This is a genomic window from Streptomyces sp. NPDC087270 (genome assembly GCF_044744625.1).
Lineage (GTDB): Bacteria > Actinomycetota > Actinomycetes > Streptomycetales > Streptomycetaceae > Actinacidiphila.
Genome location: NZ_JBIUYR010000001.1, coordinates 400,063 through 454,214, shown reverse-complemented (window position 1 = coordinate 454,214; position 54,152 = coordinate 400,063). Strand labels below are relative to the sequence as shown.

The window sequence follows — 54,152 nt, the reverse complement described above, 5'->3', positions numbered from 1 at the left end:
GGACGCGGGGACACGCGAGCGACGGTGGAACTGAACCGCATACAGGTGGGGACTGTCGGGGATCGAGCTGTGAGTTCCCGGGGAGCGCCCCGTCGCAACGGGCTTCCCGGGGCGGCCTTTTCGCCCGGTTGAGCGGCGGAAGTCCGTTTCGGAGGCGCCCGCGGCGGCCGCACGGCGGACCAGGTTCCCAGCAAACTCCCAGGCTGCTCCCAGGCCTTCAATGGCGTCGGAGTCCAAGATGCGCGCCATGAAGGTGCTCCCACGGCGGCGCAGGGCCGTCCTGATCAACTCGGTGCTCGGCGTGGTGGTCCTCGCGGGCGCCGGCGGCGCCTACGCGGCGGTGCACGACGACAGCGGCAAGTCCGCGAGCTCGGGCGGCGCACGGACCGCGACCGTGACCACGGCCACGGTGTCGGCCACCGTATCCGGCTCCGGCACGCTCTCCTCCCCGAGCGACGCGGGGCTGAACTTCACCACCGGCGGCACCCTCACCGAGGTCGACGTCAAGCCGGGCGACAAGGTGAAGAAGGACCAGGTGCTGGCGAAGGTCGACCCGACCGCCGCGAAGGAGACGCTCCAGCAGGACGAGGCGTCCCTGACCGCGGCCGAGGCGAACCTGACGAAGGTCGAGGCCGGCGAGACCCCCGCCTCCTCCGGCACGGACTCCGGCTCCGGCTCGTCCGGCTCCGGCTCCAACTCCGGCGGCAGCCGCGAGACGGTCGTCACCCCGACCCCCACCCCGACCGTCGACCCGGCCCAACTTGCCTCTGCACAGGCTCAGTTGACGCAGGCCCAGAACGCCGTGGACGCCGCGCAGCGCGCGGTGGACGGCTGCGTGCTGAAGGCCGCCGTCAGCGGCACCGTGGCCTCGGTGGACGGCGTGAAGGGCGACACGGTCAGCGGCACCTCCGGCAGCGGTACGAGCTCGGGCTCGGGCTCGTCGGGTTCGGGTTCCAGCGGCAGTTCGTCGTCGGGCTCCTCCACCGGCTCCTCCGGTTCCACCCCGACCGGGTTCGTGGTCCTCACCAACCCCTCGGGCATGCAGGTGAAGGCGGACTTCTCCGAGGCCGACTCGCTGAAGATCAAGGCCGGCCAGGCCGCGACCGTCACGCTGAACGCCGAGTCCGGCACCGTGCTCGACGCCAAGGTGCTGTCGATCAGTTCGCTTCCGGTCAGCAGCAGTTCCAGCTCCGGCGGGTCGGGCTCCAGCGGCAGCGCGGTGCAGTACGCCGCCACGCTGAGCATCACCAGTGACACCTCGAACCTGCGCACCGGCCTGAGCGCCAGCATCCAGGTGACCACCGGCCAGGCGGCCGACGCGCTGAGCGTGCCGACCGCCGCGGTCTCCGGCACCGGCACCAACCGTACGGTCCTGGTGGTCAACTCCGACGGCTCCACCACCCGCACCCCGGTGACCGTGGGCGTCGAGGGCGACTCGGCCGACCAGATCACCAGCGGCCTGAAGGAGGGCCAGCAGGTGCAGATCCCGCAGGTCGCCTCCTCCGGCAACGGCGGTTTCCCGAGCGGTGCGTTCCCCGGCGGCATCGGCGGCGGCGCCAACCGGCTCGGCACCGCGGGCGGCGCCGGCGGCGGCTTCCGTACCGGCGGCTTCGCCGGCGGAGGTGGCCGCGGATGAGGCAGGCCCTGGGCAAGCGGCTCGGCGGCCTGGCCGGAGCGGCGTCCGGGCTGCACCGGCTGCGCCGCACGGCGGATGACCAGGCGGCCGCCGAGCCGGCCGACGACGGCCCCTGGGGCCCGGCCCCGGTCATCGAGGTGCGCTCCCTGCTCAAGACGTACGGCCACGGCGACGCCGCCGTCCGCGCGCTCGGCGGCCCCGCCGACCCGCTCACCGGTGACTCCCCCGGCGTGGACCTGCTGGTCGAACAGGGCGACATGGTCGCGGTGATGGGCAGTTCCGGCTCCGGCAAGTCCACCCTGATGAACATCCTCGGCTGCCTCGACGTGCCGACCGCCGGCCGCTACCTGCTGGACGGCATCGACGTCGGCGGCCTGGACGAGCACCAGCTCTCCCTGGTCCGCAACCGCAAGATCGGCTTCGTCTTCCAGTCGTTCAACCTGGTGCCGCGCACCCCGGCGCTCGCCCAGGTCGAACTCCCGCTCGCCTACGCCGGCGTGAAGGCCGCCGAGCGGCGCCGCCGGGCGCTGGCCGCGCTCTCCCTGGTCGGCCTCGCCGACCGCGTCGACCACCGGCCCAACGAACTGTCCGGCGGCCAGCAGCAGCGCGTGGCGGTGGCCCGCGCCCTGGTCACGGCGCCGGCGATGCTGCTCGCCGACGAGCCGACCGGCAACCTGGACAGCCACAGCACCGAGGATGTGCTCGCCATCATCGACCGGCTCAACGCGTCCGGCCGCACCGTCGTACTGATCACCCACGAGGACGAAGTGGCCCGGCACGCCAAGCGGGTGATCCGGCTGGTGGACGGGCAGGTCGTGGAGGACATACGGCAGGCCGCGGTGGACGGGCCGCCGCCCGCGCTGCGCGACCCGGCCGAGTTCGCCTCCCACGCCCCGCACGCCATGAGCGGGGGTGCGGCCCGGTGAACCCGTTCGAGATCCTGCGGTTCGCCGTCGGCGGGCTCGCCGCGAACAAGGTGCGCTCCGCGCTGACCATGCTCGGCGTGCTGATCGGCGTGGCCGCCGTGATCATCCTGCTCGCGGTCGGCAACGGCTCCTCGCAGTCGGTCAAGGACTCCATCGAGAAGCTCGGCACCAACTCGCTCACCGTCTCCTCCGGCGGCGGCTTCAGCGCGTCGGGCTCGTCGTCCGCGACCAGCACCAAGCCGCTCACCGTGGACGACGCCCGCGCGCTCGCCAACCCCGCCGACGCGCCCGACATCCAGTCCGTCGCGCCCGAGGTCACCACCTCGCAGTCGGCGGTCTACAACGGCACCTCGCACACCGTCGGGCAGGTCGTGGGCACGTACCCGGCCTACTTCCAGACCTCCAACAGCAAGGTCGACAAGGGCGACTACTTCAGCGCCGACGACGTGCTCAACTCCCGCAAGGTCGCCGTGATCGGCTCCACCACCGCGACCGACCTGTTCGGCACCGCCTCCCCGATCGGGAAGAAGCTGGTGATCGGCGGCACCCCGTTCACGGTCGTCGGGGAGCTGGCCACCAAGGGCGGCACCGGCTTCCAGGACCCGGACGACACGGTGATCGCGCCGCTGCCGACCGTGCAGAACGCCTTCACCGGCTTCGGGCCGATCAGCCAGATCCTGGTCGAGGCGAAGTCCGCCGGCGCGACCACGCCCGCGCAGAACGAGATCACCACGATCCTGATGGGCACGCACGGCATCAGCGACCCGAACGCGCTCGACTTCCGGGTGAGCAACCAGGCGTCGCTGCTGAGCACCCAGTCCGACACCAACAAGACCTTCACGGTGCTGCTCGGCGCGGTCGCGGCGATCTCGCTGCTGGTCGGCGGGATCGGCATCACCAACATCATGCTGGTCACCGTCACCGAGCGGACCCGGGAGATCGGCATCCGCAAGGCGATCGGCGCGCCCAAGGGCGTCATCCTCGGGCAGTTCCTCGCCGAGTCCACGCTGCTGTCGCTGATCGGCGGCGGGCTCGGGGTGGTCGGCGGGCTGATCGGCTCGCGGTTCACCATCGTCGGCATCAAACCCGCGGTCATCCCCGCGTCGGTGTGGGGCGCGTTCGCCATCGCGGTGGCCATCGGGCTCTTCTTCGGCAGCTACCCGGCCAACCGGGCGGCGGGCCTGCGGCCCATCGAGGCCCTGCGGCACGAGTGATGTTCACCAAGAGACACAAGCGGAACACGGGATCAGGAAGAGGGGCCGAGATGGCGCGACGCCGCACCGAGCTTGTCAAGGCAGACGCCGAGGCCGCAGGCGGGATCGAGATCATGGAAGGACCGCGGCAGACCGGGAGTTCGCAGACCCCGGCCGGCGCCGGCGGCCCCGGTGGTCCGAGCCGCGCGGGCGGTCCGGGCGGCACCGTGCCCGACCCCCGCGGCGGAGCCGGGTACCCGGCGAACGGCGCGGGCCCCGAGGGCACGTACCCCGAAGGCACGTATCCCGAGGACGGGTACGACGCCGAGCGTCCCGGCGAGCACCCCGAGGACATCCTCGCCGAGCCGCCGGACGCCCGCGACATCTCCGCCGAGCTGGCCGCCCCGCCGCGCCGCAAGCTGCCGTGGCTGACCCTGGTGCTGTCCGCGTGCGTGGTGGCCGCGGCGGCGTTCTCCGGCGGCGCCCTCGTCGAGAAGCACCATCTGAACGGCAGCACCACGGCCGGGCGGTCCGGCTTCCCGAGCGGGCTGACCGGCGGCACCGGCGCCACCGGCCGGACCGGCGGCGCGGGCGGGCGCTTCGGCGGCACCGCGGGCACCGGCACGACCGCGGGCGGCGGCACCGCCGCGAACGGCGTGACGGTCGGCACGGTCAAGCTCGTCGACGGCAAGACCCTCTACGTCACCGACGCCCAGGGCAACATCGTCAAGGTCACCACCGGCGGCTCCACCAAGGTCACCGAGTCCAAGTCCGGCAAGGTCTCCGACCTCAAGGCCGGCCAGAGCGTCACCGTCCTCGGCACCAAGGGCGCCGACGGCAACGTGACCGCGACCACCGTCACCGAGGGCGGCGGCACCGCCGGCGGCTTCGGCGGGTTCGGCGGGTTCGGGGGCTTCGGCGGCGGGAGCACCGCGGGCGGCACCGGCGGCACCGGGGGCACCGGGGGCACCGGGGGCACCGGCAACTGACACACGCGGCTCACAGCATCGGCACGTACGGTGCGGTCGTATCCCACCGGGCCGGGAGGAGGAGTCCCCATGGAGACACCCGAGGCCAGCCTGCTGGTCGTGGACGACGAACCGAACATCAGGGAACTGCTCTCCGCGTCCCTGCGGTTCGTCGGCTTCAAGGTGGTCTCCGCCGCCACCGGCGCCGACGCGCTGGCCGCCGTCGCCCGCGAACGGCCCGACCTGGTGGTCCTCGACGTGATGCTGCCGGACATGAACGGCTTCACCGTCGTCAAGCGGCTGCGCGAGGAGACCGGGCCGCACCCGCGGGCGGGCGGCGGGCCCGACCGGCTGCCGGTGCTCTTCCTCACCGCGAAGGACGGCGTCGACGACAAGATCAGCGGCCTCACCGCGGGCGGCGACGACTACGTCACCAAGCCGTTCAGCCTGGAGGAGCTGATCGCCCGGATCAGGGCGATCCTGCGCCGCACCGGCGGCCCCACCGACGACGGGCGGCTGGTCGCGGGCGACCTGGAGCTCGACCCGGTCGGCCACCAGGTGCTGCGGGCCGGCCGCCAGATCTCCCTGTCCCCCACCGAGTTCAAGCTGCTCGCCTACCTGATGGCCAACGCCGACCGGGTGGTCTCCAAGCTGCAGATCCTCGACCACGTGTGGGCGTACGACTTCGGCGGCGACCTGAGCATCGTCGAGTCGTACATCTCGTACGTGCGGCGCAAGGTGGACGCGGCGGCGGGCGGCGGGCCGAAGCTGATCCACACGGTGCGGGGGGTCGGCTACGTGCTGCGCCGTCCCGCGCCGGGCCAGGGCTGAACGGCGGCGCGGCCATGGGGTTCCCGCCGCCGCGACCAGCGGGCCCTCCCGACCCGCCCGGCATACGGACCGACCCGCCACGCACACGACCCGGCGCGTCCGGACCGGCCGGACGCTCAGGCCCCGGCGCGGCGCCGCGCCGGATCAGGCGGTGGCCGGCCGGCTTCCAGTGGTCGGCGGTGTCGCTGCGCTCCCGGCTGGTGCTGCTCGCCCTGGTGCTGGTGCTGCTGGGCCTGGCGGTCAGCGACACGGTGGTCCTCGGCTCGGTGCGCGGGCAGTTGGTGCAGCGGGTGGACCAGCAGCTCCAGCGGTACGGCCAGCCGCTCGCTCGCCGGCTCGGCACGGAGGGCGTCCCGCCGCCGCGCTACCTGGCCCCCGGAACCGGCCACGGCGGCTCCATGAGCACGCACGGCGGGAACGGCACGACCGGTGCGACCGGTGCGACCGGTGCGACCGGCGGAAGCAACGGGAACGGCACGACCGGCGGGACCGGCAACGCTTCGGGCCCGGCCGCCGCGAACACCGTGAACGGCCCCGGCGGGGCCCGCCCCTGGCTGCCCAGCCAGTTCGTCGTCGCCTTCGCCGCCGCCGACGGTCACGTGGCCGAGCAGTTCCGGATGCCGGTCGCCGCGAACGACCCGCAGCCGCTGTGGCCCACGATGGACGCGACCCAGCTGCGCTCCCGCTTCGGCCACCCCTTCGACGTACGCAGCGACCACGGCGGCGGCAGCTGGCGGGTGCTGATCATGCCGGTCGGCACCGACACCGACGAGGCCCTCGACCGCGCCGGCACGCCCACCGCCGATCTGCCCGCCGGGGTCGTGGTGGCCTCCTCCCTGGACGACGTCTCCTCCACCACCAGCCACCTCAGCACCGCGTTCCTGCTGATCGGCGGCGTCGTGGTGGCGCTGCTCGGGGTCGCGGGCTGGTTCGCCGTCCGCGCCGGGCTGCGGCCGCTGCGGCGGATCGAGGCGACCGCGGCCGAGATCGCCGCGGGCCGCCCGCTGTCGCACCGCATGCCGGAGGCGTCGCCGGGCACCGAGGTCGGCCGGCTGTCGTCCGCGCTCAACGGCATGCTCGCGCAGATAGAGTCCGCGTTCGCCGCCCGCGCCGAGTCCGAACAGCAGATGCGGCGGTTCGTCGCCGACGCCAGCCACGAACTGCGCACCCCGCTGGCCGGTATCCGCGGCTTCGCCGAGCTGTACCGGATGGGCGCGCTCGCCGACGACGCCGACGTGAAGCGGACGATGGCCCGGATCGAGAGCGAGGCCGTACGCCTCGGCGGCCTGGTGGAGGACCTGCTCACGCTGGTGCGGATGGACGAGCAGCGGCCGGTCCAGCTCGCGCCGATGGACCTGCGCACCCTCGCGGTGGACGCCCTGCACGACACCACCGCCCTCGACCCGACCCGCCCGGTCACCCTCACCGGGCCCGGCGGCACCGGCACCCCGCCAGGACCGGCACCGGTGCTCGGCGACGAGGCGCGGCTGCGCCAGGTCGTCGCCAACCTCGTCGGCAACGCCGTCGCCCACACACCGCCCGGCACCCCGGTACGGATCGGCGTCGGCACCTCGGGCGGGCACGGAATCCTCGAAGTCGCCGACCGCGGGCCGGGCCTCACCCCTGACCAGGCCGCGCGCGTCTTCGAGCGCTTCTACCGGGTCGACGCCTCCCGCTCCCGCGCCACCGGCGGCGGCGCGGGCCTCGGCCTCGCCATCGCCTCCGCGCTCGTCACCGCCCACCACGGCACCGTCGAACTCGACACCGAGCCCGGCGACGGCGCCACCTTCCGCATCCGCCTGCCGTCCGCGCGCTGACCTGGACGCCTCGCCGCCGGGCCCGGACTCCGCTCCGTGGTGCGCGGGTTACGGATGGGTATCAGGAGGCAACCATCCGTCCGGATAGCCGCTCTTTAGGTGCACACGCGCGTTCAACTGCGGTTTCGGCGTTTCGTACGTCTACGCTCGCGAATCCGGGGGGACCGCGCCACGCCCGAGGCTGGAAGGTCGCCGATGCCCGAACCGCTGAGCGCTGCACGCCGAGGCCCGTCGTCGGCACCCGGGAGGGCCGCCGCGTCCTCGGCGGGAGCGGCGGCAGGGGCGCCCAGGCGGTGGGGGCTGTGGATCGCGGCCGTGTGCACGGTGTACGTCGCGGCGCAACTGATCCTGGTGCTGCCGGGTTCGGGGCTCGGCTGGGACGAGACGGTCTACACCAGCCAGGTCAGCGGCCACATCCCGGCGGCCACCTTCAGCGCCCCGCGGGCCCGCGGGATCTCCTTCCTGGCCGCGCCGGTCGCGCAGTTCACCGACTCCCCGGTCGCGCTGCGGCTGTGGATGGCGGCACTGTCCGGCATCGGGCTCTACGTCGCGCTGCGCGCATGGCGCGGGGTGCTGCCCGAACGCGTACTCGCGCTGGCCGGCGCCCTGTTCGCCGGACTGTGGATCACCCTGTTCTACGGGCCGCAGGTGATGCCGAACATGTGGAGCACCTTCGGCGCGCTCGCCGCCGTGGGCTGCTTCGTGCGGGCCACCCGCGATCCCCGTAACCGCGCCGCGCTGGTCGGGCTCGCCGCGGGCATCACCGTGGTGGGGCTGATGCGCCCGCCGGACGCGGGCTGGCTGGCGCTGCCGCTGGCCGTCGTGGCGCTGGCGGTGCCGCGCTGGCGGCGGCCGGCGCTGTTCGCGGTGCTGGTCGCGGGCGTGGTGCTCGGCTGCGCGGAGTGGGTGATCGAGGCGTACGTCCGCTACGGCGGCGTGACCGAGCGGCTGCACAGCTCCAGCGCGGTCGAGGGCGGGATGGGCCTGCACCTGGCGATCGACGACCAGATCCGCTCGCTCAGCGGCCGCGCGCTGTGCCGCCCCTGCAACGTGCCGTGGCGGCACAAGGACGCGTCGGTCTGGTGGTTCGTGCTGCCGTTCCTGGCCGCGGGCGGCGCCGCCGTGGCGCCCCGGGTACGGCGCTCGGCGGTGTGGATCGCCGCGCTGACCGGGCTCGCGATGGCCGTGCCGTACCTCTTCACGATCTCGTACGCGGCCCCGCGCTTCCTGCTGCCGACGTACGCGCTGCTGGCGCTGCCGGTCTCGGAGTGCCTGTGGTGGCTGGTCACACGCCCCGACAGCCGGACCGAGGCGGACCAGGTCCGGCGCCCGGGCGAGGTGCCGGGCGAACGCCCGGGCCTGCCAGGGAAGTCGCGGCTGCGCCCGGTGGCCACCGCGCTGGTCGCCGTCGGGCTGTGCGGCCACCTCGCCATCCAGGGCGGCATCCTGCACATCGCCACCCGCAACAACCACCGCACCAGCCAGGAGTACCGCGCCGTCGCCGACGGGCTGCACGCCCACGGCGTCCGCGCGCCCTGCACCGTCAGCGGTGTCTCGGCGGTGCCGATCGCCTTCTACGCCGGTTGCTCGTCACGGCAGTTGAGCGGACCTGACGTGAGCATCGACACGGCGGGGCTGCTGGCGCAGACCCGTCAGCGGCCGGTCGCCTACCTGGTCACCGGCGGCGGCCGCCCGCCCGCCTTCGCCCGCGACTGGCGGTCGGTGCCGCTGCCCACCCCGCACGGTGCCCGCGCCTTCCGCGCCTACCTGCCGCCGTCCCGGTGAGGCCGGGCGGCCGACCCGGAAGGTGCGACCGGTGCGGCCGGTGCGGCCGGTGCGGCCGGTGCGGCCGGTGCGGCCGGGGGCAGGGCCGCCACCGCGGCCGCGCGGACGGCTCCCTTCCCGGGCACGGCTACAGGTCCGCGATCTCCTCGGCGTAGATCTGCCCGAGCGGCTGCGGGCCGACGTACTGCTGGCAGTTGCAGGTGCCGGCTTCGTACTGGGTGGGCTTGCGGTCGGCGTCCCACGCGGTCGGGACCTCCACCGCCTCATGGCACTTGCCCTGCTTGTCGTGCTTGGCGAGGTGGTGGGTGCAGCCGCACACCGGCTCCGGCGCGCGCCCGGCCGCGGCGAGTTCGCGCCGTTCGGCCTGCTCGGCCTTCATCCGTTCCATCTGCCGCTTGTGGCGGGTGCGCAACGCGGTGCGCACCGTGTCGTTCACCGACTTGACCCCTCCGAGGCCGAAGATGGCGATCACCCACCACACCCAGGCATCCATCGCGCCGCGCCCCCATCCGCCCGGTGCCGTCCGGCACCCGCTGCTCTTTGACGGTTACAGCTTAGGGCCGCGGGCGGGTGCCGGTCAGTCCGCGCGCACGCCGAGCGTGAGCAGCAGGTTCGCGTACGTGCGCCGGTCGCCGGTGGCGATCACCAGCGCGGTGTCGGCACCGCGGGCGGCCTCGTAGAAGGCGTGCCGGTCCAGGCCGTCGAGGGTCAACTCCGGCAGCGCGGAACGGAATTCGGCGAAGACCGGGGGTTCGGGCTGCTCGGGCGGCGGGGTCATCACCGTGGCGGCCTCGAACGGCGCCGCGTCCACCAGCGCGGCCAGCACCTCCGTGACCAGCATCCGGTCCGGGGTGAGGTTGAGGTAGACCCGCTGGGCGGCCGGGTGGGCGCCCGTGGTGTGCGGGTAGTGGCCGTCGCTGATCAGCACCCGCGAGCCGTGGCCCGCCGACGCGAGCGCGGCGAGAATCGTCGGGTGGGTGAGCTGGTATCGCAGCATGGACGGCTCCTTGAACGCGCAGACGGGCGTAGAGATCGGATCTCTACGCCCGCGAGCGTACCGGGACCGGCAGGCCCTACGGCAGGGTGAGGATCTGGTACGAGTCCCCGTAGGTCTTCCAGTGCAGCGGCGGGTCGAGGTTGAGGTTGCCGGCGTTGAGGAACACCCGCTGCTCGGTGTCCACCCGGCTGGTGTCGTCGTGCGCGGCCTCGGTGAGCATCGCGGCCTTGCGCGCGTCGAGGTAGGCGTTGAGGTACTTCGTCTCGTCGCCGCCCTGCGCGGGCGTCTTCGCCTTCTTCATCGCGGTCTTGCGGATGCCCCCGAAGCTCACCGGGTCGTCGCCGGGGCCGTGCATGACCATGGCGTCGTAGTAGATGAACTGGCCCAGCGTGCCCAGCCCGTCCGACTTGGCCTGGTCCACCGCCGGGTTGAAGTACACGTCGTCGCGCTCGTCGTCCTGCGCCTGCTGGAAGACGGTGTCCTTCGCGGCGGTCTTCCACGCGCTGACGAACGCCGAGCCGAGACCGGAGTGCGAGTCGGAGCCGTTGTCCGCCTCCAGGGCGGGCAGGTACTTCGCCAGCGGGTTGCCCGGCTCCATGTCCGTGTAGTGCTGGACGAGTTCGAGCATGTCGCCGGTGCCGGAACAGAAGCCGATGATGCCGGCCGTGTAGCCGCGGCCGTCGCCGATGTCCTCGATGTACTTGTACTGCGCCTTCCAGTCCAGCGAGGAGTTCTCGGCGGAGGAGACCAGCTCCATCGCCATCTCTTTCTTGTGCGGGTCGTCGAGACCGGTGGCGGTCGACGCGCCGGCGGTGCCGGCCATCGACAGGGTCGCGGTGCCCGCGGCGAGCACGGCCGCGGCGGCGGCCAGCGCGGTGCGCCGGGTCAGGGTGCGGCGCGGGGCGCCGGCGCGGTGGGGGGAGGTGTGCACGTGCGTCTCCGTTTCCGGCCACGACCCGGTTCCGGGCAGCGGCCAACTGCGGTTGCTGTGCTGGGAGTTGCCGTTAGTTAGGAAAGGTTCCTAACTATGCGCAGCATTGAAGCACCACTGGGGCCGCTCGCCAAGGGGGTGGACCGGATCGATTCGCACGCCCCCCTTCCGCCACCCGCGCCCCATGTCGGACCCGCGCGGCACACTGGAGGCATGTGCAGAAGCATCAAGACCCTGCGTCCGCCGATGGTCCCCGAGGTGCACGACGAGGACATCCGCGCCGCCGCGCTCCAGTACGTACGGAAGGTCTCCGGGTTCCGCGCGCCCGCCGCGCACAACCAGGAGGTCTTCGACGCGGCGGTGGCCGCCGTCGCCGCGGCCACCGCCGAGCTGCTCGACGGCCTGGAGGTGCGGGGCGCCTCGCCGGCGAAGGCGGCGGGCTGACCGCGCGCCGACCGCGCACGACCGGTGGCGCACCCGCCCGCCGCGCCGCCCGTCACGCACGCGCCCGCCGCGCCGCACGTCACGCACGGTGGCGCGGCACTAACCTTTCGCCATGGCGCACATGACCGAGGCGGAGTGGCGCGAGTTCGCCACGACCGGCACTCGCACCGGAAAGCTCGCCGTCCAGCGCAAGAACGGGCGGCCGCACGTCACCCCTGTCTGGTTCGTCCTGGACGACGCCGACCCCGCCGACGTCGGCGTGGTCTTCATGACCGGGCAGGACTCCCTCAAGGGCCACGCGCTCCGGCGCGACCCGCACTTCGCGCTCTGCGTGGACGACCAGGCGCCGCCCTACTCCTACGTGCTCTTCGAGTGCACCGCGGAGCTGCTGGAGGACCCGGTGGCCCTCCAGGACTGGGGCACCCGGATCGGCGCGCGCTACATGGGAGCGGAGCGCGCCGCCGAGTTCGGCGCGCGCAACGCCGTACCCGGTGAGTACCTCGTCAGGGGTCGCATCGACCGCCTCACGGCCGTGGCGAACGTGTCGGACTGACGGGGCCCGGCGACGCGGGCGGGCCGCTCACCCGTAGGAGAGCTTGTCGCAGGGGTTGCTGGAGGCACTGCGGGCGGAGTCGGTGACGGACTTGGAGAGCTGCTTGGGCGTGGAGTCCGCGGACTTCGCGTAGTCCGCGCCGACCACCAGATTGATCCCGCTGATGGCCAGCGGCTGCAACTGGGACCCCGGGAAGAGCTTCTTGAGCGACTGGGCCTGATCGGCCTGCGCGGAGCCGTACTCGATGACGGTCGTCGCGTGGTCCTGGGTCCGCGCGGTCGACGTGCCGGTGACGGTGAACCCGGACTTCGTCAGCTTGTCCGACGCCTTGCCGCCGAGCCCGTCCGTGGTCGTGCCGTTGTAGACGGCGACGGCGATGCCGGAGCCGTCGACCGTCGGCGCCGGGGTGGCCTTCGGGGTGACCTGGCCGGAGGCGTTCGTCCCGTTCAGCGTGCGGTTGGCCCGCAGCTCCGCGAACAGGTCGTCCACGTCCGGGTGGACGAGGTCTATCCGCGCCCCGGCGTACTTCCAGGGCGCGGTGATGAACTGGATGTTGTCCAGGTCGACGTTCTTCAGCGACAGCCCGAAGGACATCAGCTTCGCCGCGGTGCCGAGCCCCGGGTCCACCGTGAGCGACTTGGTCGCCGCGTTGGCCAGCGGCAGCAGCGTGGTGGGGTTCATGCCCTCGCCCTTGACCTTGGCTATCAGGGCGGACAGGAAGGCCTGCTGGCGCAGCATCCGGCCGACGTCGGAACCGTCGCCGATGCCGTGCCGCATCCGTACGTAGTCCAGCGCGTCCTGCCCGGACAGGTTCTGCATGCCCTTGTGCAGGACGAGCTTGCCCTTGTAGCCGAGGTTGGGGTTCATGTCCCCGGAGTAGATGTCGTTGGGCACGCAGACGTCGACGCCGTGCACGGCCGAGGTCATGGCGGCGAAGCCCTCGAAGTCGACCACGATGGTGTGGTCCACGCGCATCCCGGAGAGCTTCTCCACGGTGTTCTGCGTGCAGGCCGGGTTGCCCTTGGCGGTGTCGCCCACCGAGAAGGCCGAGTTGAACATCGCGCTCGGCTGCTCCGCCGACCACTTGCCGTCCGGCAGCAGGCAGGGCGGGACGTCCACCAGCGAGTCGCGCGGGATGGAGATGCCCACCGCGTGCTTGTGGTCGGGGTAGACGTGCAACAGGATCGTGGTGTCCGAGCGGCCGATGTCGCCGGAGGTGCCCTTGCCGCCCAGTTTGGCGTTGTCGCCCGAGCGGGTGTCGGAGCCGATCAGCAGGACGTTCTCCGCCTTGTGCCCGTTGGCGTCGGCCTGCTCGGCCTCCGGGCGGTCCTTGCTGAGGCCGGCGGAGTCGAAGGTCGAGATGTTGGCGTTCAGCTTGAAGTAGATCGCCCCGGCGCCGCCGACGACCAGCAGGACGAAGGAGACCGCGATCGCGATGATCCAGCGCTTGCGGCTCCGCTTGGGCTTACGCCCACGAACGCCCATCCCCACACCTTCGGTCCGGCGGCCTTCGCGACACACGAAGCCCCAACTTCTACCAGCTCTCCCTGAGCGGATATATGACGCAGGTCACATCGCCCATCGGGGATCGGGCCGGCACCCGGCAAGCCACTGTAGTTGCCGGGGACTTCGAAGGAAGGGGACCGCGGAAGCGCGATCCTTACCGTTGTCTTTCAGGCGCGCGGAACACCGGCGGGGCGGGGCCGGAACCGGCCCCGCGCCTCACAGTTCGCGCTGGAGGGCGCGCAGCCAGTCCACCGACCGGGCCGGGTCCAGGGCGATCCGGTCCAGCGCGTCCATCGCCTTGGTGTACTCGACCACCTCGTCGTGCTTGTCGACGTAGAGCGCGCCGGTCAGCTGCTCCAGGTAGACCAGGTCCGGCAGATCGGACTCGGGGAAGCTCAGCAGCGTGAAGGCGCCGCCGCCCGCCGCGTGGCCGCCGGTCGCGAACGGCAGGATACGTACGTCGACGTTGGACGCCTCGGCCGCTTCGAGGAGGTGGCCGACCTGATCCCGCATGACCTTCGGTCCGCCGAACGCCCGGCGCAGGGCGCCCTCGTCCATCACCGATACGAAGTGGGGTGCCCGCTCGGAGACGAGGAGCTTCTGCCGCTCCAGGCGTAGGCCGACTCGTCTTTCCACCCAGGAATCGGCCGCGCCGGGGTGCCCGAGCCGGATCACGGCCCTTATGTAGTCCTCGGTCTGCAGCAGGCCGTGCACGAACTGCACCTCGAAGGTACGGATCAGCGCCGCCGACTCCTCCAGCCCGACGTACGTCTGGAACCAGGTCGGCATCACCTCGCCGTACCCGTGCCACCAGCCGGCCGCGTTGGCCTCCCGGACCAGTCCCAGCATCGCCAACCGCTCGGCCTCCTCCGTCACTCCGTACATGGTCAGCAGGTCCGCGACATCGCGTTCCTTGAAGCTGACCCGCCCCAGTTCCATGCGGCTGATCTTCGACTCGGAGGCACGGATCGAGTAGCCCGCGTCCTCCCTGCTGATGCCCTGGGACTCCCGCAGCCGCCGCAACTGCGCTCCGAGCAGCATTCGTCGCACGATGGACCCGCCTCCCGGCTGCCCTGCGCTCATAGGTCACGCTCCGCCCTTAGCTCATCAGCAGTCTGCCACTTATGCGCTGCGCGCAGTACCCATACAGTCACTCTCCATCGTCACGTGCATCAATTCCTTGCAGATGCACGTGCAGACGCCCTTGCATGGTGGGGTGCTGATCCATGAGCATGGTGACCGTGCAGATACCTCGGGGGCTCGCATGAGGGCAGAGGCAGCAGCCGTGCTGGAACCGTTATGGCAAGGCGTACTCGCGCCAGAGCGACTCGCCGCCGGCAACGGGGCCACGTGCGGACTGGCGGCTGCCCCCGCGTCGGTGCGCGAGGCGCGCGGGTTCACCCGCGCCACCCTTCAGCGCTGGGATCTGCCGCTGCTGCGCGACGCGATGGAACTGGTCGCCTCCGAGCTGGTCACCAACGCGCTGCGGTACGCGGTGCCGATCGGCACGCCCGGCAGACCGGTCCAACTGAGCCTGGTGCGCTGGACGTCACGCGTGGTGTGTGCGGTGCGCGACCCCAGCGGGGTCGCGCCGATCGCGAAGGACGCCGACTACGTCGCCGAGACCGGCCGCGGACTGCACCTGGTGGAGTCCTTCAGCGAGAACTGGGGCTGGCACCCGCTGAGCGGGGCGGGAAAGGTGGTCTGGGCGCTTTTCCTCGCGCCCGGCGGTGCGCTCTGACTTCCCCCCGCGGGGACGGGGACAGCGACGCGGACGGCCGGGAAACCGGACGGCCGGGAAACCGGGGAACCCGCGCCGGGAGACCGGCATCGGAAAACCGACGCCGGCTACCGGACGGGCGGGTCGGACGGTCGGTCGGACGTGAAGATCGAAGCGGAGATCGAGGCGGTTACCAGGTCGGACGTCCGTCCGCTAGGGCATGAGATGGTCGAACTCGCCGGCCTTCACACCGATGATCATCGATTCGATCTCGGCCCGGGTGTAAATCAGCGCGGGCCCGTCAGGGAACCGCGAATTGCGCACCGCGACCTCGCCGTCCGGCAGGGCGGCGAACTCCATGCAGGTGCCATTGGCATTGCTGTGCCGACTCTTCTGCCAGACCGCTTCCGAGAGATCCTCCGCAGCCATTCCGTTGTGCGTCCGGCGCATCAGCGACTCCTACACCTGTGCCTCGTCTGGTACTCGAATCATAACTCGTAGCCAAGTCGCGTGCATGTGCACGTGCATGTGCATGTGCAGTCACGCGCGGTGATCTTCGGGGCTGAACTTCCGGGTTGCGGTACCGACTTATCCACGGTCGGTTACCACCTGTTCGGGTCAGATACGCTATTGACGGTCCGTAGACGAATTACTCACTCCGCGCAACGAATTGGGAGCAGCCTGCAATGGCTCGTCACCTCATCACCTCTGCCTTGCCCTATATCAACGGGATCAAGCACCTGGGCAACATGGTGGGGTCCATGCTCCCGGCGGACGTCTACTCCCGGTATCTGCGTGACCGCGGCCACGAAGTGCTGTACATCTGTGCCACCGACGAGCACGGCACCCCTGCCGAACTCGCCGCCAAGGAGGCCGGCCTGCCGGTCGACGTCTTCTGCGCCCAGGCCCACGACGCGCAGAAGGCCATCTACGACGGCTTCGAGCTGTCCTTCGACCACTTCGGCCGCAGCTCCTCCGCGCAGAACCGCGACATCACCCAGCGCTTCGCCCGCACCCTGCACGAGAACGGCTTCATCGAGGAGCGCACCGTCCGGCAGGTCTACTCGCTGGCCGACGAGCGCTTCCTGCCCGACCGCTACATCGTCGGCACCTGCCCGCACTGCGGGTACGACAAGGCGCGCGGCGACCAGTGCGAGAACTGCACCCGCGTGCTCGACCCGACCGACCTGATCGAACCGCGGTCGGCGATCAGCGGAAGCAGCGCTCTGGAGGTCCGCGACACCAAGCACCTCTTCCTCCTCCAGTCCGAACTGGCCGGCGAGGTCGAGGCGTGGATCGACGCCAGCAGCGGGGACTGGCCGACCCTGGCGTCCTCGATCGCCCGCAAGTGGCTCACCGAAGGGCTCCAGGACCGGTCGATCACCCGCGACCTCGAGTGGGGTGTCCCCGTGCCCGCCGACACCTGGCCGGAGTTGGCTGCCGAGGGCAAGGTCTTCTATGTCTGGTTTGACGCACCGATCGAGTACATCGGTTCCACCAAGGAGTGGGCCGACGCCGCAGGCGACGGCGAGACCCGCGACTGGCGGTCGTGGTGGTACGACGCGGACGGCGGCGAGAACCCGGTCCGCTACACCGAGTTCATGGCGAAGGACAACGTCCCCTTCCACACCGTGATGTTCCCGGCCACCCAACTGGGCACCCGCGAGCCGTGGAAGAAGGTCGACTACGTCAAGGCCTTCAACTGGCTCAACTACTACGGCGGCAAGTTCTCCACCTCGCAGCGCCGCGGCATCTTCACCGACGCCGCGCTGGAGATCCTGCCGGCCGACTACTGGCGCTACTTCCTGATCGCCAACGCGCCGGAGTCCGACGACACCTCCTTCACCTGGGAGTTGTTCACCTCCTCGGTCAACAAGGACCTCGCCGACACCCTCGGCAACTTCGTCAACCGGGTGCTGTCCTTCTCCCGCAAGCGGTTCGGCGACGCGGTGCCGGACGGCGGCGCCCCGGGCGCGGCCGAGGCGAAGCTCGGCGAGCAGATCTCCACGCTCCTCGCCGAGTACGAGGGCCACATGGAGACCCTGCAGTTCCGCAAGGCCGCCCAGTCCCTGCGGGCGCTGTGGAGCGCGGGCAACTCCTACCTGGAGGAGAAGGCGCCCTGGATGGAGATCAAGACCTCCCCGGAGGGCGCCGCGCTCACCCTGCGCACCGCGATGAACCTCATCCACCTCTACTCGGTCGTCTCCGAGCCGTTCATCCCCGCCTCGGCCCGCGCCATGCGCGCCGCGTTCGACCTGCCGGGGGACACCGCGCCCTGGGTCACCGCCGACCAGGCCCGCGCCCTCACCACCCTGCCCGCGGGCACCCCGTTCACCGTGCCGCCGGTCCTCTTCGCCAAGATCAGCGACGAGGACCTGGCGGGCTACACCGAGCGCTTCGGCGGCGACCCGGACGCGGCGGCGTAGCCACCCACCCGTGAAACACCGAGCCCGCCCGGCGCCTGACGGCAGCCGGGCGGGCTCGGTGCTGTGCGTACGGCCGGATACGGCCTGCGCGCTAGTTCTTCTGCGCGGGCTTGCGCAGCTGGAGGTGCAGCTCGCGCAGCCGGGTGTCGGGCACCTCCGAGGGGGCACCCATGAGGAGGTCCTGGGCGTTCTGGTTGAGCGGGAACGCGATGGTCTCCCGGATGTTCGGCTCGTCCGCCAGCAGCATGACCATCCGGTCGACGCCGGGCGCGATCCCACCGTGCGGGGGCGCGCCGAAGTGGAACGCCCGCAGCATCCCGCCGAACTCGGCCTCCACCGTCTCCCGCGTGTACCCGGCGATCTCGAACGCCGCGTACATCACGTCGGGTTCGTGGTTCCGGATCGCGCCGGAGGACAGCTCGATGCCGTTGCACACGATGTCGTACTGCCAGGCGAGGATGTCCAGCGGGTCCTTCGTGCGGAGCGCTTCGAGGCCGCCCTGCGGCATGGAGAACGGGTTGTGCGAGAACTCGATCGCGCCGGTGTCCTCGTTCCGCTCGAACATCGGGAAGTCCACGATCCAGCAGAAGCGGAAGACGTTCTCGTCGAACTGCCCGGCCCGCCGGGCCGCTTCGACCCGCACCGGGCCCATGATCTTCGAGACCTCGTCGAACTCCCCGGCCCCGAAGAAGATCGCGGTGCCCGCCTTGGCGCCGACCGCGGCCAGCAGCGCGGTGGTGTCGTCCTCGGTGAGGAACTTCGCGATCGGCCCGGTGAGCTTGTTCTCCTCGCCGACCCGCACCCAGGCCAGGCCCTGCGCGCCGAGCGAGACGGCGTACTCGCCGAGCGAGTCGAAGAACTTCCGCGGCTGGTCCGCGGTGTCGGGCACGGCCAGCGCGCGGACGTGCTTGCCGGCGAACGCCTTGAAGGAGGAGCCCGCGAAGATCCCGGAGACGTCGACGAGTTCGAGCGAGGTGCGCAGGTCGGGCTTGTCGTTGCCGTACTTGAGCATCGACTCGCGGAACGGGATGCGCGGGAAGGGCGAGGTGACGGTGCGGCCGCCGCCCAGCTCGGTGAACAGGTCGGTCATCACCTTCTCGATGACGCCGAACACGTCCTCCTGCTCCACGAAGCTCATCTCGACGTCGAGCTGGTAGAACTCGCCCGGCGAGCGGTCCGCCCGGGAGTCCTCGTCGCGGAAGCAGGGCGCGATCTGGAAGTAGCGGTCGAAGCCGGAGATCATCAGCAGCTGCTTGAACTGCTGTGGCGCCTGCGGCAGCGCGTAGAACTTGCCGGCGTGCACCCGGGAGGGCACCAGGAAGTCGCGGGCGCCCTCGGGCGAGGTGGCCGACAGGATCGGCGTGGCCATCTCGTTGAAGCCGAGCGCGGTCATCTCGCGGCGCAGGAAGGAGATCACCTGGGTGCGCAGCATGAGGTTGCGGTGCATGCGCTGGCGGCGCAGGTCGAGGAAGCGGTTGGTCAGCCGCATCTCCTCGTTGGCGTTGTCCTCCGGGAAGACCGGGAACGGCAGCGGGTCGGCGGCGCCCAGCACCTCCAGCGAGGTGACCTCGACCTCGATCTCGCCGGTGGGCAGCTCCGGGTTGACGTTCTCCGCGGAGCGGGCGAGCACCCGGCCGTCCACCCGCAGCACGGACTCCTTGGACTGGCCGCTGAGCTGGTCGTAGACCGGGGAGCCCGGGTGCACCACGAGCTGCGTGAAGCCGTAGTGGTCGCGCAGGTCCACGAAGAGGATGCCGCCCAGATCGCGGCGATTGTGCAGCCAGCCGGACAGGCGGACGTCGGTGTCGACGTCGGTGGCGCGCAGCTCGCCGCAGGTGTGGGACCGGTACCGGTGCATCAGCTTCGTCCTAGGCGTGGGATGTGACAGAAGTCGTCGGAGGTGTGTCGGTGGCGTGGTGTCGGGAAATCGGTGGGGCTCAGCCTACCGGCGCCCCTCCCCCCACCCTCCACAGGGATCTATTCGCCCATACCTTCCTGAGCACCATAAACTAGGAAAATGCGCACAGAGGACGTCCTCGCCGCCGCGGGCTACGGCCTGTGGCAGTGGGACGAATCGACCGGCACCGTGGCGGTCGACGGTCGCGCGGCGCGCCTGCTCGGACTGTCCGGCGGCGCCGCCACCCGCCGATCGTCGGAGGTGCGCGCCCGGCTGCACCCCGCGGACTACGTCGCACTCGCCGGCGCGGTGTCGCTCGCCGCCGCCGAGGGCACCGTGGCCGAGGCGCTGCTGCGGGTGGTCGGCGAGAACGGCCAGGTGGAGCGCACCGTCCGGGCCCGGCTGCGGCCGCAGGGTCCGCTGCTCAGCGGCAGCCTGCACGAGATCCGCGAGCCCTCCGCGCCGTACGACGGCCAGGGGCGCGCCGGCCGGCAGGGACACGGCCACGGCCTGGGCCACAGCGCGGGCCTGTCCGGCCTGGCCCGCAACCACGAGGCCCGCGGCGACTGGCGGCGGGCCCGCGAGGCGTTCCTGCTGGACGCCGGGCGGGCGCTCGCCGAGGCCGACTCCACCTCCGAGGTGCTGCGGGTCGCCGCCACCTTGTCCATGCCCGGCTTCTCCCCCGACGGGCTGGCCGTCTTCGGCATCAATGGTGACCGGCTGTCGCTGATCGGTCACCATGGACAGGAACTCGGCGACCCTTTTCTGGTCGACATGCCGCTGACCACGGACTATCCCGCGGTCACGGCGGTACGCACCGGCCAGGCGGTCTACCTGCCCAGCCCCGAGTCGTACGAAGAGCGGTATCCGATGAGCTGGCCGCTCATCAAGCCCTACGGCCGCTCCTCGTGGGCGTACCTCCCGCTGACCGTCGCCGGGTCCACCATCGGCGCCTGGATGGCCGCCTTTCGTGAGCGGGTCGACTTCACCCCCGACGAGCGGTCGGTGCTCACCACGGTGGCCCGCATGCTCGCCCAGGCGCTGTCCCGCGCCCACCTGCACGAGTCCGAGCGAGCCCTGTCCGACGGCCTCCAGCGCACCATGCTGCCCGCCCGCGAGCCCGAGATCGACGGGATGGCGGTCGCCGCGCGCTACGTCCCGACCGGCGGCGGCCTCCAGGTCGGCGGCGACTGGTACGACGTGATCGACCTGCCGTCCGGCCGTACCGCCCTGGTCATCGGCGACGTGCAGGGCCATGACGTGCGGGCCGCCGGGATCATGGGCCAGATCAGGATCGCGCTGCGCGCCTACGCCGCCGAGGGCCACAGCCCCGACGCGGTGCTCTCCCGGACGTCCCGCTTTCTGGCCGGCCTGGGCGCCGACGCCTCGCCCGAGGAGCCCGGCGGCGCCCCCGACATCCGCTTCGCCACCTGCCTCTACCTGGAGGTGGACCCCTCCGACGGCACCGTGGAGGTGGCCCGCGCCGGGCACCCCGAGCCCGCGATCCGGCTCGGCGACGGCACCACGATCATGCGGCGCACCGCGGGCGGCCTGCCGCTGGGCGTGGAGCCCGACACGGACTACCCCACCACCCGGCTCGTCCTGGAACCCGGTGAAGTGCTGCTGATGTGCACCGACGGGCTGATCGAGACCGGCGGGCACGACCTGGACACCGGGTGGCTACGGTTGCGCGAGGTCTTCGAGGCCGGGCCCGCGGAGGATCTGGAGCAGCTCGCCGACTCCATGGTGCGCGCGGTGCACGGCCCCGCCTCCCACCACACCACCGGGCCGCTCGCCGACCGCCGCGAGGACGACATCGCGCTGCTGCTGCTGCGCCGCGACCCCGACGGGCCGACCTGCGCGGTGCCGATACGGCGCACCGTCCTCACCGTCTCGCAGTCCGACCCCGGGCAGATCCGCTCCGCCCGCGAGGACATCCGCTCCCTGCTGCACGACTGGGCCTCCCCCGACCAGTTCGAGTCCGCGGTCCTCCTCGTCTCCGAGCTGATCACCAACGTCCTGGTGCACACCGACGACGACGCGGTGCTCATCGCCGAGGTGATCGGCATGCCCGGCACCCGCCGCCTGCGCGTCGAGGTCGCCGACCGCTCCGACGACATGCCCCACCCCCGCTCCCCCGGCGAACTCGCCTCGTCCGGCCGCGGCCTCTTCCTCATCGAGGAACTCGCCGACGCCTGGGGCGTCGAGCCCCGCGGCGACGGCAAATCCATCTGGTTCGACCTCTTCGAAACCCGCGTCTGACGGCTTCCGCGGCCCGCCCCTGGGCGCCGTACGGGGCGCCCTGTCGCGTCCTCCGCCCGCGTGCCGGCGTCGGCGCCGACTGGCACAAGTGCCCGACCGGGACGCCCGGGTGCACCGCTTCGAGTACGCCTACACGCTGAAGGTGGAGGTCCCGCAGGACCGACCTCGATGTTCATCAGCGTCGATTCCGACCGCGTGAGCACCCGTCACGACCCCAAGACGGCCGGTTGAGCGGTCGGGTGGGCGTGCGGGGGTGGAATCGGCATCAGTCGGTGTGCTCAGGGGTAGGAGGACGCGGCCCGGACTTGTGCGGTCGGGTCGTACTTCAACTCCTGTGAACGGAGCGGCAGATGAAGATCCTCGGGAGAGAGCCCGCGCTGTGGCTGTCGCTCCTGGCGGTGGTGATCAAGCTGAGCACGGCGTTCGGGCTGGACCTCAGCGACAAGCAGCAGGCGGTGGTGAACGCGTTCGCCGCCGCGGTCGTCGGTCTGCTGGTCGCGCTCAGCGTTCATGACGGTGTCAACGCGGCGGTGCTCGGGCTGCTGCAGGCGGGGATGTCGCTCGCGATCGGCTTCGGCCTGCACTGGACCCCCGACCAGCAGTCGACGGTGATGAGCCTCGCCTCCGTCCTGGTTGCGATGTGGACCCGGGGGCAGGTCACCGCCAAGGTCCCGCCGCCGGCCTCGGCCGCACCCGCCGCCCCGGCCGCGTCCGCGTCCGCGTCCGCCAAGAAGACCACCACCCCGGCCCAGAAGACCGCCGGCTCCAAGAAGAGCGCCGCGGCGAAGAAGGCGGCGCCGGCGGAGTAGTCGGGCGGCGGAGTAGTCGGGCGGCGGCGCGGGACGCCGGTCAACTGCCCCGCACGGCAAGGCGGTCGGGGCCGGTGAAGGTCAGGTGCGCCGGGGAGAGGGCGCGCAGGAAGTCGGGGGCGTCGAAGAGGGCGCCGGGGGCGAGCACGCCTGCGGTGGGGCCCTGCACGCGGCCGTCGAGGAGGCGTTCGGCGGCTTCCACGACCAGGGGCGCGGTGATCGCGTAGATGTCGCGGCCGGACGCGGTCGCGCGGCGGTGGACGCCGTCCCTGCGGGCGACGACGTCGACGAGGAAGGTCTGCGCCGAGCGGCCGTCGGGGTCCGCGGGCGCGGGCGGCGGGGTGGTGGGGTCGCTCAGGTCCCGCAGCGGCGCCTGGTTCATGTGCACCCGGATCTCCGGCACCCGCAGATGGCGGGAGATGGTGACCTGGTCGGCGGTGGACAGTTCGGTCACGTCCTGGACGCCGAGCGGCGCCGGGAACTCCCAACTGCCTTCGGCGGCAGGCCCGGTGGGCTGGACGAGCCGGTTGCCGGTGAAGACCAGGTGCCGGCCGGCGTTGCTCCGCACCGTCTCGCGGGTGCCCCGCGTCGGCCGCCAACTGTCCAGCGAGATCGCGAGGGTGAGGTCGTCCGCCTCCGCCCAGTCCCCCATCGCCGCGCTCGCCAGCAGGTCGCCGAGGCCGCCGTAGAACGCCATCGACGGCACCACCGGCACCCCCGCCTCGCGCGCCCGGTCCGCCCGCCGCTCGAACGTCTCCAGGGTGACCGCCTGTTCGGCGGCGACGTCGAGGTAGGGAATCCCTGCGCGGAGCGCCGCGTCGACGAGCGGCAGCGCGGTGGCGGCGAACGGTCCCGCGCAGTTGACGACCGCGACCGCACCTTCCAACGCGCCCGCCAGGGAGGCCGGTTCGGCGATGGACGCGACCCGGACCTCGGCGCCGGACCCGTCCTGCGCTCCCCCCTGCCCCCGGGCGACAGCGTTCAGCTTGTCCCGGTCGCGCCCCGCGAGAACCGGCGTCCAGCCGCGCCGCCGCAACTCGCGGACGACGAAGACGCCGGTGTGCCCGTAGGCGCCGAAGACGGCGATGGCCCCGCGGTGCGCCTGCCGCCCGTATCGCCCGTCGCTCCCTTCGCGCCCGTCGCTCCCGTTCTCGTCGCGCCCATGCCCGTCGTATCCCTGCGGTGTGTTCATACGGACAAGGGTCGGCTTCACAAGCCCCCCGCACGAGTGGCCGAAACGACGAGCTGCGTACACTTTCGGACATGACATCCGTGGCGCTGGCGCTCTACGACGGAGCGATGCTGTTCGAGGCCGCCGCGGCCTGCGAGGTGTTCGGCGTCGACCGCGAACTGACCGACACCTGGTACGACTTCCGCGTCTGCGGCCCGCGCCGCTCCCCGCTCGGCGGCTGGCTGCGGGTCGACACCCCGTACGGCCTCGACGCGCTCGCCACCGCGGACACCGTGGTCGTGGCGGCCTGCGCCGACATCGACACCGCTCCCCCGCCCGACCTGGTCGCGGCCGTACGCGCCGCCCACGACCGCGGCGCCCGGCTCGTGTCGCTGTGCACGGGCGCGTTCGTGCTGGCGGCCGCAGGAGTGCTGGACGGCCGCCGCGCGACCACGCACTGGGAGCACGCGGCGGCGCTCGCGGCCCGCTACCCCCGCGTCCAGGTGGACCCGGACGTCCTCTACACGGATGAGACGACCGTGCTGACCTCGGCCGGGAAGGCGGCCGGGATGGACCTGTGCCTGCACATCGTGGCCCTCGACCACGGCGCGGCCGTCGCCAACGCGCTGGCCCGCCGGCTGGTCGTCCCTCCGCACCGGGCCGGCGGCCAGGCCCAGTACGCCACCGCGCCGGCCGCCCCCGACACCGCCCCCGCGCTCGCCGGCCTCCAGCACTGGGCGCTCGAACGGCTCGACGAACCGCTGACCGTGCCCGACCTGGCCCGCCGGGCGAACATGAGCACCCGCAACCTCACCCGCCGCTTCACGGCCGCCACCGGCCTCACCCCGCTGCGCTGGCTGCACACCCAGCGCATCCGGCGCGCCCGGGAACTGCTCGAAACGACGGACGACAGCGTCGAGTTGATCGCGACGCGCACCGGCATGGGCACCGCGGCGACCTTGCGCAGGCACTTCCACCGCGCGCTCGGCGTGCCCCCGGACACGTACCGGCGCACTTTCCGCGACCGGCACGGCGCCGCCGCCGCGGGGTGACGCGACCGCCCGGGCGGGCCCGGGCGGTCACCCCGTACGCGGGTCCGCCGTTTCCGTTCCGCGGCTCAGACCGCCGCGGAGCCCTTCCTGCGCAGCCGTACGACACCGATCGCCCCCGCGCCGACCAGCACCGCCGCGCCGCCGATGCCCGCGATCAACGGCGTCGCCGAGGACGAACCCGTCTCCGCGAGGGTCCCGCCGTCAGGAGCCGTCGAGGGGGCCGGCGTACCGCTGCCGCCGGTCTTCGAGCCGGGCGCGAGCACGTCGAAGGTGGCGTCGGTGGTGCTGCCCCGGGTGCAGTTCTTCGTGGTGTCGACGTAGCTGCCGCCGCCGACGGCGTAGCTGGGGCCGGGGGTGGCCTTGGCGTCGACCCTGATCCGGAACTTCAGGTCGGCCGACGCGTGGGCGGTCTTCAGCGTGGTGTGGCCGTAGATGAGGCCGGTCTCGCGGATGTCGTCCTTGCCCTCGTCCTTCAGGCTCAGCCACTTGCCGTTTCCGGCGTCCCAGTACTCCAGGTACGCGTGCTTGTAGAGGTCGGCGTTGTAGCTGTCCTCGCCGTTGTTGGCGGTGACCGACGCCTCGACCGCGCCGAGCGCCTTGTCGGTGGTGCCGGCCACGTTCAGCGTGAACGTGGACCAGCCGCCGCCCGCCACGATGCTGGACGGCAGCCCCTTCAGCTGGACGCGGATCGTGCTGGAGGGCCCGCTGCTGCACGGCGGCGGCGTTCCCGCGTCGGTCGGCGTGGCCGTGGGCGACGACGACGGCGACGTGGTGGGGGCCGAGGAGGACGGGGTGGAGGTGTCGGCCGTCGGCGGGGTCGAGGGGGCCGACGGTGTCGAGGAGGTCGAGGGGGCCGTGGTCGAGCCGGCCGGCCCGGGATCGGCGTGTGCCACGGCGGTGGCGCTCAGCAGCACGGCCGGGACGATCGCGGTGGCCGTGGCAGCGGCCGACAGGGTGCGACGAAGGTTCATGAGTGGGTCCTCGCGGAGTGGCGCAGACGTGTATGACACCCCTGTGACCCTGGTGGCTAAGTGAGCGTTGTACACGGTTCGCGCTGTTCGCCAGACGTTCAACGAGCGTTCGGGCGGCGCGTCCGTCCCGCCGCGCGCCGGTGGCCGGGGTCCGGGTCAGGCAGCGCGCCGGTGGCCGGGGTCCGGGTCAGGCCGCGCGCCGGTGGCCGGGGTCCGTGCCGGGCCACCGGTCCGCGTGCCGCCCCGGCTCCTGCTGCTTGGCCGTCCGCTGGAGGATCAGCAGCGCGGCGTCGTCCGCGGGCTGCCCTCCGGTGTGCCGCAGCAGGTCGTGGTGGATCTGGTCCAGGAGTACGTCCGGGTCGGTCGCGGGCAGGCCGGCCACGCGCTCGGCGAGCGGGTAGAACTCGCCGGCCGGTGAGCGCGCCTCGATGAACCCGTCGGTGTACAGCACGAGGAAGTCGCCGGGCTCGAAGGCGAACTGCTCGGTGCGCAGGACCGCGGCGGGGTGCGGGGCGGTGACGCCGAGCGGGGGCGAGATCCGGTGGGCGTACAGCGCGGTGACCTGGCGGTCGTGGATGAGCAGGGGCGGTGGATGGCCGCAGTTGATCATCTCCGCCCGCGAGCCGTCGTCGGGCAGGTCGAGCAGGAGCGCGGTGACGAAGTGCTCGCCGATGTCCTCCTCGACATCCGCGACCTCCTCCAGGTTCCGGCTGACGCTTTCCTCCACGGCGGCCACGAGGTCGGGCAGTCCGGCGTGCCGGTGGGCGGCCTCGCGGAACGCGCCCAGCACCATCGACGCCTCGCCGATGGACGCCAGGCCGTGGCCCCGTACGTCGCCGATGATCACGCGGGTGGCGGGGTGGGCGGCGCGGGCCGTGGCGAAGAGGTCGCCGCCGATCTGCGTCTCGTCCTCGGAGGAGAGATACAGCCAGGCCACCTGCTGCGGTCCGACCCGGCGGGGTGGCGGCCGCAGCAGCACCCGCTGTGTGGTCTCGGCGACCGAACGTGCGCGGCCCAGTTCGCGGTTGCGTCTGTCGCGCGCGACGCACACCAGGAAGACCAGGAGCGACAGTCCGGTCAGCGCGATGATCTGCGCCACGTGGTTGGCCGTGCCGAGACCGCCCTCGAACACTCCGATCAACGTCTGCGCCGCCACCGCGAGCACCCCGGCCACAGCGGTGAGCCTCGGCCCGGCGAGAGACGCGGTGAGGGCGGGCGCGATCACCAGCAGCGGGCCGAGGTGGACGGTCTCCGGCAGCAGCAGATCCGTCACCGTGATCACCGCGATGAGCACGAACGGCAACACCAGCAGACGGCTACGGCCCGACGGCTGCTCCAGGAGGCGGTCCACCGACAGGCGGCGACTTTCCATTTCTTCCCGCTACCCCTTTATGTCCGGATTACCCCCTGGCCGGGAGAAGAGGGTGGCGCCGGCCCTTGCGATGCCAGGGAGGGCGGGAGCGGCGGATCGACGGTGATGTCAGCACCTGCCATCGCATGCCGGGGTCGCGTACGATCGGGGCATGGGCAGATGGGAGCCGGACGCGCGCGGGCGCCTCGGCAAGGCAGCGCTGGAACTGTTCGACGAGCGCGGATACGAGCAGACCACCGTGGCGGAGATCGCCAACCGGGCCGGGCTCACCGAGCGGACCTTCTTCCGGCACTACGCCGACAAGCGCGAGGTGCTCTTCGCCGGCTCGGCGGCCCTCCAGGACCTCATCGTCGGCGCCGTCGCGGGCACGCCCGAGGGCACCGCACCGATCGACGCGATCGCCGCCGGCCTCGACGCCGCCGCCGACCAGATCTTCCGGGGCGCCCACCGGCACGCCCGCCGGCGCCAGGCCCTCGTCTCCGCGCACACCGACCTCCAGGAGCGCGAACTCGTCAAGCTCGCCGCGCTCTCGTCGGCTCTCACGCGGACCCTGCGGGGCCGTGGCGTGACCGAGCCGGCCGCGAGCCTCGCCGCCGAAGCGGGCACCGCCGTCTTCCGGGTCGCCTTCGAGCGCTGGGTCGACGAGGCGGACCAGCCGCGCGAACTCGCCGACGTCATCCACGAGTCGCTCGCCGAGTTCAAGTCCCTCACCGCGGCCGGCTGACGGGTGGGCGAACTCGTCAGCGTCCCGCCCGCGGTGCGGGACCGACTCGTCGTCAGGTTCGGTCCTGAAGTCGTCGGCTGGCTCGACGCGTTGCCGTCCCTCGTCGGCGAACTCACCGCCCGCTGGAACCTGGAGCCGGTCGCGGCGGGCGGCGGCGTCACCTCGCGGGTCTTCCGCTGCGTGCGGCGTGACACCGGCGCCTCGGTGTGGCTGAAGCTCACCCCGGAGCCCGCGATCGCCCGCGAGGAGGCGGCGGCGCTGCGCGCCTGGGCCGGCAGGCCGTCGGTCGTACCGCTGCTCGCGGAGGAACTCGCCGTAGGCGCGCTGCTGTTGGGCGACGTACGACCAGGGGTGCAGGTGAAGCGGCTCGGGTGGCGGCTCGCCGACATCGGCCCGCTCCTCCGGGACCTGCGGGTCCCCGCCGTCGCACCCGTCCCCCACTCCGCGCTACGGCCGCTGACGCATCGGGTCGACTTCGTCTTCGACCTGACCCTGCGCAGGTTGGCCGCGGCCGGCGTGGGCGAACCGTTCGACGCGGGCGTGCTCGACCGCGCCCGGGCCGCGGCTCTGGAACTGGCCGCCGACGGCCCGCTCGGGCTCGTCCACGGTGACCTCAACCCGGCCAACGTGCTGTCCGGCCCGGGCGCGGATACGGTCGCGGGCCCCGGCCAGGCGCCGGCACCGGCACCGGCTCTGGTGGCGATCGACCCGCGCCCCGCCTGGGGCGACCCCGACTTCGACGCCGTGGACTGGGTACTCGACGCGGTCACCGACCACGCGGACCTGGAACGACGCATCGACACGCTGGCCGCACTCGTGCCCGGGATGTCCCCCGCCCGCGTGCTGCGCTGGTGTCGCGCCCTCGGCGTCCTCGACGCGGCCCTCAGGTTCTGCGCCGGCCGCCACGGCCCGGAGACCCGCTTCCTCCTGACCCTGTCCCGCGGCTGACCCCGTCGGGCACCCGAAGGGCGGAGGGGACGGAGCCGGCCGGATTCGAACCGGCGTCCTCCCACACGCAGTGGGGGTGCGACAACCGCTGCGCTACGAGCCCCGTCCCACCGGGGAGCCTACGCACCCCACCCCCGCACGGCACCCGAATATCCGAGCCCCGCCACTCCCCCGGACCTACCGTCACCCGACCGGTCCGCCGGTGGCGGGGACGAGGCTCAGGGGATGGCGAAGCTCACGGGATGACGAAGGCGACCTCACCACGGGACGCCGTGGTCACCGCGCCCGCCCGGCGCAGCACGTCCGCAGGGCCGAGCACCGCGAACCCATCGTTGCCTCCCGGCCAGAACAACGCGAGCCGGCGGTCGCTTCCGGCCCCGGCCAACAGCCGGTTCAGCTCAGCGGCCGGCATGAGGGTGCAGTCCATCCACGGGTCACCACTCAACGGCAGGTGCGGATCTGCCGCGTCGGTGGAGTAGAGGGTGAGCGGACTGCCGTTCACCGTCACCGTGTAGCCGGGCGCCGGGATGTCGTCCCACGGACCCGAGGAGGTCGTGACGTCCAGCACGACCCCACAGTCGGCCAGTGGCCGCGCCATGCCGCGCAGCCAGTCCTCGACCTCACCCTCGGCGAGGTCCTCACCGTCGGCCGCCCACCCGCCTCCGCTCCACCACACCGCGCTCGTGCCGGAGTTGAGCTGCCGCAGGGCCGCGCTGCTCTCGTCGGCAGGAAGCTCCCGCCACAAACCCGCCTTGTCCAGGTCCCGAAGCAGCCTCTCGTAACGGTTCACGACGGCCATCGTGCCGCACGTGGCGTGGAGCGGGGCCGGGGTGTCGGTGGGGCTCTGGCGCCCCGGCCACCCGGAAGAGGTGATCAAGCGCCGCTGAGCCACCGAACCGCGGAGCCGCTGAGCCGCTGAGCCACCGAACCGCGGACGGTCAACGAGGCGGCTCGGAAGGGACGTTCACCCTTGCGGCGCCACCTCTCGGCTCGTGCCCATCGCCGCGGGGAACCCGTGGGTGCGGGCGGCGAAGGTGGCCGCGAAGGCGGGGGCGAGGAGGACGAGGACGGTCCAGGGAAGGGCGTGGGTGCCGAGGAGGTCGAGGAGGAGGCCGCCGACGAGACCGCCGGCGGCCGTCGCCACGTTCCAGAGGGTGACGAGGAGGACCTGGGCGGCGTCGGCGTGTTCGCCGCCCGCCTCGCCGACGGCGGTCTGGAGCAGCGACGGCGCCCCGCCCCACCCGAGCCCCCACAGCACGGCGGCGACGTAGACGAGCACGGGCTGGTGCGCACCGACTCCCAGGAGGAAGGCGGCCGTACCGATGAGCAGCACACCGCCGAGGGTCAGCGCGCGCAGCGCGCGGTGGATGCGCGCGCCCACCGTCCAGACGCTCAGCAGTGACGCGACCCCGAAGGCGAGCAGCACCAGGTCGGTACGCCCGCCGAGCCCGACGCGGTCGAGGAACGTCGAGATGTACGTGTAGAGGATGGTGTGCGCGAGCACGTACGCGGAGGTGACGAAGAGGACCGGGACGACCCCGGGCACGCGGAGTGCCCCGAGCAGAGGGGCGGCCGCACCGTCCTCCCGGCCCGCACCGTCCTCCCGGCCCGCGCCCTCCTCCCGGCCGACCCCCTGCGTACTCCCGTCCCCGCTCAACCCCGTTTCCTCGCCCGGCCGTTCCGGCACCGCCAGCGTGATCCACCCGAGCAGCAGCACCGTGAGCCCCGACATCACCAGGAACGCGATCCGCCAGTCCGCCGCCTTCCCCAGATACGTCCCCGCGGGCACCCCGATCGACAGCGCGACCGGAATCCCGGACATCGCGACGGCGATCGCCCGCCCCTCCAGCCCCGCGGGGGCCAGCCGCCGCGCGTACCCGGCGAGCAGCGCCCACGCGAGCCCGGCCGCCACCCCGGCGACGAACCGCGCCACCATCGTCAGCGGGTAGTTCCCGGACAGCGCGGTCACCGTGTTCGCGACGCAGAACCCGGCCATCGACACGAGCAGCAGCCGTTTGCGCGGCCACCCCGCGGTCGCCGTGGTGAGCGGGATCGCGGTGACGGCCGTACCGATCGCGAAGACCGTCACCGACTGGCCCGTCGCGGACTCGCCGACCCCGAGGTCGCGCGACATCGCGGGCAGCAGCCCGGCCGGAAGGATCTCGGTGAGGCAGGTGATGAAGACGGCCGTCGCCAGCGACAGCAGCGCGGACAGGGGGAGCGCGGAACGCGTTCGCGTGGTCATGCCGGTTATGGTCAAACCCTCACATCAGTGTGAAGGTCAACCCGGCCCGTCCCCCGCCCCCTGTGAGGCACCCCACATGCGCATCGGCGAACTCTCCGCCCGCACCGACACCCCGCGCCGCCTGCTGCGCTACTACGAGGAGCAGGACCTGATCCACGTGCCGCGCTGCGCCAACGGCTACCGCGACTACCCCGAAGCCCTCGTGGACACCATTCTGCACATCCGCGGGCTCCTGGACGCGGGTCTGCCCACCCGCATCATCAAGCAGTTGCTGCCGTGCCTCACCAAGCCGTCCGTCATCCACATCCCGGACGCCACCCCGGAGATCGTCTCCACCCTCCAGACCGAACGCGACCGGATGACCGCCCGCATCGCCACCCTCACGCGCAACCGCGACGCCATCACGGACTACCTCACCGCGGTCCTCGCCCCCGCCGACGAGGCCACCACCGACGAGGCCACCACCGGGGCCGTCACGGCTCCCCGCACCCCGACCACCGCATAGGGTGCCCGGATGACCGCGATACCGGAGGAATTCACGCAGAGCACCGTCGCCCGCGAGGGCGCCCGGGGATCGGCCTGGCTCGCCGAGTTGCCCGGAATCGTGGACGACCTGCTGGAGCGCTGGGCGTGCGCACCGGACGGCCCGCCGCTGCACGGCGGCGTCGGCCTGATCGCCCCGGTACGCCGGCCCGACGGCGAGCCCGCGGTGCTGAAGGTGTCCTTCCCGCACCCCGGCAACGTCCACGAGCCCGACGCGTTCGCGGCATGGCGCGGGCACGGCGCCGTCCTGCTGCACGAGCGCGACGACGAGCGCTTCGCGATGCTGCTGGAGCGGGCCCGTACCTCGACCCTCGCGGAGATCGAGGACGTCGACGAGGTGGTGACGGTCGCGGGCCGGCTCAGCCTGCGACTGGCCGTGCCCGCACCGCCCGAACTGCCCCGGCTGCGCGGGCAAGCCGACACCTGGGAGCGCGAACTCCACCAGGACGCGACGGAGTTCGCGCAGGTGCTGCCGCCCCACGTGGTGGCCGCCGCCGTCGCGACCGTCCGCGAGCTGGGCCGCGACCAGCCGGACACCCTCATCCACGGCGACCTGCACCCCGGCAACATCCTGCGCGCCGACCGCGAGCCCTGGCTGGCCGTCGATCCCAAGGGGTACGCGGGAGACCGCGGTTACGACGGCGGCACGCTGCTCAAGGCGCTCGCCCTGCGGCTGATCGAGGCGGACGACCTCCGCAAGGCCGTCCACCGCTCGCTCGACGTCTTCGCCGAGGCCGCCGAACTCGATCGTGAACGCGTCGCGCGCTGGGCGCAGTTGCACGCCGTCCAGGCCACGTTCTGGAGCCTGCGGCACGGGTTCCGGATCGCCCGCGGTGGTCCGGAGCTGGACCGGATCACCGCGTTCGCCGGCCATCTGGCGACGCTGCTCACAGGGGACTAGCCGAGCCGGGCCAGGTCCTCCTCCGACAGGTGCAGGCCGGCGGCCGCCACGTTCTCCCTCAGGTGTGCCGGGTCGCCGGTTCCGGGGATGGCCAGCACGTTGGGGCCCTTGTGGAGGGTCCAGGCGAGGCGGATCTGGGAGGGGGAAGCGCCGTGGCGGTCGGCGACCTCGGCGAGGGCCCGGTCCGCCTCCGTCGCGGGGCCCGAGGCGGAGGCGGTGGCACCGGCGGGGCCGCCGCCCACGGAGAAGAAGGGGACGAAGGCGATGCCCCGCTCGGCGCAGGCCCGCTGGATCGCGTCGTCCTCGCGGCGGGTGGCGAGCCCGTACTGGTTCTGCACGCACACCACCGGGGCGATGGCCAGGGCCTCCTCCAGGTGCTCGGGGCCGATGTTGGAGATGCCCAGGTGCCGGATGAGGCCCTCTTCCCGCAGTTCGGCCAGCGCCTCGAAACGCTCCTTGAGAGAGCCTTCACCGCGCTCGAGGCCGAGGCCGATGCGGAGATTGACCACCTCAAGGCGGTCCAGGCCGAGTTGGCGGATGTTCTCCTGGACCTGGCCGCGCAGTTCCTCCTTGGTGTGGGCCCCGACGAAGGCCCCGGACGGGTCGCGGCCGGGACCGACCTTGGTGGTGATGACCAGGTCGTCCGGGTAGGGGGCGAGCGCGGTGTTGATCAGCTCGTTGGCGGAGCGCAGGTCGGAGAAGTAGAAGGCGGCGGTGTCGATGTGGTTGACGCCCAGCTCGACCGCCTGCCGCAGCACCTCGATGGCCTGCGCGCGGTCGCTGGGGCTGCCGTCGGCCTTGCTCACCAGGCGCATGGCGCCGAGGCCGAGTCGGTGGACGGTGCGGTCGCCGAGCGTCCAGGTGCCGGCGGCGGCGGCGTTGGTCGTTGTCATGGGATGCAGTCTTGCCCGCGTGGCCCCGCGCCGCCGGGAATGGCAACTTCCTGCCTGCCTTGGCGGGTCGGTGGCCGTCGGGTGACACTGGGGCCATGAGCGTGGAGAGCGGCGTGCGCGTACTGCGCGGCGAGGCGGAGGTCTTCGCCCGTACGCACCATCTGTTCGCCACGGCCGGTGAACTGTGGTGCGCGGCGCGTGACCTCAACACCTGGGCCCTCGGCCGGACGGTTCCCGACCGGCTGCCCGAGGCGCATCCCCGGTTGCGCAAGCTGTACCAGCCGAGCGCGCTGATGAGCCCGCCGATGGCCCGGCATCTGCGGACCGTGGCGGCTTCCCCGGGCGCGCAGGTCCGCATCACGGCGGACACCATCAACGAGACGATCATCATCGACCAGCGGTTCGCCATCCTCGCGGGCGATCCGGACGCGGGACGGCGCAGCTACAGCGTGGTCTCCGAGCCGACGCTGGTGCAGAACGTCACCTCGCTGTTCGAGGCGGCCTGGCGGTCGGCGACCGATCTCGCGGTCTACGACGTGCAGCACGCGGAGCTGCGCGAGATGGCGCCGCGGGTGCTCGAACTGCTCGCCTCCGGCTGCAAGGACGAGACGGCGGCCCGGGCGCTGGGCCTCGGGGTGCGCACGTATCGGCGCCGGGTCGCGGAGCTGATGTCCGCGCTGGGGGCGGACTCCCGTTTCCAGGCGGGCGCGCGGGCCCGCGATCTGGGGCTGATCTAGGTCCTGTCGTGGGGATCTCCGCGGCGTCGCGGCATCCGGCACGCACATCCGCCGCGTTCTCGTCGGTCGCCGACACCCATGCCCGCGGCCGTGACGGGGCGCTCCACGACCGCGGATGACGGCGCGCGCAGGCCCTGAACCGGCCCGAAGCCGAACGCGGCGACCTGGTCGCCGCGGCCACGCCGCAGCGTCCGGGCTCGCCGCCGGGCCGGCACCGACCCCGTGCCCTGCGCGCACTCCGCGGCGACCGCCGACCCTCACGTGTCCGTTGGTCCGGTCGTCCGGTCAGCGGTCCATCCAGTCCGGCATCCACACGTCGTGCGGGGTTCGCGGGCCCGCGGTGCGCAGATGGTCGCGTAGCGCGGTCAGCACAGGGTGCTGGTCCGCGCTGCGGAAGAGCAGCACGTGCGGGTAGACCGGGGTCGGGTCGTGCAACGGGATGCGCCGCAGGTCGTGGTTCTGGGGCCACAGGTACTGGTCCCCGCTGCCGACGAGGGTGGCCGGCGAGGCCGGGTCGGCGAGCGCGTCCATCAGGGCCTCGTCACCGAAGTGGGGGCCGAGCGCGTCGATACTCAGGCCGAAGGTCTCGGACATCGCCTGGTAGAACGCCGCCCACTCCGTGCCGAGCCTGATCCCGGGAATCCAGATGCGGTGGCCGGCCAGGTCCGCGGGACTGACCCAGGGCGTGTCGGCCAGCGGGTGGCCGGGGCCGACCAGGAGCTCCAGGGGTGAGTCCAGAAGTCGTTCGGCGCTCATCCCGGCCGGGACCTGGTCGGCCGGCAGGGCACGGAAGGACGCGTCGATGGTTCCTTCGAGCACCGCGTGGGCGGCCTGGGCGGCGTTCTTGTCGCTCAGCGTGACCGTGTCCAGGTCCGTCCCGCGGTGGGAGCGGTAGAACCGGTAGACGGCCCGGGCCGGGGAGATGCGCCGGTTGAGGACATCGACACGCAAGGGACGGCTTCCAGGGCGCACGGCCTGCTCGGCCTGCTCGACGGCCGCCAGGACCTTCTTGGCGTGCGGCAGGAAGACCTGCCCGTCCAGGCTCAGCCGCGAGCCTCGGGAGGTCCGCACCAGGAGCGGGACCTCGACATGCCTCTCCAGTGCCGCGACCCGCTTGGAGACCGCCTGCTGACTGATCCCCAACTCGTCGGCCGCGGCCTGGAACTGGCCGGTTTCAGCGACGGCCACGAACGTCCGCAGCGCTTCAACGTCCACGCCTTCCACCCTAATTCCACAACCAAGGGTTGTGTCCGGTGTGGTGCGGAGTTGTTTGATCGAGCGTTCCGCGCGGTGGTGGAATCAGCGCATGTCTACCCGCACAGAGCAGGTCATGCAGGTCCATACGCCCGAGTTCGCGCGTCATGTGGAGCGGATCGTGGAGGTGACCGATGCGACGTCTCGACTGAACGTGCTTCCGTTCAGCGACGGCGAAGGCCGCGCGGAACTCCTTTCTGTTGTGTTCGGTGGCCCGCTGCCGGAATCGGTGACGATCTACCCACCGTTCTTCACCGAGTACGGGCTGAACACGACGTTCGGGGAGAACGTCTTCGTCAACCAGGGATGCACCTTCATGGACAAGGGAGGCATCCGTATCGGGAACGGCGTGATGATCGCCCCGAAGGTCAGCCTCATCACCGGCGGCCATCCGCTGCCCCTGGCCGAGCGCCGCGCGTACCTCTCCTTCGCCCCGATCGTCATCGAGGACGACGTCTGGATCGGGACGGCCGCCGTGATCACGCAGGGGGTGACCGTCGGTGCCGGTGCGGTGGTCGCCGCCGGCGCGGTGGTCACTCGTGATGTTCCTGCCGGCACCATGGTCGCGGGAGTGCCCGCCCGGGTGATCAAGAAGACCGGCTGAGCCCGAGCCCGGCCTGGGCTGCTGGACCGCCGACGGCTACGGTCCTCGTCGCAGTGCCGGACCGGGCTCGAATCCAACGGGCACGCCGTAGATTGGCTGTTGGATGGTTCGGGTGCTGAGGGAGCGGTACGTCGTACGGGGAGGCGGTTGTGGATTCCGCGAACACGCCCACGACCGGGACCCCTGTCACGAACTCGATCAGTGACGGGCTCTTCTTCAGCACCGTGATCCAGGGCCGTTCCATCACGGTCCAGTTGCCACCGACGATCATTCCCGCGCTGTCGGGTCTGCCCGCACCCTCGTCCGCGTTCGCGGGCCGCGACGGCGACGTGGAAGACCTGCTCGCCGCGCTGGCCCCGGCGCCCGAACGGCAAGAAGGCGAACGTCACGAGGTGGTGCTGGTCGCGGCCGTCGCCGGCCTCGCCGGCATCGGCAAGACCGAACTCGTCGTCCAGACCGCCGCCCGGGCCCTGGCCGAGCCCGGCTGGTTCCCCGGCGGCGCGCTCTTCACCGACCTCAACGGCTACGACACCAACCCGCAGCGCCGCCTGAGCCCACACCAGGCCCTCGACGGCTGGCTGCGTGCCCTCGCCGTCCCGCCCGAGCACATCCCCGACCAACTCCCGAACCGGGCGGCCCTCTTCCGTACCGTGCTTGCCTACTACGCCGAGCAAGGCCGACGGATTCTGCTGGTCGTCGACAACGCCGGCAGCGAGGACCAGGCCCGCCCCCTGCTCCCCACCGACCCGCACACGGCCGCACTCGTCACCTCCCGCCACACCCTGGACATCGGCGCCCGCCTCCACGACCTGCCCGCCCTCGACACCACCGCCTCGGTCGACCTCCTGCGCCAGGTGCTGCGCCAACTCCGCGGTCCTGCGGACACCCGTGTCGCCGACGCCCCCGAAGAAGCGATGCGCATCGCCGAGTTGTGCGCGGGGCTGCCGCTCGCGCTACGGATCACCGCCGCCCTCCTCGCCGAGATCCCGGCCCAACCGCTCGCCTCGATGGCCGACGCCCTCCGCGACGAGCGCACCCGCCTCGACCGCATCCGCCGCCCCGGCTCCGAACAGGCGGTCCGCGCCGCCTTCGACCTCTCCTACGCCCACCTCACCCCCGACCAGGCCCGCCTCTTCCGCCTGCTCCCCCTCAACGCGGGACCCCACGTCTCCACCGAGGCCGCCGCCCACCTCGCCGACCACGAGGCGTACTCCACCGGCGAGTTGCTGCGCGACCTCGCCCGCGCCCACCTCATCGACCCCGCCGAGGAAGCGTGGGGCCGCTGGCGGCTCCACGACCTCGTCCGCCTCTACGCCGACGAACGCGGCCGCGAGCAGGCCGAAGCCGACCACCGCGCCGAAGCGGCGACCCGCCTCCTGGACCACTACGTGCGCACAGCCAAGGCGGCAGGCACCCACCTCGATGAACTTTCCAGCGGACCGCCATCCGAGCCGTTCGCCGAGCGTGCTGAGGCAGCGGCCTGGCTCGAAGCTGAACAGGTCAACCTCGTCGCCGCCGCGACAGTCACCGCTCGACAGTACGACCACTCCGCGCAGACGGACCTCGCCTTCATCTTGAGCCGGTTCTATAGATTCGGCCGCCATGTCGACGACTGGATCACCCTCGCCACCGCAGCCGCAGACATCTTCCATAGGACTGGTGACCGGAACGGCGAGGCCAAGGCACTCAACAACCGTGGCCTCGCCCTACGAGTCGCTAAGCGCTACGACGAAGCCGTCACCGCCCACACCGCCGCTGCCAACACCTTCCGAGAGATGGGTGACCGCCGCAACGAAACCAGCGCACTCAACAACCTCGGCCTCGACCTGAGAGACGTACAGCGGTACGAACAATCCGTCACCGTCTTCACCGCTGCCCTCGACATCTGCCAACAGATCGGCACGGGCAACGGCGAAGCCACGGCACTCATCAACCTCAACCTCGGCATCGTTCTGCACGGTGCCCAACGCTTTGACGAAGCCGTCAATGCCTTCACTGCCGCCGCCGAGATCTTCGGGAGAATCGGCGAAGCTCACCGCGAAGCCGGAGCGCTCGGTCACCTCGGGATCTCCCTACGAGCCGTCCAACGCTATGACGAAGCCCTCATTGCCCACACCAGCGCCGCCGAGATCTTCGGGAGCATCGGCGCAGACGAGAAGGAGGACTTGGCGCTGAAGTAGCCGCCCCCGCGCCCCTCACCACCGCAAGGTCGGGCGCCGCGCACTCGCCGGACGGCCGTGCGCGACATCGCTCGCCGAACGCACCTAGATTGGCTTCTGGATAGTGCGGGTGTGAGGAGCGGTACGTCTCGCCTGGGGGGCGGTTGTGGATTCCGCGGACAAGGTCACGAACTCCGAGGACGGCGGCGGCGACAGCGGGGAGGGCGGCGCCCACGGGGGCCGGGTGCTCTTCGACCTGGTGGTTCAAGGCCGCCCTGTCACCGTTGAGTTGGCCGGGAGCGTGCTGCCCGAGGTGACGGGGCTGCCCGCTCCCTCGGGGGCTTTCGCAGGGCGGGCAGCGGAGTTGGGCGAGTTGGTGGCCGTGTTGGACCCGGCCGCTGACAGGGGGGCCGAAGGGCAACGGGTGGTGCTGGTCACCGCGGTGCCGGGGCTCGCTGGGGTCGGGGTGACCGAAGTGGCCGTGCAGGCGGCGTTCCGGGTGCTGGCCGAGCCGGGCTGGTTCCCCGGCGGCGTGCTGTTCGCGGATCTCGACGGACATGACCCCGACCCGGACCGCCGCCTGGTGCCGCATCGCGTACTGGACGGGTGGCTGCGGGCGCTCGGGATGCCGCCCGAGCACATACCGGACCAACTGCCGGGCCGGGTGAGCCTGTTCCGAGGGGTGCTCGCGGCCTACGCCGAGCAGGGCCGCCGGCTTCTGGTGGTCGTCGACAACGCGGGCAGCGAGACCCGCACCCGCGCCCTGCTTCCGGCCGACCCGCACACGGCCGCGCTCGTCACCTGCCGTCGCACGATGGACATCGCAGCCCGGCGCCACGAGGTGGCCGCCCTCGGTCCCGCCGCCTCGGTCGAGGTCCTGCGTCAGGCCCTGCACCAGCTGCGCGGCCCGGCCGACACGCGTGTGGACGACGCGCCCGAAGACGCCCTGCGCATCGCCGAGTTGTGCGCCGGCCTGCCCCTCGCGCTACGGATCACCGCCGCCCTGCTCGCCGAGCGCCCGGCGCAGCCGCTCGCCGCGATGGCGGAGGCGCTCCGAGCCGAGCACACCCGGCTGGACCCGATCCGCCACCCCGGCGCCGAACAGGCCGTCCGCGCCGCCTTCGACCTGGCCTACCGCCACCGCACCCCCGGCCAGGCCCAACTCGTGCGGCTGCTTCCCCTCGACGCGGGCCCCCACGTCTCCACCCGGGCCGCCGCCGCCCTCATCGGTCAAGCCGCCCTCATCGGTCAAGAGGCGCAGACCGCACAGGAGTTGCTGAGCGACCTCGCCCGCGCCCACCTCGTCGTACGCCTCGCGGGGTCGCGGGACCACTGGCGGCTGCACGACCAGATCAGGGAATTCGCCGAGGAGTTGGGCCGCGAGCACGCCGAGGCCGACCACCGCGACGAGGCCGCGGCCCGCCTGCTCGACCACTACCTCGCCACCGCGAGGGCCGCCGACGCCCGGTGGGAGACGCGGGACGGCGCACCGTACGACGACGCGTACGACGACGTGTTCGGCGACCGCGCGCAGGCGCTGGCCTGGCTCGACGCCGAACGCGCCAACCTCGTCACCGCGGCCACCGTCACCGCGCCCCGCCACGACCACCCCGCGGAGACCGACCTCGCCGCGGTGCTCGCCGGGTACTTCGTGCACGGCCGGCACTTCGACGACTGCACCGCCCTCGCGACGGCCGCCGCCGAGATCCTTCACGAGCGCGGCGACCTCACGGGATCGGCGGCGATGCTGACCAACCTCGGCGCCGCGCTGATCGAGGCGAGCCGCCACGACGGGGCGGTCACCGCGCTCACCGCGGCGGCCTCCATCCACCGGGCCACCGCCGACCACCAGGGCGAGGCCATCGCCCTGAACAACCTCGGCCTGGCCGAACTCGGCGCGGGCCGCCACGACGAGGCCGTCACCGCGCTCGCCGCGGCGGCCACCCTCTACCGGGCGGCGGCCGCGCACGCCGACGAGGCCGCCGCGCTGAGCAACCTCGGGGCCGCGCTGATGGAGGCACGGCGCTACGACGAGGCCATCGCCATCCTCGCCGCCGCCGGGCACGCCTACCGCGCGGTCGGCGACACCCTGGGCGAGGACCAGGCGCTGGAAGCGCTGGAGGACGCCCACGCCAGACGCCGGCAGAGCCACCGGCCAGGGAGTCAGGGCGAGCCCTGGGGCTCGGAGTGAGTGCCGCTGGCCCAGTCCTCGCGAGCCGCGATCAGAGCAGGCCGCACCTTGCGGTCGAGCAGATCGGCCTGGGCGCGAAGCAGATCGGCTACTTGCAGCAGCCCCTCCGGGTCGAGGTCGATGAACCAACTCTCCTCACACAGATGGACGTTGGCCACCGGCACGCGAGGGTCGGGGAGTTCGGCGTAGGGCGTGCAGTCGAGGGTGCAGGAGAAGATCTCCTGCTCGGAAGGGCGCCCGGATCGGTCGGCCGCGGTGTAGACGGTGGCGGTCTGCCCGGGGAAGCGGGCGCTGTGGTGGATGTCGGCGAGCCGATGAGCCAACTGGTCCACGGGCACGTGGTGTTCGCTCGGGTCGTCCCCGGCCCACGGCGGCAGATAGCCGCTGAGGGTGTGCCCGTCGACGGACGTGAGGGTCCACCGCCGCGCGGGTCCGGGTAACTCCGGGAACTCGGCCGGTGCGGGCGGAATGCTGATCATGCGCGGTGTTCCTTCTCTACGGCTCTGCCGCTCTACGGCTCTACGACTCACGGACGACGGTCGTCCCGGCGACGGCTCCACGGCTCGATACCCCTTCGCCGCGCGCATGTTCGGGACGTCCCGCCGCTACATCCACGACCGGCGTGGCAGCGGAAACGCGGTCGCTATCCGCGGCGGATCGTCCAGCTCCCAGCTGTGCCCGCCCGGGTGCCCCTCGAACTCGCTGCACGGGCTGTCCACTTCCCGCCCGGCCGGGCAGTCCGGTATCTCGATCACCGCGCTCGGGGTGCCGCCGTCCCGCCACAGCGCCCACAGCGTCCCGGCCTCCGGCCCGCGCAGGTTGAGCGCCGCACCGTAGTGAATCGGCCCTCGGTGCACCTCGATCGTGCACACGAGCGTCGCGAACATGTCCTCCCGGGTGTACGCGTACACGTCGTCCGCCTTCACCAGGCTGAGCACCGTACGTACCAGCTCGTCCGGCACCAGCGTCCGCCTGCCGCAGATGAAGCGCTGCGCGCGCCGCACCGGCATGTCCCCCAACTCCTCACGTCCTCGTTCCGGTTGCCGCCACGACGAACGTGCCCGTCAACGCCTCTACGCGCAGGTCGCGTTCGGTGGCCGGCCGCACGCTTCCGGGGTCCGCCGACCACAACCCGCCCCGCCCGGGGCGCTGGAGGGACAGCAGGCCACCGGTCTGCCGCAGCACCTCGCCGAGGTCTCCCGTCATCGTGTCCACCACCCATGTGCCTTCCGGATACAGCATGCGTTCGGTCTCTCTGTGATCGATTCCTGACGTTCCGTGAACAAGAATGCCGTGCGCACTCTACGATCGGCAGAGGTGAGCCGTTGCCGTACATATGGGACTAGTTGGCGAGCCATGCACGGAAAACGGCAGACCGAAACTACGCAACCATCTGGCACCATGCGCGCGCAGTGCGCCGTTTGACCTGGTGCCAGGACAAGGAGAAAGGGCTCTCTTTTCTGATGAACAACGCCGAGGAAGCTACCATCACCGCTCGGAGTATGTACGCGGAGGAGCTCGCGCGCCTGCGCAAGCTCCACGGCTGGACCCTCGTGGAACTGGGCGACCGCTGCAATTACGAGCAGTCGTACCTGCACCGCCTGGAGACCGGCGGCCGTCTGGGCACCCTGGAGGCCGCGCAGGCGCTGGACAGGGTCTACGGAACCGGGCACGTGGCCAAGCTCTGGCTGCTGGCCAAGGAGGAAGCGAAGCGGAGCAGGTACGGGGGCTTCGCGGAGGTGGAGGCGGACGCCACCAGCATCCAGGAGTTCTGCGTGAGTACGGTCCCCGGACTGCTTCAGACGAAGGGCTACGCCAAGGACCAACTCCGCGCGGCCGAAACAGCGAGTACAGAGCAGCAGGCCGCGGGAGTGGTCGCACGGATCAAACGGCAGGAGATCCTCAGCGGGGAAAAGCCGATCGACTATCGCAGCCTCATCGACGAGTCTGTGCTGCGACGGCCCACGCTCGACCCAGGCGTGTGGATCGAGCAGCTTGAGAAGCTCATCAAAGCCGCACAACAGCCCAACATCGCCATCCAGGTCGTACCATTCCGGGCCGGCCTGTATCGGCTGCTTCCCAGCTCGATGAAGCTACTCTGGCTGCCGACCGGACGAACGGTCGCTTATGTGGAGAGCAGTTGGAGCGGCCAACTCATCGAGGAATTCGAGGAAGTGGAAGAACTGCGTTTGTCCTACGATCGACTGCGGGACTCCGCGTTGGCTCCCTCCGAGTCCCTTGATCTGCTGCGAAGCGCACTGGAGGACCACACGTCATGTCTCACACCACCGTCGATCTGAGCACTGCCGCCTGGCGTAAGTCGTCCTACAGCAACGGCTCGGACCCCGACAGTTGCATCGAGGTGGCCGACGGCCACCCCGGCATCGTCCCGGTCCGCGACTCCAAGGACCCCCAGGGCCCGGCCCTGACCTTCACCGCTGACGCGTGGACGTCGTTCGTCTCGGCTGTCCAGGCGCACGAATTCCCCACCGCCTGACCGCAATTCAGGCCAAACGGGCGCACGCGACTACCCAAAGAAGTCGCGTGCGCCCACACTTATTCTCTCCCAGCACCACGTCCCGCTCGACACTCGCCCCGTCGAAGGAGCACGTGACATGCCGTACACCTGGCGCAAGTCGTCCTACAGCGACGGCCCGAACCCCGACAGCTGCGTCGAAGTAGCCGATGGCGCCCCCGGCATCGTCCCGGTCCGCGACTCCAAGGACCCCCAAGGCCCCGTCCTCACCTTCACCGCCGACGCGTGGACCTCCTTCCTCACTGCCGTGCAGGCGAACGACTTCCCCACCCTCTGACCCCCATCCGCTCGGGAGAACTCGCACATGCCCGCCCCTGAGATCGACGCCCTGGTGTTCGATGTGCTCGGCACGCTCGTCGACGAACCCGCCGGAATCCGCGCCGGAATCCGTGGCCTCGTTCCGTCGCTCGCCGACAGCGCGGTCGAGGAGCTGTTGCAGGTGTGGCAGCGCCACATCGAGGATGCCCAGCAGCGCATCCTGGACGGGAGCCGGCCCTACGCCGCCAGCGACGTTCTGGACCGCGAGGCCGCTCAACTCGTCGCCGAGGCGGCGGGGTTCGGTGATGCAGCCGCAGTCGACACGCTGGCGTTGGCGGGCCGGCGGCTGCCGGCCTGGCCCGACACCGTGGCCGGTCTCGCCCGCCTCGCCGCACACTTCCCGTTGATCGGGCTCTCCAACGCCGGCCGGACGGCGTTGCTGGGGCTCAACGCCCACGCGGGTCTGCGCTGGCACCAGGCGCTGTCGGCTGAGGACGCGCGCACGTACAAGCCGACCCCGGCCGTCTACGAACTCGCGGTCACCGTGGCCGGAGTGCCGCCGGAGCGGCTGCTGATGGTCGCCGCCCACGCCTGGGACCTGCGCGGAGCCCAGCGCCTCGGGCTGCGCACCGCGTACGTGGCCCGTCCCGTCGGGGACCCGCCGACGCCGGCGGACCGGTTCGACCTGCACGCCAAGGGACTTGACGACCTGGCCGACCAACTCGGGCTGCCCGTGGGCTGATCGGGCCGCAGATGAGACGCAGCTCGTTCCACCCAATCGCCACCCTGTGCCTGGGCAAGGTCGGCAGTGGGAAAGCGGCGGCCGGGTGTCCTGGATGTCCGGCCGCCGGCGGTCGTCAGCCAGGGCTCAGGCCGTGGTGGCGGTGCGGTGCAGCGTGAACCAGAACGTCGGGACGGGATTGGTGCCGGGTGTCACGTCGACCAGCCGCCACCCGGTGAACCTGGCGGTGAGTTCGTCGGCGGTGACGCCGGACACCAGGTCGTCGAAGGCCCCGGGCCCGTAGCCGAACATCAGCAGGTGCGCGCCGGGGGCGGCCCGCCGGGTGAGGCCGGCCGCGTAAGCGTCGCGGCGGTGCGGGGGAATCCCGCAGTAGCAACTCAGGTCGAAGAACAGGTCGTAAGGGCCGGGCAGGCCCACCTCGTCGAGCCGGGTGGCGTCGGCGCACAGCACGGGGATGTCCACTCCGGCCGCCGCGGCCTTCTCCCTCGCCTGCCGGACCGCGCGGTCGACCAGGTCGACGGCCGCCACCTGCCAGCCGTGCCTGGCCAGGTACACCGCGTTGGTCCCGGTGCCGCAGCCGAGTTCGAGCGCCCGGCCCGGCGCCAGTGCGTCGGGGCCTTCGACCAGGGCCACCAGCTCGGGCGGGGTGATCCCGCTGTCCCACGGCGGCTTGCCATCCCGGTAGAAGTCCTCCATGTAGCCGCGCACCGCGGCCTCTTGATCGAGTTCCGCGGCCGTTCGTGTCTCGCCCATCGCCACACCCCTCCAGGAAACTAGAGTTCATCTCTAGTGACTGACTCTAGAGATAGACTCCGGTCATGGATGAAGTCAAGGGAACCGGCGGAAGCGTCAAGCGCCCCGACAAGCGGGCCGAGCGCTCGCGGCGCACCCGCGAGAAGATCGTCGCGGCGGCGCGGGACCTGTTCGTCGCGCAGGGGTACGGCGTGACGAGCCTCCAGGAGGTGGCGGATCGCGCGGGTGTGGCCGTCCAGACCGTGTACTTCGTCTTCCGCACCAAGCGCGGGCTGTTCAAGGCCGTCGTCGACACGACCATCGCGGGGGACGCCGAACCGGTCGCCACGATGGACCGCGCGTGGTTCCGCGCGGCGTGCGCCGAGCCCACGGCGGCCGGTCAACTGCGCTCCCACGTAAGGGGAGTAGCCGACATCCTCGGCCGTGTCGCCCCGATCATGCCGGTGATCGCGGCCGCGGCGGCCACCGACCCGGAGATCGCCGCGCAGTGGCCGGCCGCCGGTCCCGACCCGCGCTACACCGTCCAGCACGCCGCGGCGAAGGCACTGACCGCCAAGCCCGACGCCCGCCCCGACGTCGATGCCGACCGCGCCGCCGACCTGCTCTACGGGCTGCTCAGCCCGGAGCTGTACCTGATCTTCGTCCGCGATCGGGGCTGGTCCCCCGAGGCGTGGGAGGAGTGGGCCGCCACCACCCTCGCCGCCCAGCTCTGCACCGACGCCCCGGTCTCCACCGGCCGCGGGCAGGCCGGCGTCAGCTGAGGCGGAGGTCGATCCAGGGAATCGTGTCGCCGGGCAGCAGGTACCTCTCGATCTCGGCGAAGCCGTGCCGCGAGGCGAAGCGCAGTCCGTCCTCGTTGGAGGACAGCACGACGGTCTCGACCACCTCGGCTCCAAGCTCGCGTGCGCGGTCGAGCCCTCGCGCGTAGAGCCGCGCGCCGAACCCGCGGCGGCGGTACGGAGGCAGCACGCGGGCGATCACGGTGGCGGTCCGGGTGTCGTCCGCCGGCGGGCGCACCGTACTGCATCCCACCAACACGTCGTCGAGGTAGGCGACTTCGAGGTGGTGGCGCCGGGACCGGTCCCGTACGTCGGCCAGGGACAGGACGTGCGTCGGGATGATCGTGTTGTGGACGTGCTGCCAGTCGCGGAACGCGGCCTCGTCGGCGGGCTGGTGGATGCGCAGGCGGAGGTCGGCCATCAGCACAGGAAACCCGAGGGGGCGCCGGACCTCAACTCGGTTTCGGCGCCGCGGGGTCGGGGCGGCGGCGGGCGAGGTGGGCGGTGATGTCCGCGGCGATCCCGACCGTGGCGGGGAGGACCTGGCCGATCGCGCGGAACGCCTGGGCCCGTTCCGGGGCGGGCAGCATCAGATAGGCCGAGATGGTCGAGAGGTGGCCGAGGTAGTCGTCGGCGCTCATCGTCAACCGCCGCCGAATCAGCACCTGTTGGACGTCGGTGAACCACGCGGACCGTCGGAGTTCCGTGCCCGGCCACTGCATGGCGTGGTCCGGGGGTGTGCCGTCGGGCGACGGGATGTCGTCGCTGTCCAGGAACGGTGCGCGGGCGGCGCGTATCGCCTCCGCCAGGGCGAGGTCGGCCAGTTCGACCGGACCGCCGAAGGAGGCGAACACGCCGCCCGGTTCGAGGAGCGCGGCCACGCGGGGCCAGCGGCCGTCCGGGTCGGTCCAGTGCAGGGCCGCGGCGGCGTAGACCAGGCCGTACGTCCCGACCCCGACCCCGGCCCCGGCCCTGATCCCGGCCCCGGCCCCGCCCTCGCCTGCGCCCTCACCCGGGCTTTCGCCGCCGCCGGTGCCGCCGGTGCCGCCCGCGCCGCCCGGTCGCAGCTCCTCGAACGCGGCCCGCACCGTGCGGACGTGTGCCGGCACGTGCTTGCGCAGCTCCGCGAGCATCGCGCCGTCGGGCTCGGTCGCGGTGACCGCGATGCCGTGGCGGGCGAACAGGCGGGTGGCCTTGCCGGTCCCCGCACCGATCTCCAGCGCCGTGCGCACCGGGCGGCCCGCGAACTCCGCCACCACGTCGACCAGTTCGTCGGGGTACCCCGGGCGGAAGCGCTCGTACGCCTCCGCCCTCGCTCCGAAGCTCAGCGCGCGTCCTGACATGCGGGCATCCTGGCACGGGCCGCACCGTCAGCGCCCGTGCGTTTCGTGGGGCTGTAGCGGGGCCGTCGCGGGGCCGTGCATCAGGGACCGTCTACCAAGGCACCACGCCGGCGTCGTCGGAGAAGGTGCCGGTCGGGCCGTCGTCGGGGAGGGACGCGAGCCGGATCGCGATCCCGGCGCCCTGCTCGGGGGTGCGCACCCCGCGGAAGCCGTTGAGGTCGGTCGCGCAGTAGCCGGGGCAGCCCGCGTTGATCAGGATGTTCGTGTCCGCCAGCTCCTTGGCGTACTGGACGGTGACGGCGTTGAGGAACGTCTTCGACGCCGCGTACGCCGCGGAGATCGGGCCCACCTCGGCGCCGGGCGTGCTCTGGAGGGTGAGGGAGCCGACGCTGCTGGACATGTTCACGATCCGCGGCGACGCCGAGCGGCGCAGCAGCGGCAGCAGCGCGTTGGTGACGCGGAGGACGCCGATGACGTTGGTCTCCACGGCCGTCCGTACGGTGTCGAGGGCGACGGTGGTGGGCGTCTGCGGCGCGGCGCCGGTCACGCCGGCGTTGTTGACGAGGACGTCGAGGCGGCCGGCGCGCTCCTCGATCAGGCGGGCGGCGGCGGCCACGCTCGCGTCGTCGGTCACGTCGAGCGGGACGCCGAACGCGTCCACGCCGTCCTTCCGGAGTTTCTGTACGGCGGCTTCCCGGCGTTCGTCGTTCCTGGCGCCGACGCCGACGCTCCAGCCGAGGGCGCCGAGGCCGGCCGCGATCTCGTATCCGATGCCCTTGTTCGCGCCGGTGACCAGCGCGATCGTCCGGCCGCCGGCCTGGCTGCCGTCCTGACCGCCGGCCTGCCTGCCGGCCTGGCCGCCGTCCTGGCCGTTCACGGGTCCGTTCGTCTCTTCGCTCATGTCTTCCAGCGTGCTCCGCACCCGGGTCCGGGCGCCAAGACCAAGTAGGTGGGCGGCGATACCGCACGGGTATGGCCGCAGCTCATCGCTGGCGTTTCGGTCCGCGCCGGCGGCGTGTCGGGTACCTTGGCGGTATGGAGACGCGGGAGCTGCGGTACTTCGTCGCCGTCGCGGAGGAGCTGCACTTCGGGCGGGCGGCAGGGCGGCTCGGGATCGCGCAGCCGCCGTTGTCGCGGGCGATCCAGCGGCTGGAGCGGCGGCTCGGGGCGCCGCTGCTGGAGCGTACGAGCCGCGGTGTCGCGCTGACCGAGGTGGGGGCGGTGCTGCTCCGGGAGGCGCGGGCGGCGCTCGACGCGGTCGACGCCGCGGAGCGGCGGGCCCGGCGTGCGGCTGCGGTGCGCGGCCGTGCGGGTGTCGTGCTCGTCACGAAGGCCGGGGCGTCCAACGAACTGCTGGCGAAACTGCTCGACGCCTACGCGGCCGAGCCCGACGCGGTGCCCGTGGACGTCGTGCTGTGCGGGCCGGGCGAGCAGGAGCGGCTGCTGCGCGACGGGCGGGCCGACGTCGCGCTGCTGCACCTGCCGTTCGACTCGACGGCCGGGTTCGACACGGAGGAACTCCGTTCCGAGGAGCAGGTGGTGGTCCTCCCGGCCGGGCATCCCCTCGCCACCCGTGCGGAGTTGCGGATGGCCGACGTCGCCGCGCTGCCCGACCTGCCGCTGCCCCGCTGGCCCGACGTCGAGGGCACCTTCCCCGAGGGGCCCGGACCCCAGGTCCGCGACCACACCCAACTGCTCCAGCTCATCTCCCTGAGCCGGGCCGCGGCCATCCTCCCCGAGTCCTCCCGCACCCATCTCCTCGACGACCTCACCGCCGTGCCCCTCGTCGACGCCCCCAAGGTCATCACGGTCATCGCCTGGCCGCCGCACACCCACTCCCGCCCCCTCGCGGCCCTGGTCCGCACCGCGACCCGACTCTAGGGTCGCGAACCCCAAGGCCGGGCCGGGGCCCTACGGGGTCGTGGCCGGGGCGGGCAACGGGGCGACCTCGCGGGCGAAGAAGGCGTCGTACTCCTCGGCGCGGGCGTAGAGGGTGTCGAAGCCCGCGGAGGTCTCGGCGATGAGGGCGGGGTCGGTGAAGCGGTTGGCGCCGTCCGCGTTGCCGTCGGCGTCGTACTTCACCTCGAACATGGCGACGTCCCCGAGGACGACCACTTCGGGTACGGGGTGGCGCTGCTCGATGGCGGCGATGGTGCGGGCGTCGAGAATCCGGATCGGGTCGCCCACCTGGGTGCGCACCCGCAGGACGTACAACTCCCATTGCAGGTAGGGCGTCAGCGGGAATTCCACCACCCGCAGCCGCCGCTGGAGGACCCCGAGGCGGCGCGCCTCGCGCACCTGTTCGGCGTAGCTGTCGCGGCGGTCCTCGATGAGCCGGATCGCCGTGTCCCATTCACCGGCGGCGAACGCCTCTCAACTGGCGAAGCCCCGCTCTTTGAAGTGCTGGCCGCGCTCCAGTTTGTTCATGTGCCGGATTCCGCTCGAAAAGATCCGGTAGAACTCCGCGTGGTACGCGGGCCGGTCGAGCCGCTCGGGCCTGGCGGCGGCGAACGAGTCAAACACCGGGGATGTCCGGCTTCGCCGCGACGAGCATGCTCCGCGGGATCACCACCAGCCGCTCGTCCGCCCCCAACGAGACGCCGGCCGGCAGCCGTTGACCGAGTGACGCGGACAGGTCGCGGCCGATCACGGCGATGTCGCCGTTCTCCAGTTCCCACAGGTCGGGGCAGTCGGGGCTGTCGGAGGTGACACCCAACTCCTGGGGGGACTTGCCCAACCGCCGCCGAAAACCGGTATCCGGATCTGCGTCCCACGGCCTTGTCACAGTTGCCCCCTCGGACCGAGTTCGACCTGCACATTCCGGTATCCCGCCCACGGTAGCACCGGCCCCAAAGGGGCAATATTGTTTTGGGTCGATTCCGAAAGAAACAGGCCATCTCGTACGCACCGCCGAATCGCCTTACCCCACCTGCGATTTATGCGATCCTATTGAGAGAAAGCACGGCAATCGCACGACTGCGAACGACACGATCAGGAGAGCAGTGGACCCGGAAATCACAGCACTCACGCAAGAAGCCGGCACCACACTGGTCACTCTGATGGCCGCCGACACCTGGCAGGCGGTCCGCGGCGCCGTCATCCGGTTCTGGCAGGCGCTCCAACCCGACCAAACGGACGCGGTCGCCTCCGAGTTAACCGCTGACCAGCGGGAGGCCGCGGCGGCCGACCTCCACCCCTCCCGCGACAGCGAGCACACCCTCGCCGAGCTGCGCGCCCAGTGGCAGGCCCGCTTCCGCCGGCTCATCGCCGCCCACCCCGAAGCCGCCTCCGACCTCCGCGGCCTCCTCGCAGAACTCGGCCCCCTCCCCACCGCCGCGGAGCGATGACCAACGACCCGCACAGAAGGGGGCACTCCCTCGCCGCCGGAGGCGGGTTGGGCGGCTACGGGGTCAGGTGGCGAGGGTCCACAGCATCAGGCGGGCTCCGCCGGTGGCGAGGGTTTTGCCGTCGGGGCTGAGGGCGACGCAGGTGGCGGGGGTGCCGTGGGGGGTGGTGTTGAGGACGGCGCCGGTGTCGGCGGTGGCGAGGATCTTGCGGGTGGCGGTGGACCAGAGGGAGACCGTGCCGTCGGAGTTGCCACTGGCCAGCATGGTGCCGTCCCGGCTGTAGGCCAGTGAACTGGCCGTGGAACGGGGGTTGGTGAGCCGGTATCCGGCTTCCCGGGTGGCGGCGCCCCACAGTTGGACGTTGCCCTCGCCGGTGGCGGCGGCGAGGGTGCGGCTGTCGGGGCTGAACGCCACCGAGTTCAGGTTGCAGTTGGTGGTGGACAGCGTCGAGATCTCGCTTCTGAGGAAGACGTCCCACAGGTCGAGGTGACCGCGGTCACTGGTGGCATCGCTCAGAGTGTCGCCGCAGCCGACCGCGAGCAGCTTGCCGTCGGGGCTGAACGCCATCGCCTGGGCCCACCACTCGCCACCGCCCTTGAGCTGGGCGACGCGCGCGTTCGAGGTGAGGTCCCAGAGCGAGACCACCGTGTCGTTGTAGCTGGTCGCCAGGAGCTTGCCGTCCGGGCTGAGCGCGAGGACGCTGAGGAACCTGATCCACGCGCCGTCGTTCGTGTGCGCGTCGAGCGAGGAGACCGCTCCGTAGGTGCGCATGTCCCACACCTCGACGGTTCCGTCGCCGTTTCCGCTGATGAGGGTCTTGCCGTCCGGGCGGTACGCCACGGCGTAGACCGACTCGGTGCCGGGCGCGGTGGCGCGCCTGCTCGTCGGGAGGGTGACCCGGTGCTGATGGGTGCGGACGTCCCAGACGCTGACTCCGCCCGCGCCCTGGGCGGCCGACAGCGTGCTGCCGTCGGGGCTGAACGCGATGCCGTAGATGCCCCGCGCGCTGTCGCCGGCCAGGGTGGCACGGGGCGTGAGGGTCACCTTGCCGCCGGCCGCGGAGTGGGCGCCGCCGGAGCCGGACGGGGTGCCGTTGCCGGCTGCGGCGCCCTTGCCGCTCTCGTGCGAGCCGCCGTGCTCCACGGCGAGCGGAATGCCGACGCCTGCCGCGACCACGACGCCGAGCCCGGCGGCGAGGAGGGCGCGACGGCTGTGCGCCGGGCGGACCGACGGGGGTAACAGCGGTGCTCCCGGGGGCTGTTGGTCGGTCAGGTACCGGGTGGAGCCGTCCCCTGCCGCCGGCCGTCGCTGCCGGGCGAGCACCTGGTCGAGGAACCCCGCCACCCAAGCCGCGTCCGGCCGCCCGGCCGGCGCCTTCGTCAGCAGGGCCGTCAGCAGTGGCGCCAACTCGCCTGCCCGCTGCGGCGGTTGCAGCGGTTGGAGCAGGATCGCCACGTACAGGTTCGTGAGCGTCTCCCCGGTGAAGGGCGGCCGGCCCTCCACCGCGGTGTACAACGTCGCCCCCAGCGACCACAGGTCCGACGCGCCCGTGACCTCCTTGCTCTCCAGTTGCTCGGGGGACATGTACCTCGGCGTGCCGACCATCGCGCCCGACTCCGTCAGCGTCGTGCTGCCCTCCGTGAGGCGGGCGATGCCGAAGTCCATGAGGGCGATGCGCCCCTCGGCCAGCAGGATGTTGTCCGGCTTGACGTCGCGGTGCACCACGCCCGCGGCGTGCGCGTGCGCGAGCGCGTCCAGTACGGCCGCCCCGATCTCCGCGGTCTCCGCCACCGGCAGCGGCCCGCGTTCGTCGAGGACGGCGCGCAGCGAGCGGCCCGCGACGTACTCCATCACGATCATCGGCGCGCCCTCGCGCTCCACGATGTCGTAGACGCCGACGATCCCGGGGTGGCGCAGGTTCGCGGCGATCTTCGCCTCCCGCCGCACCCGCTCGACCCGCACCCGCTGCTCCACGGCGGAGGTGCCCTGCGGGACCAGGATCTCCTTGACCGCCACCGCGCGTTCGAGCGCCTCGTCGTGGCCGCGCCACACCCGCCCCATGCCGCCCTGGCCCACCAGCTCGACCAACCTGTAGCGGCCCGCAACCACGTCCCCCACATTCGCCGTCACACCGGCCACGGTAGGGAGCCCCGCTCCCGGCCCTCAACCACCCGCCACTCTCTGTGGCAATTCCGTTGCACCCGCCCCCCGCGGGTGCGGTCGGTGCGGTCGGTGCGGTCGGTGCGGTCGGTGGGGTCCTTGCGGTCGGTGCGCCGGCGTCAGCGGCCCAGGGGGGAGTCCGCCGGGATCGTGCCGAGCCGGCCGGCCTGGAAGTCGTCGAAGGCCTGGGCGAGTTCGGCGTGGGAGTTCATGACGAACGGGCCGTACTGCATCATCGGCTCGCGGATGGGAAGCCCGCCGAGCAGGACGACCTCGAAGTTCGCGCTGCGGGAGTCCTGCTTGTCGTGGGCGCGCAGCGTGAGCGCGTCGCCCTTGCCGAAGACGACCGCCTGGCCGAGGTGGAAGGGGCGGGCCTCGGGTCCGGCGAAGCCGCTGCCGGCGAGTCCGTACGCGAGCGCGTTGAAGTCCGCCCGCCACGGCAGCGTGACGGTCGCGCCCGGGTTCACCGAGACGTGGATCATAGTGATCGGGGTGTGGGTGGCGCCCGGGCCCTGGTGCCCGCCGAGGTCCCCGGCGATCAGGCGGATGAGGGCGCCGCCGTCCTCGGAGGTGAGCAGCTTCAGGCCGCCCGCGCGGATGTCCTGGTACTTCGGCGGCATCATCTTGTCCGCCTTCGGGAGGTTCACCCACAGCTGGAGCCCGTGGAAGAGGCCGCCGCTCAGCACGAGGGACTCGGGCGGCGTCTCGATGTGCAGCAGCCCGGACCCGGCGGTCATCCACTGGGTGTCGCCGTTGGTGATGGTGCCGCCACCGCCGTGGCTGTCCTGGTGCACGAAGGTGCCGTCCATGATGTACGTCACCGTCTCGAAGCCACGGTGCGGGTGCCACGGGGTGCCCTTCGGCTCACCCGCCGCGTAGTCCACCTCACCCATCTGGTCCATCAGGATGAACGGGTCCAGGTGGCGGTAGTCGACTCCGGCGAAGGCGCGGCGGACCGGGAAGCCCTCGCCCTCCAGTCCGCTCGGCGCGGTGCTCACCGCGAGCGCGGGCCTCGGCGTGCTCCCCTGCGCCGGACTCACCCGGGGCAGGCTCAACGGGTTCTCTACGGTCACTGCGGGCATGACGGCCTCCTAGCGAATGCTCAGCTTCCAAAGTAGTTGAACTCTGAACATCTCGCAAGGCGTGAGCATTCCCTCACGGCGAGCAGACCCGCCGGGGTGGTGCGTTCTGTCGGTTCCAGGGACCACCCGCCGGTGGGTGGCTTGTCGCGCGGTTCCAGGGACCACCCGCCGGTGGGTGGCCTGTCGCGCGGTTCCAGGGACCACCCGCCGGTGGGTGGCTTGTCGCGCGGTTCCCCGCGCCTCTTGGTACGTGCGGCTCCCACCGCGTGCTTGCGGGCGACCCGGGCGGACCCGTTGACGAGCCAGCGGACCCGTTGACGAGCTAGCCGTACATCCGGCGCATCGTGAAGTCGACCATCTGCTCGACCGCCTTCGCGTCGAACACCATCCGGTGCTGCCCGTCGATGTCGAGCACGAAGCCGTAGCCGGTGGGGAGCAGGTCCAGCACCTCGGCCCCGGTGATCACGAAGTACTTCGACTCCTTGCCCGCGTACCGCCGCAGCTCCTTGAGCGAGGTGAACATCGGGATGACCGGCTGCTGGGTGTCGTGCAGGGCCAGGAACCCGGGGTTCTCGCCGCGCGGGCAGTACACCTTGGACGTGGCGAAGATCGCCTGGAAGTCCTCGGCCATCATCGCGCCCGTGGTGAACGCCCGGACCGCGTCGGCCAGCGACGGCGGCGACGGC

General features: G+C 72.1%; 55 protein-coding genes, 1 tRNA gene and 1 pseudogene (1 of these 57 running past the window's edge). 29 read left to right on the top strand and 28 right to left on the bottom strand.

Annotation, left to right across the window (positions count from 1 at the left end; translation table 11 throughout):
• Positions 1 to 247: 247 nt before the first annotated feature.
• From ACIPAE_RS02030 to ACIPAE_RS02000, 7 genes are all read left to right on the top strand, one after another.
• A complete protein-coding gene (locus tag ACIPAE_RS02030; RefSeq protein ID WP_329366777.1) occupies positions 248 to 1,636 on the top strand; it encodes an HlyD family efflux transporter periplasmic adaptor subunit in 1,389 nt (462 codons plus the stop codon).
• Complete coding sequence (locus tag ACIPAE_RS02025; RefSeq protein ID WP_402442284.1) at positions 1,633 to 2,562, top strand: ABC transporter ATP-binding protein; 930 nt, start codon at positions 1,633 to 1,635, stop codon at positions 2,560 to 2,562. The genes ACIPAE_RS02030 and ACIPAE_RS02025 overlap by 4 nt, the downstream gene beginning before the upstream one ends.
• A complete protein-coding gene (locus ACIPAE_RS02020) occupies positions 2,559 to 3,776 on the top strand; it encodes an ABC transporter permease (RefSeq protein ID WP_329366779.1) in 1,218 nt (405 codons plus the stop codon). The genes ACIPAE_RS02025 and ACIPAE_RS02020 overlap by 4 nt, the downstream gene beginning before the upstream one ends.
• Positions 3,777 to 3,826: 50 nt before the next feature.
• The gene (locus ACIPAE_RS02015; RefSeq protein ID WP_366411842.1) at positions 3,827 to 4,744 is read left to right on the top strand and encodes a hypothetical protein; all 918 of its coding nucleotides are present in this window, start codon (positions 3,827 to 3,829) and stop codon (positions 4,742 to 4,744) included.
• A 69-nt stretch (positions 4,745 to 4,813) separates the two neighbouring features.
• A complete protein-coding gene (locus tag ACIPAE_RS02010) occupies positions 4,814 to 5,554 on the top strand; it encodes a response regulator transcription factor (RefSeq protein WP_329366783.1) in 741 nt (246 codons plus the stop codon).
• A 179-nt stretch (positions 5,555 to 5,733) separates the two neighbouring features.
• Positions 5,734 to 7,371 (top strand): sensor histidine kinase, encoded by a 1,638-nt coding sequence (locus ACIPAE_RS02005; protein ID WP_402442281.1) that lies wholly within the window; start codon positions 5,734 to 5,736, stop codon positions 7,369 to 7,371.
• A gap of 315 nt (positions 7,372 to 7,686) precedes the next feature.
• Positions 7,687 to 9,156 carry a hypothetical protein gene (locus tag ACIPAE_RS02000; protein WP_329366787.1) on the top strand — a complete coding sequence of 490 codons (1,470 nt, stop codon included), beginning with the start codon at positions 7,687 to 7,689 and terminating at the stop codon, positions 9,154 to 9,156.
• 127 nt (positions 9,157 to 9,283) lie between these two features.
• Here ACIPAE_RS02000 and ACIPAE_RS01995 read toward each other — a convergent pair whose 3' ends face one another.
• From ACIPAE_RS01995 to ACIPAE_RS01985, 3 genes are all read right to left on the bottom strand, one after another.
• Positions 9,284 to 9,649: a hypothetical protein gene (locus ACIPAE_RS01995; protein ID WP_328466890.1), complete on the bottom strand. Its 366-nt coding sequence runs from the start codon at positions 9,647 to 9,649 to the stop codon at positions 9,284 to 9,286.
• An 84-nt stretch (positions 9,650 to 9,733) separates the two neighbouring features.
• On the bottom strand, positions 9,734 to 10,153 hold the full coding sequence (locus tag ACIPAE_RS01990) for an RbsD/FucU domain-containing protein (RefSeq protein ID WP_329366791.1): 420 nt from the start codon (positions 10,151 to 10,153) through the stop codon (positions 9,734 to 9,736).
• A 76-nt stretch (positions 10,154 to 10,229) separates the two neighbouring features.
• Positions 10,230 to 11,084 carry a chitosanase gene (locus ACIPAE_RS01985; protein WP_402442278.1) on the bottom strand — a complete coding sequence of 285 codons (855 nt, stop codon included), beginning with the start codon at positions 11,082 to 11,084 and terminating at the stop codon, positions 10,230 to 10,232.
• Positions 11,085 to 11,297: 213 nt separating this feature from the next.
• Between ACIPAE_RS01985 and ACIPAE_RS01980 the strand changes: the two genes are divergently transcribed.
• Together ACIPAE_RS01980 and ACIPAE_RS01975 are read left to right on the top strand one after the other, a co-directional pair.
• On the top strand, positions 11,298 to 11,528 hold the full coding sequence (locus ACIPAE_RS01980) for a DUF2277 domain-containing protein (protein ID WP_329366795.1): 231 nt from the start codon (positions 11,298 to 11,300) through the stop codon (positions 11,526 to 11,528).
• A gap of 112 nt (positions 11,529 to 11,640) precedes the next feature.
• A complete protein-coding gene (locus ACIPAE_RS01975) occupies positions 11,641 to 12,081 on the top strand; it encodes a PPOX class F420-dependent oxidoreductase (protein ID WP_329366797.1) in 441 nt (146 codons plus the stop codon).
• Between the two features lie 27 nt (positions 12,082 to 12,108).
• Here the strand turns inward: ACIPAE_RS01975 and ACIPAE_RS01970 are convergent, their stop codons facing one another.
• Together ACIPAE_RS01970 and ACIPAE_RS01965 are read right to left on the bottom strand one after the other, a co-directional pair.
• A complete protein-coding gene (locus tag ACIPAE_RS01970; RefSeq protein ID WP_329366799.1) occupies positions 12,109 to 13,566 on the bottom strand; it encodes an LCP family protein in 1,458 nt (485 codons plus the stop codon).
• Between the two features lie 237 nt (positions 13,567 to 13,803).
• On the bottom strand, positions 13,804 to 14,670 hold the full coding sequence (locus ACIPAE_RS01965; RefSeq protein ID WP_328466878.1) for a helix-turn-helix transcriptional regulator: 867 nt from the start codon (positions 14,668 to 14,670) through the stop codon (positions 13,804 to 13,806).
• Positions 14,671 to 14,872: 202 nt separating this feature from the next.
• On the opposite strand from ACIPAE_RS01965, the gene ACIPAE_RS01960 reads away from it, so the two are divergent.
• Positions 14,873 to 15,328 carry an ATP-binding protein gene (locus ACIPAE_RS01960; RefSeq protein ID WP_328466876.1) on the top strand — a complete coding sequence of 152 codons (456 nt, stop codon included), beginning with the start codon at positions 14,873 to 14,875 and terminating at the stop codon, positions 15,326 to 15,328.
• 192 nt (positions 15,329 to 15,520) lie between these two features.
• Here the strand turns inward: ACIPAE_RS01960 and ACIPAE_RS01955 are convergent, their stop codons facing one another.
• Positions 15,521 to 15,757: a DUF397 domain-containing protein gene (locus ACIPAE_RS01955; RefSeq protein ID WP_328466874.1), complete on the bottom strand. Its 237-nt coding sequence runs from the start codon at positions 15,755 to 15,757 to the stop codon at positions 15,521 to 15,523.
• A 236-nt stretch (positions 15,758 to 15,993) separates the two neighbouring features.
• Here ACIPAE_RS01955 and metG point away from each other — a divergent pair, with 236 nt between their 5' ends.
• Positions 15,994 to 17,733 carry a methionine--tRNA ligase gene (metG, locus tag ACIPAE_RS01950; protein WP_402442275.1) on the top strand — a complete coding sequence of 580 codons (1,740 nt, stop codon included), beginning with the start codon at positions 15,994 to 15,996 and terminating at the stop codon, positions 17,731 to 17,733.
• A gap of 91 nt (positions 17,734 to 17,824) precedes the next feature.
• On the opposite strand, the gene aspS is transcribed toward metG, so the two are convergent.
• A complete protein-coding gene (aspS, locus tag ACIPAE_RS01945) occupies positions 17,825 to 19,591 on the bottom strand; it encodes an aspartate--tRNA ligase (protein WP_329366804.1) in 1,767 nt (588 codons plus the stop codon).
• Positions 19,592 to 19,750: 159 nt separating this feature from the next.
• Here aspS and ACIPAE_RS01940 point away from each other — a divergent pair, with 159 nt between their 5' ends.
• Both ACIPAE_RS01940 and ACIPAE_RS01935 read left to right on the top strand, forming a co-directional pair.
• The gene (locus tag ACIPAE_RS01940; protein WP_366413000.1) at positions 19,751 to 21,892 is read left to right on the top strand and encodes a SpoIIE family protein phosphatase; all 2,142 of its coding nucleotides are present in this window, start codon (positions 19,751 to 19,753) and stop codon (positions 21,890 to 21,892) included.
• Positions 21,893 to 22,242: 350 nt separating this feature from the next.
• Positions 22,243 to 22,701, top strand: coding sequence for a hypothetical protein (locus ACIPAE_RS01935; RefSeq protein WP_402442272.1), 459 nt, complete (start codon positions 22,243 to 22,245; stop codon positions 22,699 to 22,701).
• A gap of 40 nt (positions 22,702 to 22,741) precedes the next feature.
• Here ACIPAE_RS01935 and ACIPAE_RS01930 read toward each other — a convergent pair whose 3' ends face one another.
• On the bottom strand, positions 22,742 to 23,893 hold the full coding sequence (locus tag ACIPAE_RS01930; RefSeq protein WP_402442270.1) for a saccharopine dehydrogenase family protein: 1,152 nt from the start codon (positions 23,891 to 23,893) through the stop codon (positions 22,742 to 22,744).
• A gap of 71 nt (positions 23,894 to 23,964) precedes the next feature.
• Here ACIPAE_RS01930 and ACIPAE_RS01925 point away from each other — a divergent pair, with 71 nt between their 5' ends.
• Positions 23,965 to 24,924, top strand: coding sequence for a helix-turn-helix domain-containing protein (locus ACIPAE_RS01925; protein WP_402442268.1), 960 nt, complete (start codon positions 23,965 to 23,967; stop codon positions 24,922 to 24,924).
• A gap of 65 nt (positions 24,925 to 24,989) precedes the next feature.
• Here ACIPAE_RS01925 and ACIPAE_RS01920 read toward each other — a convergent pair whose 3' ends face one another.
• Both ACIPAE_RS01920 and ACIPAE_RS01915 read right to left on the bottom strand, forming a co-directional pair.
• The gene (locus ACIPAE_RS01920; protein ID WP_402442266.1) at positions 24,990 to 25,895 is read right to left on the bottom strand and encodes an LAETG motif-containing sortase-dependent surface protein; all 906 of its coding nucleotides are present in this window, start codon (positions 25,893 to 25,895) and stop codon (positions 24,990 to 24,992) included.
• A gap of 187 nt (positions 25,896 to 26,082) precedes the next feature.
• A complete protein-coding gene (locus tag ACIPAE_RS01915; protein WP_402442265.1) occupies positions 26,083 to 27,267 on the bottom strand; it encodes a PP2C family protein-serine/threonine phosphatase in 1,185 nt (394 codons plus the stop codon).
• Positions 27,268 to 27,418: 151 nt separating this feature from the next.
• Here ACIPAE_RS01915 and ACIPAE_RS01910 point away from each other — a divergent pair, with 151 nt between their 5' ends.
• Positions 27,419 to 27,991 (top strand): helix-turn-helix domain-containing protein, encoded by a 573-nt coding sequence (locus ACIPAE_RS01910; protein ID WP_328466854.1) that lies wholly within the window; start codon positions 27,419 to 27,421, stop codon positions 27,989 to 27,991.
• Between the two features lie 3 nt (positions 27,992 to 27,994).
• Positions 27,995 to 28,939, top strand: coding sequence for an aminoglycoside phosphotransferase family protein (locus ACIPAE_RS01905; RefSeq protein WP_402442263.1), 945 nt, complete (start codon positions 27,995 to 27,997; stop codon positions 28,937 to 28,939).
• Positions 28,940 to 28,969: 30 nt separating this feature from the next.
• Here ACIPAE_RS01905 and ACIPAE_RS01900 read toward each other — a convergent pair.
• The 3 genes from ACIPAE_RS01900 to ACIPAE_RS01890 form a co-directional block, all read right to left on the bottom strand.
• A tRNA-Gln gene (locus tag ACIPAE_RS01900) sits at positions 28,970 to 29,043 on the bottom strand.
• Between the two features lie 131 nt (positions 29,044 to 29,174).
• A complete protein-coding gene (locus ACIPAE_RS01895) occupies positions 29,175 to 29,729 on the bottom strand; it encodes a hypothetical protein (protein ID WP_402442262.1) in 555 nt (184 codons plus the stop codon).
• 174 nt (positions 29,730 to 29,903) lie between these two features.
• Positions 29,904 to 31,184, bottom strand: coding sequence for an MFS transporter (locus ACIPAE_RS01890; protein WP_402442260.1), 1,281 nt, complete (start codon positions 31,182 to 31,184; stop codon positions 29,904 to 29,906).
• A gap of 76 nt (positions 31,185 to 31,260) precedes the next feature.
• Here ACIPAE_RS01890 and ACIPAE_RS01885 point away from each other — a divergent pair, with 76 nt between their 5' ends.
• Positions 31,261 to 31,689, top strand: coding sequence for a MerR family transcriptional regulator (locus ACIPAE_RS01885; protein WP_402442258.1), 429 nt, complete (start codon positions 31,261 to 31,263; stop codon positions 31,687 to 31,689).
• Between the two features lie 9 nt (positions 31,690 to 31,698).
• Entirely contained in the window at positions 31,699 to 32,628 is a 930-nt protein-coding gene (locus ACIPAE_RS01880) for an aminoglycoside phosphotransferase family protein (RefSeq protein WP_402442256.1), read from the top strand.
• On the opposite strand, the gene ACIPAE_RS01875 is transcribed toward ACIPAE_RS01880, so the two are convergent.
• Positions 32,625 to 33,521 carry an oxidoreductase gene (locus ACIPAE_RS01875; protein WP_402442254.1) on the bottom strand — a complete coding sequence of 299 codons (897 nt, stop codon included), beginning with the start codon at positions 33,519 to 33,521 and terminating at the stop codon, positions 32,625 to 32,627. The genes ACIPAE_RS01880 and ACIPAE_RS01875 overlap by 4 nt on opposite strands.
• A 95-nt stretch (positions 33,522 to 33,616) precedes the next feature.
• Between ACIPAE_RS01875 and ACIPAE_RS01870 the strand changes: the two genes are divergently transcribed.
• Entirely contained in the window at positions 33,617 to 34,258 is a 642-nt protein-coding gene (locus ACIPAE_RS01870) for a DNA-binding response regulator (RefSeq protein WP_366413014.1), read from the top strand.
• Positions 34,259 to 34,543: 285 nt separating this feature from the next.
• Here the strand turns inward: ACIPAE_RS01870 and ACIPAE_RS01865 are convergent, their stop codons facing one another.
• Complete coding sequence (locus ACIPAE_RS01865) at positions 34,544 to 35,473, bottom strand: LysR family transcriptional regulator (RefSeq protein ID WP_402442252.1); 930 nt, start codon at positions 35,471 to 35,473, stop codon at positions 34,544 to 34,546.
• 115 nt (positions 35,474 to 35,588) lie between these two features.
• Between ACIPAE_RS01865 and ACIPAE_RS01860 the strand changes: the two genes are divergently transcribed.
• The 3 genes from ACIPAE_RS01860 to ACIPAE_RS01850 all read left to right on the top strand — a co-directional run bounded on the left by ACIPAE_RS01860 (position 35,589) and on the right by ACIPAE_RS01850 (position 40,466).
• Positions 35,589 to 36,116, top strand: a complete 528-nt coding sequence (locus ACIPAE_RS01860; protein WP_329374109.1) for a DapH/DapD/GlmU-related protein — start codon at positions 35,589 to 35,591, stop codon at positions 36,114 to 36,116.
• A gap of 149 nt (positions 36,117 to 36,265) precedes the next feature.
• Positions 36,266 to 38,296: a tetratricopeptide repeat protein gene (locus ACIPAE_RS01855; protein WP_402442250.1), complete on the top strand. Its 2,031-nt coding sequence runs from the start codon at positions 36,266 to 36,268 to the stop codon at positions 38,294 to 38,296.
• Positions 38,297 to 38,441: 145 nt separating this feature from the next.
• Entirely contained in the window at positions 38,442 to 40,466 is a 2,025-nt protein-coding gene (locus tag ACIPAE_RS01850) for a tetratricopeptide repeat protein (RefSeq protein WP_402442248.1), read from the top strand.
• Here ACIPAE_RS01850 and ACIPAE_RS01845 read toward each other — a convergent pair.
• From ACIPAE_RS01845 to ACIPAE_RS01835, 3 genes are all read right to left on the bottom strand, one after another.
• A complete protein-coding gene (locus ACIPAE_RS01845) occupies positions 40,439 to 40,945 on the bottom strand; it encodes a DUF6907 domain-containing protein (RefSeq protein ID WP_402442247.1) in 507 nt (168 codons plus the stop codon). The genes ACIPAE_RS01850 and ACIPAE_RS01845 overlap by 28 nt on opposite strands.
• 126 nt (positions 40,946 to 41,071) lie before the next feature.
• The gene (locus ACIPAE_RS01840; protein WP_328466829.1) at positions 41,072 to 41,476 is read right to left on the bottom strand and encodes a hypothetical protein; all 405 of its coding nucleotides are present in this window, start codon (positions 41,474 to 41,476) and stop codon (positions 41,072 to 41,074) included.
• Positions 41,477 to 41,489: 13 nt separating this feature from the next.
• Positions 41,490 to 41,708 (bottom strand): hypothetical protein, encoded by a 219-nt coding sequence (locus tag ACIPAE_RS01835; protein WP_366413018.1) that lies wholly within the window; start codon positions 41,706 to 41,708, stop codon positions 41,490 to 41,492.
• A 221-nt stretch (positions 41,709 to 41,929) separates the two neighbouring features.
• Here ACIPAE_RS01835 and ACIPAE_RS01830 point away from each other — a divergent pair, with 221 nt between their 5' ends.
• The 4 genes from ACIPAE_RS01830 to ACIPAE_RS01815 all read left to right on the top strand — a co-directional run bounded on the left by ACIPAE_RS01830 (position 41,930) and on the right by ACIPAE_RS01815 (position 44,002).
• The gene (locus tag ACIPAE_RS01830) at positions 41,930 to 42,766 is read left to right on the top strand and encodes a helix-turn-helix transcriptional regulator (RefSeq protein ID WP_402442244.1); all 837 of its coding nucleotides are present in this window, start codon (positions 41,930 to 41,932) and stop codon (positions 42,764 to 42,766) included.
• A complete protein-coding gene (locus ACIPAE_RS01825; RefSeq protein WP_402442242.1) occupies positions 42,742 to 42,963 on the top strand; it encodes a DUF397 domain-containing protein in 222 nt (73 codons plus the stop codon). Before ACIPAE_RS01830 ends, ACIPAE_RS01825 begins: the two co-directional genes overlap by 25 nt.
• A 118-nt stretch (positions 42,964 to 43,081) precedes the next feature.
• The gene (locus ACIPAE_RS01820) at positions 43,082 to 43,279 is read left to right on the top strand and encodes a DUF397 domain-containing protein (protein WP_329366837.1); all 198 of its coding nucleotides are present in this window, start codon (positions 43,082 to 43,084) and stop codon (positions 43,277 to 43,279) included.
• Between the two features lie 27 nt (positions 43,280 to 43,306).
• Positions 43,307 to 44,002: a haloacid dehalogenase type II gene (locus ACIPAE_RS01815; protein ID WP_402442240.1), complete on the top strand. Its 696-nt coding sequence runs from the start codon at positions 43,307 to 43,309 to the stop codon at positions 44,000 to 44,002.
• Positions 44,003 to 44,128: 126 nt separating this feature from the next.
• Here the strand turns inward: ACIPAE_RS01815 and ACIPAE_RS01810 are convergent, their stop codons facing one another.
• Positions 44,129 to 44,755, bottom strand: a complete 627-nt coding sequence (locus ACIPAE_RS01810; protein ID WP_402442238.1) for a class I SAM-dependent methyltransferase — start codon at positions 44,753 to 44,755, stop codon at positions 44,129 to 44,131.
• A gap of 65 nt (positions 44,756 to 44,820) precedes the next feature.
• Between ACIPAE_RS01810 and ACIPAE_RS01805 the strand changes: the two genes are divergently transcribed.
• Positions 44,821 to 45,516: a TetR/AcrR family transcriptional regulator gene (locus tag ACIPAE_RS01805; RefSeq protein ID WP_402442236.1), complete on the top strand. Its 696-nt coding sequence runs from the start codon at positions 44,821 to 44,823 to the stop codon at positions 45,514 to 45,516.
• On the opposite strand, the gene ACIPAE_RS01800 is transcribed toward ACIPAE_RS01805, so the two are convergent.
• The 3 genes from ACIPAE_RS01800 to ACIPAE_RS01790 all read right to left on the bottom strand — a co-directional run bounded on the left by ACIPAE_RS01800 (position 45,509) and on the right by ACIPAE_RS01790 (position 47,778).
• Positions 45,509 to 45,955, bottom strand: coding sequence for a GNAT family N-acetyltransferase (locus ACIPAE_RS01800; RefSeq protein ID WP_402442235.1), 447 nt, complete (start codon positions 45,953 to 45,955; stop codon positions 45,509 to 45,511). The two genes, ACIPAE_RS01805 and ACIPAE_RS01800, sit on opposite strands and share 8 nt — an antisense overlap.
• Positions 45,956 to 45,986: 31 nt before the next feature.
• A complete protein-coding gene (locus ACIPAE_RS01795) occupies positions 45,987 to 46,877 on the bottom strand; it encodes a class I SAM-dependent methyltransferase (RefSeq protein WP_402442233.1) in 891 nt (296 codons plus the stop codon).
• Between the two features lie 91 nt (positions 46,878 to 46,968).
• Positions 46,969 to 47,778, bottom strand: a complete 810-nt coding sequence (locus tag ACIPAE_RS01790; protein WP_402442231.1) for an SDR family oxidoreductase — start codon at positions 47,776 to 47,778, stop codon at positions 46,969 to 46,971.
• Positions 47,779 to 47,912: 134 nt separating this feature from the next.
• Here ACIPAE_RS01790 and ACIPAE_RS01785 point away from each other — a divergent pair, with 134 nt between their 5' ends.
• Positions 47,913 to 48,758, top strand: a complete 846-nt coding sequence (locus tag ACIPAE_RS01785; RefSeq protein ID WP_402442229.1) for a LysR family transcriptional regulator — start codon at positions 47,913 to 47,915, stop codon at positions 48,756 to 48,758.
• Positions 48,759 to 48,788: 30 nt separating this feature from the next.
• Here the strand turns inward: ACIPAE_RS01785 and ACIPAE_RS01780 are convergent.
• The 3 genes and pseudogenes from ACIPAE_RS01780 to ACIPAE_RS01770 all read right to left on the bottom strand — a co-directional run.
• Positions 48,789 to 49,238 (bottom strand): annotated as a pseudogene (locus ACIPAE_RS01780) (DUF6879 family protein); the annotation flags it as partial.
• A 12-nt stretch (positions 49,239 to 49,250) separates the two neighbouring features.
• A complete protein-coding gene (locus tag ACIPAE_RS01775) occupies positions 49,251 to 49,400 on the bottom strand; it encodes a hypothetical protein (protein WP_402442228.1) in 150 nt (49 codons plus the stop codon).
• Positions 49,393 to 49,662, bottom strand: a complete 270-nt coding sequence (locus tag ACIPAE_RS01770) for a hypothetical protein (protein ID WP_329366855.1) — start codon at positions 49,660 to 49,662, stop codon at positions 49,393 to 49,395. Before ACIPAE_RS01770 ends, ACIPAE_RS01775 begins: the two co-directional genes overlap by 8 nt.
• Before the next feature lie 274 nt (positions 49,663 to 49,936).
• Between ACIPAE_RS01770 and ACIPAE_RS01765 the strand changes: the two genes are divergently transcribed.
• Positions 49,937 to 50,224, top strand: coding sequence for a hypothetical protein (locus ACIPAE_RS01765; RefSeq protein ID WP_402442226.1), 288 nt, complete (start codon positions 49,937 to 49,939; stop codon positions 50,222 to 50,224).
• A 63-nt stretch (positions 50,225 to 50,287) separates the two neighbouring features.
• On the opposite strand, the gene ACIPAE_RS01760 is transcribed toward ACIPAE_RS01765, so the two are convergent.
• The 3 genes from ACIPAE_RS01760 to ACIPAE_RS01750 all read right to left on the bottom strand — a co-directional run.
• Positions 50,288 to 52,354 carry a WD40 repeat domain-containing serine/threonine protein kinase gene (locus ACIPAE_RS01760; protein ID WP_402442224.1) on the bottom strand — a complete coding sequence of 689 codons (2,067 nt, stop codon included), beginning with the start codon at positions 52,352 to 52,354 and terminating at the stop codon, positions 50,288 to 50,290.
• A 149-nt stretch (positions 52,355 to 52,503) separates the two neighbouring features.
• Complete coding sequence (locus tag ACIPAE_RS01755; protein ID WP_329366861.1) at positions 52,504 to 53,466, bottom strand: pirin family protein; 963 nt, start codon at positions 53,464 to 53,466, stop codon at positions 52,504 to 52,506.
• A gap of 322 nt (positions 53,467 to 53,788) precedes the next feature.
• On the bottom strand, positions 53,789 to 54,152 hold the 3' portion of the coding sequence (locus ACIPAE_RS01750) for an SseB family protein (protein ID WP_402442222.1). 155 nt of this gene lie beyond the right edge of the window; 364 of the gene's 519 nt are visible here — the last part of the coding sequence; its start codon lies beyond the right edge, outside the window — the gene reads right to left on this strand; its stop codon occupies positions 53,789 to 53,791.

Excerpts from the sequence above, each read along its gene's own strand:
- ACIPAE_RS02030 (WP_329366777.1), top strand. The coding sequence starts at position 248 with ATGAAGGTGCTCCCACGGCGGCGCAGGGCCGTCCTGATCAACTCGGTG.
- ACIPAE_RS02025 (WP_402442284.1), top strand. The coding sequence starts at position 1,633 with ATGAGGCAGGCCCTGGGCAAGCGGCTCGGCGGCCTGGCCGGAGCGGCG.
- ACIPAE_RS02015 (WP_366411842.1), top strand. The coding sequence starts at position 3,827 with ATGGCGCGACGCCGCACCGAGCTTGTCAAGGCAGACGCCGAGGCCGCA.
- ACIPAE_RS02010 (WP_329366783.1), top strand. The coding sequence starts at position 4,814 with ATGGAGACACCCGAGGCCAGCCTGCTGGTCGTGGACGACGAACCGAAC.
- ACIPAE_RS01995 (WP_328466890.1), bottom strand. The coding sequence starts at position 9,649 with ATGGATGCCTGGGTGTGGTGGGTGATCGCCATCTTCGGCCTCGGAGGG.
- ACIPAE_RS01990 (WP_329366791.1), bottom strand. The coding sequence starts at position 10,153 with ATGCTGCGATACCAGCTCACCCACCCGACGATTCTCGCCGCGCTCGCG.
- ACIPAE_RS01980 (WP_329366795.1), top strand. The coding sequence starts at position 11,298 with ATGTGCAGAAGCATCAAGACCCTGCGTCCGCCGATGGTCCCCGAGGTG.
- ACIPAE_RS01975 (WP_329366797.1), top strand. The coding sequence starts at position 11,641 with ATGGCGCACATGACCGAGGCGGAGTGGCGCGAGTTCGCCACGACCGGC.
- ACIPAE_RS01970 (WP_329366799.1), bottom strand. The coding sequence starts at position 13,566 with ATGGGCGTTCGTGGGCGTAAGCCCAAGCGGAGCCGCAAGCGCTGGATC.
- ACIPAE_RS01965 (WP_328466878.1), bottom strand. The coding sequence starts at position 14,670 with ATGAGCGCAGGGCAGCCGGGAGGCGGGTCCATCGTGCGACGAATGCTG.
- ACIPAE_RS01955 (WP_328466874.1), bottom strand. The coding sequence starts at position 15,757 with ATGCGCCGGACGCACAACGGAATGGCTGCGGAGGATCTCTCGGAAGCG.
- metG (WP_402442275.1), top strand. The coding sequence starts at position 15,994 with ATGGCTCGTCACCTCATCACCTCTGCCTTGCCCTATATCAACGGGATC.
- aspS (WP_329366804.1), bottom strand. The coding sequence starts at position 19,591 with ATGCACCGGTACCGGTCCCACACCTGCGGCGAGCTGCGCGCCACCGAC.
- ACIPAE_RS01940 (WP_366413000.1), top strand. The coding sequence starts at position 19,751 with ATGCGCACAGAGGACGTCCTCGCCGCCGCGGGCTACGGCCTGTGGCAG.
- ACIPAE_RS01935 (WP_402442272.1), top strand. The coding sequence starts at position 22,243 with ATGAAGATCCTCGGGAGAGAGCCCGCGCTGTGGCTGTCGCTCCTGGCG.
- ACIPAE_RS01930 (WP_402442270.1), bottom strand. The coding sequence starts at position 23,893 with ATGAACACACCGCAGGGATACGACGGGCATGGGCGCGACGAGAACGGG.
- ACIPAE_RS01925 (WP_402442268.1), top strand. The coding sequence starts at position 23,965 with ATGACATCCGTGGCGCTGGCGCTCTACGACGGAGCGATGCTGTTCGAG.
- ACIPAE_RS01920 (WP_402442266.1), bottom strand. The coding sequence starts at position 25,895 with ATGAACCTTCGTCGCACCCTGTCGGCCGCTGCCACGGCCACCGCGATC.
- ACIPAE_RS01915 (WP_402442265.1), bottom strand. The coding sequence starts at position 27,267 with ATGGAAAGTCGCCGCCTGTCGGTGGACCGCCTCCTGGAGCAGCCGTCG.
- ACIPAE_RS01910 (WP_328466854.1), top strand. The coding sequence starts at position 27,419 with ATGGGCAGATGGGAGCCGGACGCGCGCGGGCGCCTCGGCAAGGCAGCG.
- ACIPAE_RS01890 (WP_402442260.1), bottom strand. The coding sequence starts at position 31,184 with ATGACCACGCGAACGCGTTCCGCGCTCCCCCTGTCCGCGCTGCTGTCG.
- ACIPAE_RS01885 (WP_402442258.1), top strand. The coding sequence starts at position 31,261 with ATGCGCATCGGCGAACTCTCCGCCCGCACCGACACCCCGCGCCGCCTG.
- ACIPAE_RS01880 (WP_402442256.1), top strand. The coding sequence starts at position 31,699 with ATGACCGCGATACCGGAGGAATTCACGCAGAGCACCGTCGCCCGCGAG.
- ACIPAE_RS01875 (WP_402442254.1), bottom strand. The coding sequence starts at position 33,521 with ATGACAACGACCAACGCCGCCGCCGCCGGCACCTGGACGCTCGGCGAC.
- ACIPAE_RS01870 (WP_366413014.1), top strand. The coding sequence starts at position 33,617 with ATGAGCGTGGAGAGCGGCGTGCGCGTACTGCGCGGCGAGGCGGAGGTC.
- ACIPAE_RS01860 (WP_329374109.1), top strand. The coding sequence starts at position 35,589 with ATGCAGGTCCATACGCCCGAGTTCGCGCGTCATGTGGAGCGGATCGTG.
- ACIPAE_RS01845 (WP_402442247.1), bottom strand. The coding sequence starts at position 40,945 with ATGATCAGCATTCCGCCCGCACCGGCCGAGTTCCCGGAGTTACCCGGA.
- ACIPAE_RS01840 (WP_328466829.1), bottom strand. The coding sequence starts at position 41,476 with ATGCCGGTGCGGCGCGCGCAGCGCTTCATCTGCGGCAGGCGGACGCTG.
- ACIPAE_RS01835 (WP_366413018.1), bottom strand. The coding sequence starts at position 41,708 with ATGCTGTATCCGGAAGGCACATGGGTGGTGGACACGATGACGGGAGAC.
- ACIPAE_RS01830 (WP_402442244.1), top strand. The coding sequence starts at position 41,930 with ATGAACAACGCCGAGGAAGCTACCATCACCGCTCGGAGTATGTACGCG.
- ACIPAE_RS01825 (WP_402442242.1), top strand. The coding sequence starts at position 42,742 with ATGTCTCACACCACCGTCGATCTGAGCACTGCCGCCTGGCGTAAGTCG.
- ACIPAE_RS01820 (WP_329366837.1), top strand. The coding sequence starts at position 43,082 with ATGCCGTACACCTGGCGCAAGTCGTCCTACAGCGACGGCCCGAACCCC.
- ACIPAE_RS01815 (WP_402442240.1), top strand. The coding sequence starts at position 43,307 with ATGCCCGCCCCTGAGATCGACGCCCTGGTGTTCGATGTGCTCGGCACG.
- ACIPAE_RS01810 (WP_402442238.1), bottom strand. The coding sequence starts at position 44,755 with ATGGGCGAGACACGAACGGCCGCGGAACTCGATCAAGAGGCCGCGGTG.
- ACIPAE_RS01805 (WP_402442236.1), top strand. The coding sequence starts at position 44,821 with ATGGATGAAGTCAAGGGAACCGGCGGAAGCGTCAAGCGCCCCGACAAG.
- ACIPAE_RS01800 (WP_402442235.1), bottom strand. The coding sequence starts at position 45,955 with ATGGCCGACCTCCGCCTGCGCATCCACCAGCCCGCCGACGAGGCCGCG.
- ACIPAE_RS01795 (WP_402442233.1), bottom strand. The coding sequence starts at position 46,877 with ATGTCAGGACGCGCGCTGAGCTTCGGAGCGAGGGCGGAGGCGTACGAG.
- ACIPAE_RS01790 (WP_402442231.1), bottom strand. The coding sequence starts at position 47,778 with ATGAGCGAAGAGACGAACGGACCCGTGAACGGCCAGGACGGCGGCCAG.
- ACIPAE_RS01785 (WP_402442229.1), top strand. The coding sequence starts at position 47,913 with ATGGAGACGCGGGAGCTGCGGTACTTCGTCGCCGTCGCGGAGGAGCTG.
- ACIPAE_RS01765 (WP_402442226.1), top strand. The coding sequence starts at position 49,937 with ATGGCCGCCGACACCTGGCAGGCGGTCCGCGGCGCCGTCATCCGGTTC.
- ACIPAE_RS01755 (WP_329366861.1), bottom strand. The coding sequence starts at position 53,466 with ATGCCCGCAGTGACCGTAGAGAACCCGTTGAGCCTGCCCCGGGTGAGT.